This is a genomic window from Colwellia sp. KS18-150 (genome assembly GCF_057551365.1).
Map to the genome: position 1 here is coordinate 576,715 of NZ_BAAJMC010000001.1, position 57,671 is coordinate 634,385.

Sequence of the window (57,671 nt, forward strand, 5' to 3'; positions counted from 1 at the left end):
TAATAAGGGGGTTATTAATATGCGTAAATTTAGCTCATATCAAATAAGTGCTGAATATTAATGCCGCAACTCATGTTTTAGCTAAATTGTGCTAAATTTATAGTAAGTACTGCTATTTCTATTACTGGATAATAATTTATGAATGCGACTGACTACGCTGAAAAGGCGTGTGAGCTTTTTGTTTTGTCCGACTCTTTTTTACGTATTAAAGAGCTAATCGATGATGAATCATCAACAATAGATGATATTAGTGAAGTGATCCTTATAGATCCTGCTCTTTCTGGGAGTATTTTAAAGCTGGCTAATAGTTCATTTTTTAGTTATCCAGGTAAGATAGATACTATTTCAAAAGCGGTTTTGGTCTTAGGTATTACTGAAGTTTATAACCTCGTTATTGCTTATTTTTCAACTCAAGCATTTCGGAGTGTTACTGCAGATAAAGAATATTTGGAAAATTTTTGGGAAAAAAGTGTTGATAGTGCCCTACTTATTAAATATTTAGGTAGTAGCTTGAAATTGGCCAATGCCGAGCGGTTATTTATTTTAGGTTTATTGCATAATTTAGGTGAGTTAATTGTTCAACAAGTTAGTCCTGAAAGTGTTAGTCAGTGTTTAAGTGATGATGTTGAGTTATGGCAACAACAGCAAAAAGTATTGGGATTTACCTATGCTGAGTGTGGCGCTGAGTTATTAAAATTGTGGCAATTACCTTATAGTTTAGTGGCACCAATACGCAATCAAAATGAAGATGATTTTGAGATAGTTAATACTGAATCACAATTACTTTATTTAGCTAAAAAACTAATGATGAACCAGTATAGCGCTCAAAAAGAAAAATATACTGCCCTTTTTAGTGCACAGCAATTAGCAGGATTGTCTTTAAATGAATCTATTTTGGATTCTGCTGTTGAGTATTGTGATTTAGAGCGCTTAGGTATTTTGTCAATATTAAGCCCAAGCGCAGTCATGATTTATTAGCCATAAAGTTAACTTATCTTAATTCAAGCAAAGCTATGCACTTAAATAAATATGTGATGTGTTACTCGGCATCATTATACTATTGTACTTATCAGTCTGTGCTTGAGTTATATTCTCAGATAAAGGTATAGGCTGAATTACCGGTAGTTGTGTTTCATCATAGGGTAATTGTTGCTCGCCTGTTTTTACTGCTTGATGTAGCTCATATAAAGATGCATAAAGTTCAGTTAATGATCCGGTTACGCTTCTATTATCATTTTTATCACTATTAACAGTATTGTCATTGCTATACATATAAGCTTCAATAACTTTTTGTTGCTGCTCATAATACAGCCGAGTTAAATCCATATCTCTAGCTGTTTGATAGTTAGATTTTATATTCTCGACTTGCTCAACAAGTCTGGCGTTAACATTATCCTGTAAGCTGTTTTTTTGCTCAGGCGAAACTTCAATCGTTGTCGGCAACAAAGGTTGATTATTTTGCTGTTGGTTATCATTGTAACTAGGCTGATATGTCATAGCTGAAGTTAAAGCAACTTGCGGTATTGTCATGATAAATACTCCACATAAATAATTATGGTGATATTTTAATCAAAGCAAATAATGAAGTTGTTTAACTTTGTAACGCCTGAGTTACGAATTGTTGTTAGTGAGTAAGTTACGTTTATAGCTTAATTTATTTGATAGGCTTGTTTTACTTTTTCAATCGCTTCTAAACGAGATTTTGCCACGGCTTCTTTTATCGCAATACCTTTTAATCCTTGTTCAACAAAGGCTTTAGCATTGACTTTATAAGCTGTATTCATGGCATCTTTTAAATATAGCTCTTGTGGATATGGACGCTCTTCAAAACCAAGACGACCTAAAAAATCACTTTTACAAGCGATAATAAAATCGTCGAACTCTTTTGGCTTTCGCCAAACATCAAGTTGATCAAATATACGCAATAGCGTGCTTGATTTTAATTGGAATGCCTTATGGCAATGCAAATGATGTTCACATACTTTTAAGGCTAGTTGCTTATAGTATGTCGGAATTTTAAGTTGTTTAGCTATTTTTTCAACTAAAGGTAAGCCTGCTTTTTCATGACCTCGATGACTTGGCCAATGCTCTTGTGCTGTTAAGCCTTTACCTAAATCATGACATAAGGCCGCGAAACGTATTGCGGTTTTATTTTCATTGATTTTAGTTAGTTTAACAGCTTGTTGTAATACCATCATGGTATGGATGCCACTACAAATTTCAGGATGCCACTGCGCAGGGTTAGGCACATTCCATAATTTATCTAAATCTGGCCATAATACTTTTAAGGCTTGGCATTGTCGTAATACTTTAAAAAATACTTCAGGGTTGGCCTGTTTACTGTCATCAACTGAACTGTTGTCTTCAGCAAGTGTTCTGTGCATTTCTTGCCATATTCGCTCAGCGCTTAGGGATAATAATTCACCGCTTTCACTGATTTGTGTCATTAATTCAAGCGTTTCATCAGCGATAGTAAAGCCATAGCTGTGATATCGAGCCGCAAAACGAGCAACACGTAATACCCTTAAAGGATCTTCAATAAAAGCATCACTGACGTGACGTAATACTCTGTTATTTAAATCTTCTTGGCCGTTATAGGGATCAATAATTATGCCATCGCTATTTAATGCCATAGCATTAACGGTTAAATCACGTCTTAATAAATCTTGCTCTATGGTTACATCGGGCTCAGCATAACAACTAAAGCCGGTATAACCTTGGCCTTGTTTACGCTCTGTTCGGGCAAGAGCATATTCTTGTTTAGTTTCTGGGTGTAAAAATACTGGGAAGTCTTTACCCACTTGAGTAAAGCCCAGAGATAGCATTTGCTCAACGGTGGCTCCAACCACTAAATAATCATGATCTTTTACGGCTCTATTTAATAGTTGATCTCGTACAGCGCCACCGACAAGGTAAGCATCTAATGTTGAGATATTTGGAAAACTGTTATTACTCAAAAATTATAACCAAAATCGACAAGTATTTAGCTAAAGTTTATCATATCTTTTAGCTAAGTATGTGCGTAAATTGTAGACATCCTAGTAACAACAAGGTAATTTCTTCACAGCTTTTTCTTTTATCATGCCGCCTATATGTACACAAATTTCTTTTCTTTAAGTGAATTACCGTTCTCTATCGCTCCTAATCCTAAATACTTATTTATGAGTGATAGACACAGGGAAGCGTTAACGCATTTAAGTTATGGTTTAGGCGGCGTTAATTCAGGAAATTCTCATACTGAAGGTACGGGCGGTTTTGTATTACTTACTGGTGAGGTTGGTACAGGTAAAACAACTGTAAGTCGCTGTTTAATGGCTGATTTGCCTGAGACTACTCAGCTCGCATTTATTTTGAATCCAACCTTATCGAGCCAAGAATTATTAGCGACAATTTGCGACCAATTAAAAATTCGTTATCGAAAAACCGGTGCAACCTTAAAAACCCTAACAGACAAAATCTCAGAAAAGCTCCTTAAAAACCACGCTAATGATATTAATACTTTGTTAATCATAGATGAAGCTCAACATCTTGAAGCACAAGTATTAGAGCAGCTACGGCTATTGACTAACTTAGAAACGAATACCAAAAAGTTATTACAAGTGATATTAATTGGTCAGCCTGAACTGCAACAATTATTAAAGCGGAGAGACCTTCGTCAATTGGCGCAACGTATTACCGCTCGATATCATTTATTACCCTTAAATCAACAGGAATTATCAGCATATATCAAACACCGATTATCAGTGGCTGATTGTCATCGTGCCCTGTTTAATAAAGGTGCGCTATCCGCAATCCATAAGCTATCTCAAGGGGTGCCAAGATTGATTAATCTTATTTGTCATAGTGCTCTGATGGAGGCTTATAATGGCAATAATGCTGTAGTAGATAAAAAAATTGTCTATAAAGCTGCAAGTCATGCCTTAGGTGAAGATTTTGAGCAGCTAGCTTGGTGGCAGACTAAACAGGTTAGGTTGGTTGCGGCAATCAGTATGCTGGTTGTCGTTTTAATCTCGACTTACAGGTTAGGTCAAGATGCAAAAGTGGTAACGGAGAAACCTGTTATGGTAGAGCGCCAAACTTTACCGACGGAAGAAACAACAGTTACAGCGCCGATTTCTGCTCCTGTAGTGGCAGAGCAAAAGGAAGTAACCACAGAACCTGTTACTCGTAAAGCAGTCGAAAAAGTAAGCCCAGAGCCAGTAGAGCAACAAATACTGGTATCGAGTACCGCAAGTGAAAATACACAAGTCACCACCGTAGAGAAAAAAGAGCAAATAAATACTGTAAATGAAAAGGTTGTAGAAAAAGAAGCCCTTATGGCAGAGGGTACTGAATATCAGTTAGAAGCCGTACCAGGGGTTTCTAATGATTTACTCGCTCGTTTTCAAGAAGCAATTGATGACACCGAGAATTCAGCAGATAACTTTCAAGAGCCTGAAGCAATACAGCATGTTGATGTAGCTATAAAGCCATTAACTCAAATGCCTGCTTGGGTACAAAAAGGTATTCCGAGCCTTAAATTCGAACAACATATCTACGCCTCTGATGGTGAAGGCTGGGTGAAAGTAAACGGGCGAGATCGCTATGAAGGGGACACTGTTGCTGATGGTTTGACAGTTGATCAAATTTTACCGCAACAAGTTATTTTAACTTACCGCGGTGAAACTTTTAGCTTACCAGCGTTAACTAACTGGTAAGCCTTTATTTACCTACTTATTGCCAGCTAGGCATTTTCTCTTCAAACGCGACAATTTTATCGAGTTTATTTAGTGTCCAGCCTACGCTATCGACACCATTTTCTAAGCTGTATTGTTGAAACTTACTTAAGCTAAAGCTAAAAGTGACTTTCTCGCCATCAGCCTTGGTAAAATTAACACTGTTATTAGGTAAGTCAATTTCAAGACTAAGCTGCGCATTAGGTGATAGTTGAAATAACTGCTCAACTTCATCTTCCGTTAGCTTAATCGGTAACAAACCGATATTGATACAGTTACCGTAAAAAATATCAGCAAAACTTGGCGCAATAATTACTTTAAAACCATATTCTTCTAAAGCCCAAGGTGCATGCTCACGACTCGAACCACAGCCAAAGTTTTCACGAGACAATAAAATTGTGGCTTTACTGTATTCTGGCTTATTTAAAATAAACTCAGGATTAACAGTAGTGCCTTCATGATCTATGTATCTTCTTTCGTGAAATAAATGTACACCAAAACCAACGCGTTCTGTTTTCTGCAAAAATTGTTTAGGGATGATTTGATCAGTATCGACATTGGCGATATCTAATGGCACAACCAAGCCAGTATGTGTAGTAAATTTTTCCATTATTTGCTCCTATTGGTTATGCGTTTAAATCAACAAAGTGACCGGTAATAGCTGCTGCCGCAGCCATTTCTGGGCTCACTAAGTGAGTACGGCTACCACGGCCTTGACGGCCTTCAAAGTTACGGTTACTAGTAGAAGCACATCGGTCACCCGGACCAAGGACATCATCATTCATACCTAAACACATTGAACAACCCGGTAAACGCCATTCAAAACCGGCTTCACTAAATATTTTATCTAGTCCTTCGCTTTCTGCTTGTGCTTTTACGCGATATGAGCCCGGAACGATAATGGCATCAACCGTGTCTTGTACTTTTTCACCATTAGCCGTTAAGTCTTTAACAACATTAGCGGCGGCACGTAAATCTTCAATACGTGAATTCGTACAAGAGCCAATAAATACTTTATTAACGGTAATATCGGTGATTTTAGTACCCGCTTTTAAGTCCATATACTCAAGCGCTTGCTTGCAAGACTCTTGCTCAACAGGATCGCTAAAGTCGCTTGGAGAAGGCACAGTGCTAGTAATACTAGTTACTTGCCCTGGCGTTGTACCCCAAGTAACTTGTGCTTTAATATCTTTAGCTTCAAGAGTTAGTACACTATCAAATACGGCATTGTCATCTGTTTTTAAGGCTTCCCAGTCAGCAACAGCTTGTTCAAATACTTCACCTTTAGGGGCGTATTCTTTTCCTTCAACATAATCAAAAGTCGTTTGATCTGGTGCAACTAAGCCAGCTTTAGCACCGAATTCAATACTCATGTTACACACAGTCATGCGCTCTTCCATGCTAAGTGCTTCAATCGCTTCGCCGCAATATTCTACGACATAACCGGTTGCACCAGCGCTGCCAGTTTTACCGATAATTGCCAAGATAATATCTTTAGCACTAATACCTTTGCCAACCTGACCTTTCACTTCAATTTTCATGGTTTTGGCTTTGTTTTGACGCAAGGTTTGGGTAGCAAAAACATGCTCCACTTCAGACGTACCTATGCCAAAAGCGAGTGCGCCAAATGCGCCATGTGTTGCGGTATGTGAGTCACCACAAACAATAATGGTACCGGGTAATGTTAAACCAAGCTCAGGGCCCATGACGTGAGCAATACCTTGGTTTTTATGACCCATACCAAATAATTCAATGCCAAAGTCTTTACAGTTTTTCTCTAAAGCACGTAACTGGTTGGCGGCGCCTGTACCCGCGGCATCAATTTTGATAGAGCGAGTAGATATATTATGATCCATAGTGGCAATAGTACGCTCAGGATGGCGAACAGGGCGATTATGGAAACGTAAATTTGCGAAGGCTTGTGGTGACGTGACTTCGTGAATTAGGTGTCTATCGACAAAAAGTAATGGCGTTTCACCAGCGATATCTTCGACTAAGTGATTTTGCCATAATTTTTCATACATGGTTTTCGGGGTATTAGTGGTCATCTTATGCGCTCTCAATTTGCTTACAGATATAATCGCCCACCTCACTGGTGGTTTTTGCATTGCTACGTTCGTTGGCTGGCAATAAATCAGCGGTTAATACGCCATTATCTAATGCTTTACCTACTGCGGTCTCAATGGCTTTTGCGGCACTGTCTTCATTTAGGCTATAACGAAGCATTAATGCGGCAGAAAGAATTTGTGCTATTGGGTTAGCGATGCCTTGACCAGCAATGTCAGGAGCACTGCCGCCAGCGGGTTCATACATGCCAAAACCTTGCTCATTTAAACTGGCAGAAGGTAATAAGCCCATAGAGCCAGTAATCATAGCGCAGATATCAGATAATATATCGCCAAATAAGTTTGGACATAGCATTACATCAAACTGGTTAGGGTCACGTACGAGTTGCATCGCAGCGTTATCAACGTATAAGTGCTCTAACTCAACGTCAGGGTACTCAACAGCTACTTCTTCAACCACTTGACGCCATAATTGACTCGTCGCTAATACATTGGCTTTATCTACAGAAGTTACTTTGTTATTACGCTTTTTGGCTGCTTGGAACGCTAAGTGAGTAATACGCTTTATTTCACGGCGAGAATAGAACATAGAATCAAAACCGGTTTCCTCTTCGCCTTCGCCTTTACGACCTTTTGGCTCACCGAAATAGATATCGCCGGTTAATTCACGAATAACCAATACGTCAAAACCTTGCTCTGAAATATCACTACGTAAAGTTGATAGCGAAGATAAAGCAGGTTGTAATGTGGCTGGACGCATATTACAAAATAAGTCAAAGTGGCCGCGTAAACCTAGTAATGCACAGCGCTCTGGTTGTTCAGTAGGTGGCAAGTTTGCCCACTTTGGTCCACCCACAGAGCCAAATAAAATAGCATCACTGTTTTGGCAACCTTGCATAGTTGAGTCGGGTAGGGCATTACCATGGTTATCAATAGCTGCGCCACCCACATCATAGTCTTTGGTATTAATCTCTATATCAAATTTCGTGGCGATAGTGGTTAATACTTTTTTCGCTTCTACCATGACTTCTGGGCCGATACCGTCACCGGCTAAAATTGCTATATTGGACATTTAGTTAAACCTTATTAAAAATTTATTAGTAGAGTCATTTAGCTCTGTAATTATTTTGCTGCTTTTAGCTCGGCAATGGTCATTGCTCTGTGTATGCTATTTAGTGCATGAATTAATGCTTGCCCTGATGCTTCAATTACATCAGTGGCTAAACCGTAACCGTGAAAACTTCTGCCCTGCCACATAATGACTAAATGCGCTTGGCCTAAGCCATCTTCACCTGAGCCTTTATTTGATATTTTGTAATCCTTTACTTCAAACTCAACGTCAACCGCTTGTTTAATAGCTTGATAAAGGGCATCTACTGGGCCATTACCTGTGGTGGCTTGTATTTTTGCGCTATTTTCACCTGCTAATAGTTTGATACTAGCAGTAGCAAACTCACCGTCACCACATTGCACGTTAATAGTGTCTAAGCGGTAGTGGTCTTGATTATCTTGTTGCTGAATGTTAAACAACATGGCTTCTAAATCATCATCAAAAACCTGACCTTTTTTATCGGCTAAAGCCAAAAAGTCACTGTATAGATCTTCAAGGTTATAGTCAGTCTCTTGATAGCCTAAACTTTCCATTCTATGCTTGATAACATGACGACCACTACGTGAGGTTAAGTTCAGTTTAGTTTTAGCTATGCCGACACTTTCTGGAGTCATGATCTCATAAGTATTACTGGCTTTTAACATACCATCTTGATGAATACCTGATGAATGACTAAAGGCATTGCCACCAACGATGGCTTTATTTAATTGCACTGGCATATTACATAATGAGCTAACTAGTTTTGACGTTCGGGCAATTTCTTGATGGTTAATATTTGTTTTAACACCTAATAACGCTTCACGGGTTTTCATGATCATGGCAACTTCTTCTAATGAGCAGTTACCAGCACGTTCACCGATTCCGTTAATAGTACACTCAATTTGACGAGCACCTGCTTGTACAGCGGCCATAGAGTTAGCAACAGCTAAGCCTAAATCGTTATGACAATGCACTGAGATAATTGCTTTATCAATATTAGGTACACGGTTATATAAGTTAGTGATAATACCTTGGAATTCAAATGGCATGGTATAGCCAACGGTATCAGGAATATTTACCGTTGTAGCACCAGCATCAATGGCGGCTTCAACCATTCGACATAAATTATCGATAGGCGTTCGACCCGCGTCTTCACAAGAAAACTCAACATCATCGGTAAATTTACGCGCATATTTTACAGCATGTACTGCCATAGCTTGCACATCAGAAAACTCTTTACGTAATTTTTGCTGAACGTGGACATCAGAAGTCGAGATGAAGGTATGAATTCTAAATTGGTCGGCAACTTTTAGCGATTGAGCACAGGCATCAATATCACCTTCAACAGCACGGGCCAAACCACAAACACGAGCATTTTTTATCGTACGAGCAATTTGTTGTACCGATTCAAAATCACCCGGAGAAGACACAGGAAAGCCAACTTCCATAATATCTACGCCAAGACGCTCAAGAGATTGAGCTATCTGCAATTTTTCATGTACTGATAAGCTAGCGTTTAATGCTTGTTCGCCATCGCGTAACGTGGTGTCGAAAATAATGACATTGTCATTTGAAGTGCTCATATTGTTATCCTTTTTTATGCCTACTATGTATTTTGGTTCTTTAACTTAAAATGCCAACTAACACATAGACGTAAAAAACCCGCGTTAGTTAGCGCGGGTTTTAATGAATTCTTATTTGTTTAAATTTTTAGATTAATATTTGATTAAGTAATCTGAAAATGGTTTGAATAAGCAATAAAACCTAGCCGCGCACAATGAGTACGAGGAGGAGGTTGAGGAGAAGTTGCTTAATTACTAATGTCATTTTCTTTTATTTACTTGGTCATTTTTACTTATTATGCACTATATCTGCATAACTAGTAAAATCAATTTTATTTATACTACTATTAATAACGCATATACTCTATCTGGTCAAATGAAAAAAATTTAGGGGGTATATACTTTAGTTATATAGATAGCGTAACTTGCTTTAAAGGGTCCAGTAATTTAACTTTTTTCGTTGTTTAAAGTTACGAAAAATATTAAGTGGTTTTTGTTTTCTTGCTTGCTTTCCATTAGCTAAAATTATGTCTGTAGCAGATAAAATACGTTGTGCAGCTTGGCCATCATCATAGGGATGAAGATCATCAGCATAAGCTTTAATAGCTGACTTTAATGTTGAGCTTGGGGTTAGTGCAAGTTCGATTGAAGATTCAAGTTGTTCGGCTTTGTGAATATTAACTAAATAATCGCCGGGTTCTTTGTTGTTTAAGCTAACAGTAGCTTTATTTAATAATGAAAATTCACCAATCACGGAAGAAGTATCAGACACCATGATGTCGGCCGTTTGTAATAACTTATTGATACTAGCGGTTTCAATTATTTGTACATTATCTTTAATTAAACTTCGGTATTTTTCTACCCATTGTGTGGCCATTTTTGGGTGGAATTTAATGAGCCAATGATAATCTTTCTGTTCACTCAAGCGCTTTATTTCATCAAATAAAGCTGGAGCCGATGTTAATGCCGGTGAAAAAGTTGGAGCGAAGAGGATTATTTTTTTTCCTTGCTCATGCAGGCAGTCAACAATTGGCATCGCAGGTGTAGTAAAAAGGTGGTCAAGTTTAGGCCAGCCTGTTTCGACTACATCAAAATAACCATGTTGTTTAGCAAGCTTTTTAAATCGTGTGGTTGTTGCAGGCCCTTGAGTACAATATAGATCGAAGAAATCACGGATAACAAAATGACCTTTTTTCTTCCATTCAAGCCCATGGAAAACTTGAACTTTTATACCTGGAATAAAGTTTGGAATTTCATTACCAGGGGCAAACGTAGCGTTAGGATTGTAAGTTCTAGCATCATCAATTGAATCGAGTACTAACTCATCTTTTGTAAAGTAATCTAGGTTCACTTCTTTACCTACTGCTAGCCATTTTACTTTATGGCCACGAGATAAAATAACATCTTGAAGAGGGCGCAATATTTCAAAAGAATAATTATGAGCAATATAAAATAAATAGCGAGTGGCGGTCATGGTTTGTTCTCTCATTTCCCTTAATAACTTTGGGGTTATCGTCGCTAAAGGCGCTTAGTTTGGACAACTTCAATTATTTCTGTTGTCGAGACTGAAGGCGTTCTTGGTAAATAGACCACTTGGCAGATATCTTTTAAATGATCAAACTTACCCTGCCAGTCATCTCCCATAACCAAGATATCAGCATTATAATACTTAATATAATCTGCTTTTAACTCTAAAGATTCTTCTAAAAATACTTCATCAACACAGCGCATAGAGCGAATGATATGCTGGCGATCTTCCTCGCTATAAACCGGAGGTCGACCTTTTTTAGCAATATTTAATTTGTCAGATGAAACACCAACAATTAGATGTTCTCCATGCAACCTAGCTCTTTCTAGTATATTGACATGCCCAACATGGAAGATGTCGTAGGTACCAAAAGTAATAACTCTCATTTCATCATGCTCCAGCTAATTAAGTCTATAGTTATACTAACTTGTATTAATTCTAATACCCTAGAAATATAAACTAAGATCCTTTATAGGTTGTACTCTACTTGAAAAGACGCATTAAACTCAGTTTCATCGTCAATGTCATTTTCAAAACTTGATTGACTGATATCGCCAGATAAAGTGAATCGCCAGTTTTTATAATCGTGTTGCACACTACTTGAAATCATCCATACTTGTTCGGCAATACTTGTTACTGTATTGCCAATAAGCGGATTATCAGGGGCTTTATCACTGTTATCGTAATTAAGGTCTAAAAAACGTAATTTTGTCGTTAATCTGGTATTGGTATTAAGTTGAGAAATAGCACCTAACACATAAGTTTTAGCATCGTTCTCATATGTACTTCCTACAGTGCGGCCATTATATCGCATACCTGTTGAGTAAGTAGAATGCTCATAATAACAGTCACCAGTGGTGTTATCTGTACCACAAGCGGCGAAGCTATCGGCAAGTTCTATAAAAACGGTACTTGGTTTACCAAAAACATTTAAATGGGCATCAAAGCCAACTTGAGGCTGTGCTTTTGTTAAATATTGAAAGGCACCTTCTTTACCATCTTCAGCAAACTTTTGACCATAAAAGCTCATAGGAACATCGAATAAATTAAAGCTATAACGTAAGTCATAGCCAGCTTGTTGATTGGCAGGATTCGGGTTATTTTCATCACAGACTACATCGTTTACGCCACAGTTGGTGCGACCTATTAAAATATCCCAAAAAGTCGATAGACTTTTTGAGTGTCCTTCACCACCCCATTGTGCTAATCGTGTTATTCCTAACTCTAAGTTTTTAAAAGGTTTAAAGTTAAGTCTAAAACCCCACATGAGGGTATCTTTAATCGTGCGTTCATCATCCATTTGTCCCATAAAAGTAGACACTGTCCACGGAATATCAAATTCTGTGAAGGGAATAATCAACGGCTCTGCAGATTTACGTGATATGCTTAATGCGGTCATTGGCCTAGCATTGTTGGTCAAACTTAAACTAGTATCCCAAGTTGGTCCATACCAACGATTTTGTCTGCCAAAGGACACTACCCAATTACCCATAAAAGCCGCGATGTAGCTTTCATCGAAACGTGTTTCATCACCATCTTGAGGGGCATGGGTGTAGCTTGGCGCAATTTTGGCAGCAAAGTTGCCGTACATAATGCTAGAGTGCACAGCAATACTATTCTTATCACTGACGTTATCGCCAAAAGAAGTAAAGCGTTTATTTTCAATACCTGTTTGTGCTTTTATACGTGTTTGATTTTTTTGAGCCAGTTTAAATTGATGCTTGATGTAAAGGTAAGCATTGGTTTGGTGCTGTGTTAACTGTGATAGATCTATTTTTTTTAGATCGCGATTAATGTCATGCCACATTAAAGGGTAAGTGGTTACGGGGGTAATTATTTTGCCTGTATCAGCTAGCAGTTGAATGTTAGCTTTTAAATAGATATCTGAAGTATCAACCCAAGGCTCTGATGAAGCGGGCAATGTAATGGATAAACTACCAATAAGAAAAACTATTGCTAAAGAATATTTAGAAGAAAGCATTTATACCAAGATCCGTTTACAAGATGAAAGATAGATAAAGAAATCGATTATTTTTAGGAAAAAGATTATACGTGTTTTCATAATGTTTATATAGGTTTAAAATGTAAGCGCACTTAATAAAAGGAAGTCAAAATAACTATGCCAGCGAAACGCTATTTATTATATATTTCTCAAAACTACTCTTTTGCTATTTTAAGGCCTTTGCAAAAGGCCATATTAGCTAGAGGTGATGAGGTGGTATGGTTTTTAGAGGGAAATGAAGTTAATAAGGAATTTTTAGCTTCAGATGAAAGACGATTAACGTCAGTGGATGAAATAAATCAATATAATCCTTTAGCCATTTTCTATCCTGCCAATATTGCACCAACATTTTTACCTGGATTAAATGTTGCTGTTTTTCATGGTTTTGATGCAGGTAAACTTGATAAACGTGGAAATAATGATCATTTTAAAATTCGTAATTGTTTTGATCTTTATTGTACTCAAGGCCCTAGTACCACAGAGCCGTTTTTAAAGTTAGCAGAGAATCATAAGCATTTTAAAGTTGTAGAAACTGGCTGGTGCGCTTTAGATGAACTTTATCATTTAAAGGAAGAAAAACAGTTTACTAAACCTACTGTATTATTATGCTCTACTTTTTCAAAGAAGCTTTCTTGTGCCCCACATCTTTTTGAAATGATTAAAAAGCTTAGTCAATCAGGGAAGTGGCAATGGATAGTTCAATTTCACCCCAAAATGCCAGACAAAGTTGTCAAACAATATAAATCACTACAAGGTGAGCATTTATCTTATATAGAAACTGATGATGTAATCCCATTATTACAACAAGCTGACGTGATGGTTTGTGATACATCTTCTGTTTTAATTATGTTTTTATTACTTGGGAAGCCTGTCGTAACTTACAAAAATATTTCACCAACAGAATATTTATTAGATATCAATAATGTGGATTTACTTGAAAAATCAATCGAAGAAGCATTATCAAAGCCAACTAAATTAATGGAAGAGATTGATACGTTCAATCGTATAACACACCCTAATAGAGACGGAAGAGCATCTGATCGAATATTGGACGCTGTTGATGGAATGTTGGCAGAAAACTCTACTAGAAGTACAAGACCACTAGACTTGCTTCGCCAATTTAAAATGCGGAAGAAATTAAATTATTGGAAGTTTTGGTAAGCAATTTATGAAAAACAAGACATGTTACAACATGCCCTGAAAATAACTTTCCATATCTTTAACTGTCTTATCATGAGATATTTTATCTTTTATTACTTGAGTAGCATTGGCAGAAAATACCGCTAATTGCTCTCTATTTTGATAAAGCTCTCGAATTTTAGTGGCAATTGCAGAAGCATCTCCAATTGGTACTAAGTAGCCATTTTTACCATCTTCGATAATCTCCACAGCACCATCATTAGCGGATGATACAACTGGCGTACCATTAGATAAGGATTCTAATATGGTGCGTGATAATCCTTCTTTACTAAGAGAAGGGAGAATTAATAAATCACATGCTTTGGCAATTGCAGGCACATCATTTCTAAAACCGGGCTGAATAATACGCTCATTCATACCCGAATTTTTAGCTTGCGATATAAAAGGTTCACGTTGAAGGTTGTCACCGACAAGAATAATTCTTAAATCTTCTAAATCAGTTAACTCTTGTGCGGCTTCGAGTAGCACACTTGTACCCTTATGAGGTCTAGGGCTGCCGACACATAAAATATTAAAATATTTATCATCACTTCCAATAGAGGTTAAATCCACTGCAGGCTCTTGATACCAATTAAGATCATGGCCCTTATAAATGGTTTTAATATTCTCTTTAATTGTGCTTCTGACTTTATCCTTAACATTGACAGTACAAGCAGTGGATACACAAATAACCCCATCAATTCTTGGGTGTAGCATACATAAATAGTTACTTAAATCAGTTTTATACATGCCACCAGAGGTACCACGATAAGCGATCATTTTTGCCTTAGTGCCAATACAGGCAAAGGCAGCGTTAGGAATGCCTTTTGATTCAGTCGCGTAAACAATATCAATATTGTGTTGCTTAATATAATGATTAATTTGCTTAATAACAGCCCAGCTATGCTTTTTTAAAGATTTAAGCATAATGAGATTTATATTCGCTTTCTTATACCCTTCAATATAGGCGTTAGTTTCACAGGTAAGTATAGTAATATCGTGACCAGCGTTTGCTAAACCAATATAGCACTCAGCCTCAGGGCGAACGGCATTGTATGATCTGCCACGATTAGGGATAACTAAAATTTTCATAAATACTAATTCACTTAAAAAGTGTTATCCCCAGTTGTCCATTGAGCTTTTACGACGAGCAAAAAACTTAGGTAAAATGAGACCTAAAATTAACCCTATACCTAACACGATAGCACCATTGAAAAACCATTGCTTTTTAATGTTTGTGTCTTGATCTTTTACTTTACTTTGTGTCGCCACGAGTTGTTGCTGTACTGTTTTAAGTTCAGATTGCAACTTTGCTTTATCTTGATTAAGTAGCTCTGTAGTACTTTTTAATTCATTAATTTCACCGTCAAGTTGTGAACGGTAGTCATTTGTACTGGCTAGTTTGCCATTAAGATCAGCGACAACAAAACGTAATCCAGGTTGACGTGTAATATATTTGGTTTCAACCCAAGTAATTCGGCTGTTGTCATCTATTATTTCACTGTATTCGTTTGATGACTTGCCTGTAGTTTGAATTTCAGAACCAGCATTGATAGTGCCTAATATTCGGTAATTTGTGCCGGGACCTGCATGCATGTATATGAATAAATCGTCAGAAATATAACTTTGAGTATTTTCTTGGGCTTGAGTCGAAAAAGCGACGGTGAAAATGATAAAAATACTGATGATATTTTGCTTAGCAAATTGTTTAAAAAGTTGCTTGGAATAAATACTTAGAATATTCATGAAAGAACCACTAGATAAAAGATCATTAAAAACCAAATACTATGTGTTTGCTGCTTTGATAGCAAGCTAAGAATAGTATTCTACTAACCTCTTTGTATATTTACTTTATCTGTTTTATTTTTCAGCCAAACTTATCATTAAAACTATTTATTATTTGGTTGGGAATGTGTTTTTTCTGTGAAATCAATTAGAGAGAGAGCCTTTATCGAACGAAAGTGCTATTATTTGGTAAGAATATGTTTCCATAAAGTTAGTGTCTTGGATAGTTGTGAGCGTATTAAAAAATATATATGTTAAAAATTGCTTTTGGATAAACAGACGGTAAAAAAAATGAGAATTAAAAATAATAAACTTATTGAAAAGCATATAAAAAATATTTATTACATGACTCGTATAGACAAAGCTATACATTATTATCGAAGTAAAAATAGACCAGAAGCTGTTTTTATTTGGATCCCTAAAAATGCAGGTACTAGCCTTTATAGTATGCTGAGAAAATATGGTTGTATAAAAGTTAAAGTTTTAAATCAAGTAAAGCGGCGGTTTTCGCAACGAGGGTTAATAACTTTCGATCATATGGATTATAATCAATTAGTAAATAACAATCATATTTGTCCTAAATATGATGCTCAGTCCTTTAAGTTCTGTTTCAGTCGTAACCCTTATGACAGAGCTGTTTCTCTCTATGTGTATTTAACTAAGAAGATGCCAGATAAACCTTCTTTCCTAAACTTTTGGCAATCTTTAGAGGGAAATATTGAAAATATCGGTATGTATAATTCCAAAGGGATGAGTATGTGTAATCCACAATATCGTTGGATTGAAAATACGGATGTAGACTTTATTGGTCGATATGAAAACTATAGTGAAGATCTTGAAAAACTGATGGCGGAAGTCAATTTGCCGGCCTTAACTATGCAACATGAAAATAAGTCTAAACGGAAAGATTGGAAGAGTTATTATTGTCAACAATCTAAAGTTATTATTGAACGAATTTATGATAAAGATTTTGAATATTTCATGTATGAGAAAGAAAGCTTTTTAGCAGTAAGTAGTTAAAGTAATTATTTTGGTAAAAATTGAATTATATGTCTAGGTTTGCACTACTTATTGGATGTCATGATTTAAATTAACTAGCAATTTAGTGCTAGATTTAGTCAGGTGTATGTTAAAGTTACAAAGGAAATATTAGAAACTTTAACGTAGCGATGACATAGTAATGAGCACAGAAATAGAATTGAAATACTTAATATCAGATGAAAATATCGATAATGAAGATTTTACCAATAAAATTACTAACATGCTGACAACTCAGAAGCTTGATTTTGATTTTAGCGTAAAAGAACTAGCTAATGATTACTTTGACAGTGATGAACTTGACTTAAGGAAAATGGATATAGGCCTTAGGATCAGAAAGCAGCAAGAAAAATATGAGCAAACCATCAAAACGGCAGGTAAGGTTGTTGCAGGCTTGCATCAAAGACCGGAATATAATGTCGACATCGGCAGTAACCATTTAGCACTTTCATTATTTCCCTCACATATTTGGCCTGAGCATATTCAATTAAATGCTTTACAGCAAAAGCTTAAGGTTATTTTTACCACACACTTTACCCGTAAAGCTTGGCTTATCAAATATCAAAACAGTGTTATTGAATTAGCTTTTGATCATGGCAGTATAACTACAGATAATTGCCATACCTCTTTATTAATTAATGAGCTAGAAATTGAGTTAGTAACCGGTGAGCAATCCTCATTGTTTGACCTAGCTGAACTGTTAAAAGGACTTGTGAATATTGAGCCTGGTAACTTCAGTAAAGCAGCTCGTGGTTATACGCTATTTAATAATCAATAATATTGCCTATAACGCTTTTAATGTTTTTAAAAGGGAATAGCTTAGTGAGTTATGTCAAAATATGTTAAATAAATTATTAATTATTAGTTTAATCACAGTAATAACACTCAGTAGTCGAGTATACGCAGCACAATATCAATTACCGCCAGATAACGCTCGCTTAATTGGTGAAGTTCAAATACACAAAGTCACTAAAGGTGATTATTTTCAGAAAATTGCTGAACAATATAATATTGGTTTTTTAGCCTTAATGTCGGCTAATCCTGATGTGGACCCTTTTTTGCCGGAACCGGGAAGTGATATTATCATTCCAAGTGAGATGTTGCTGCCTTATATCAAACGCGAAGGGATAGTCGTTAATTTACCTGAATTGCGCTTGTATTACTTTTTACCAGAAGAAAATAAAGTGCATGTTTTTCCTGTGGGTATTGGTAAAGAAGGGTTGGCAACTCCAAAAGTGACTAGCTATATAAGTAGCAAACGAAAAGACCCCATTTGGCGTCCAACTAAGGCAATGCAAGAACGTTATTTTAAAGAGCATGGTAAAGCAATGGCAACAGAAGTGCCAGCAGGTCCAGATAACCCTTTTGGCAAGTACGCATTGAGGTTAGGGACGAGTGAGTATTTAATTCACGGTACTAACAAACGATTAGGCATTGGTATGAGAGCGAGCTCTGGCTGTGTACGAATGTTTGATGATGATATTAAATGGATGTATGAAAATGTACCTATTAATACTAAAGTAAGGATAATTTCACAGCCAATAAAAATGTCATTTGAAGCAGGTGAAAGGCAGTTAATTGAAGTGCATTCTCCACTTTCTGTTAATGAAAAACCTCAAAAGAATCAAATTACTCAAGCGGTAAAGGGATTTGTAGGAAACAATAAAGCCTTTTGGCAACAGCTACTTCCAGTATTTGAAAAGCCGCACGGTATGGTAGTTGAACTAGGTAAATGATGATTGAAATATTATTTTAGGCAATAAAAAACCAGTAATAACATTACTGGTTTTTTGTTTTAAATAATCTATGTGATTATTTATAGTTGCTAATTAAAGAGCAACGATGTTCTCAGCTTGTGGGCCTTTTTGACCGTCAGTTACTGTGAACTCAACTTTTTGACCTTCAGCTAAAGTTCTGAAACCGTCACCAACGATAGCGTTGAAATGAGCGAAAACGTCAGGGCCATTTTCTTGTTCGATGAAACCGAAGCCTTTTGCTTCGTTAAACCATTTTACTGTACCAGTAGTAGTAGACATATTTATATCCTAAATTTTATGAGTAATGATGCTATTTACATTTTATATTTAATGCAAAAGCGGGTTTGCTAAAAAGTGTTGCTATTACTTATAAAACAGGACGTGTCAGCTTAATGAAAAACTATTAACAGCGTAATGGTGTACAAAAATATAAAAACGAACTTCAAGCGAACCGAATTATAAAGCTGTGGTGGTTGATGTCAAGTATTGGCTCAAAATTCATTTCCTTGACAGCTGTGAAATGGAAATCCGCCATTTTAATTATTGATTTTAACTATAAGTTTTCTTGTTATATTTATTTACAATAATTTTACTGTTTCTTATTACGAATTTTTTCGCACTATTAACCGTTGCTAATCTACTCTATAAGCATTGAGTGTTATGTGTTTAACGCGTATTTCTTAGTTGTTTTTAAATTATCATAATCTAAGTACTATGAATTTATAGCATATTTTTTGCGCAAATATACATTTTATTTGATTTGTAAGCTACTTGTAATATTACAACTTGTGGTCTATAAATATGTCGTAGTCTCTATATTTGTGATATTTGTCACAATATTTCGACCTCGTATTTACTTGCCAATTAGAAGCAAGGAATATAAAAACTATAATAAATTATGACAAGCCAACACTATTTTTTTCAAATAGTTGATTGATTGATAATAATATTTTTTCTAGAAGGAAATAACATGTCTACAAAATTTCGTGCTACAACGTTAGCCCTAGCCGTGGGTGTAGCGTTAGGCGCCGCACCTTCATATGCCGCAGAAGCTGAAGAAGCAGCCAAAGATGAGCAAGTCGAACGTATTGCTGTTGTTGGTACTCGTTCAGCACCACGTTCAGTTGCTGATTCACCAGTGCCAATTGATATTGTTGGTGGTGATGAGTTAGGTAAAAATGCTTCATCTGATATGCTTGATATGCTTCAAGCTGCTGTACCATCTTTCAATGTACGTCAGCAACCAATCTCAGATGCTGCTTCATTTATCCGTCCAGTAAATTTACGTGGTTTATCTTCAGATTCAACGTTAATTCTATTAAACGGTAAACGTCGTCATCGTGCATCAGTTATTGCTTTCCAAGGTGGTGGTGTAAATGATGGTGCTCAAGGTCCAGATATCTCAGTAATCCCTTCAGTTGCTTTAAAGCAAGTTGAAGTATTACGTGATGGTGCAGCTGCACAATATGGCTCTGATGCTATCGCGGGTGTAATGAACTTTGTATTAAAAGATGATGCTGATGGTGGCTCTGTTTCAGTTCGTCACGGTGAGTATTATGAAGGTGATGGTACACAGTTAGTTGTTGACGGTAACGTTGGTTTACCTTTTACTGATGATGGCTTCGCTAACCTTTCATTTCAATATAAAACAGCTGATGCAACTAGCCGTAGTGTTCAGCGCCCAGATGCTGAGGCATTAATTGCCGCTGGCGTGCCTGTAAATGATCCTGCGCAAGTTTGGGGTAATCCTGAAATTGATGATGATTTAACATTATTTGGTAATGTAGGTCTCGATTTAGGTAATGATAAAGAATTTTACATGTTCGGTAACTACTCAGACCGTACAGCAACAGGTGGTTACTACTACCGTAATCCTCAAAACCGTGGTGGTGTATTCACTGACGGTAATGGCGATTTATTAATTGGTTCTATGACTGGTGATGCTGATGCATGTCCTAACATTGCCATTACTGAAGGTGATGTTCGTAATCAAGCTGATTACCAAGCATTAGTTGGTAGCGGTACTTGTTGGGCATTTAATGAATTATTCCCAGGTGGTTACACACCACAATTTACTGGTGAAATTAATGATACTTCATTAACTATGGGTACACGTGGTGATATTAACAGTGGCTTCTTAGAAGGTGCTTATTTTGATATCAGTGGTTCATACGGCCGTAACAAATCAACTTACACTTTAGCAAATACAGTTAACCCATCAATGGGGGCATTGAATGCTGATCAGCCTAATAATTCTTTTGAAGCTGGCTCATATATCCAATTAGAAAAAGCTTTTAATGCTGATTTAACTAAGGGTATTGATATCGGTTTAGATGACGAGATGAACTTCGCTACTGGTATTGAATGGCGTCAAGAAAGCTTTGAAATCATCTCTGGTGAACAAGCTTCATGGCAACAAGGCCCGCTTGCAGACCAAGGTTTCAGTGTAGGCTCTCACGGTTTTGCTGGTTTCTCACCTGAGTCTCAAGGTATTAACAGCCGTCAAAGTTTTGCTGCTTACGTAGATTTAGAAGCATATGTAACTGAAAGCTTCTTATTAGGTGCTGCAGTACGTTATGAAGATTTCTCTTCATTTGGTGACACAGTTAACTATAAGTTAACCGCTCAATATGAACTAACGGATGATTTATCAATTCGTGCTTCACATAGTACCGGTTTTAGAGCACCAACAGTTGGTCAAGCAAATGTTGTAAATACACAAACTTCACTTGTTAATGGCGAATTAATTCAGTCTGCTACTTATCCGCCAACACATCCAGTATCAGCTGAGCTAGGTGGTGTTGAACTTGACCCAGAAGAGTCAACCAGTTATGCCATTGGTATGGTATATCAAACGGGTGATTTCTTCATGACGATTGATGCTTATAACATTGAAGTAACAGATCGTGTTGCTCAAACGGATAAGATTTTTATCACTCAAGAGAATGTTGATAACCTTCAAGGTTTATACCCAAGCCCTGAGTTGTTATTAGGTGGTTCTGTTACTTTCTTTGCTAATGATTTTGATACAACGACACAAGGTGTTGATGTAGTAATGAATTACGGTATGGATTTAATGGGTGGTGATTCTAAGTTAAGTCTTGCTTATAACTACAACACGACAGAAGTTGATGACCCAGGTTCATTTACCTCTGATTTCAAAGTTCGTCGTTTAGAAGAAGGTATTCCAGAGCACAGAGGAACACTTACCTTTGCTCAAAACTGGGATACTGTGAGCATGTTTGTTCGTGGTAACTACTTTGGCGAATGGTTTGCAACACATGCTGATGAGCCAGATGTAGATAGCTCATACGGTTGGTCTGAAACTGTTGGTTCATCGTTTACATTAGATGCTGAAGTTAGTTATTTTGTTAATGATAACTGGACATTGTCTTTAGGTGCTAACAACATTCTTGATACTGAAGCTCAAGAGCTTCAAAAGGATGGCGGTGCTTATGGCGTTGTTGGTGCTAAATACTATGAAAGTGGTCCATTTGATTACAATGGTGGATTCTACTACGTGAAAGCACAATATAACTTTTAATTAAAAGTTAATATTTAAAAAACCAGTAACTATGTTGCTGGTTTTTTTTGCTTAAAATATCACCCGCGACTTAACTAAATTGAGCTCAGATTAATACATGCTCCACTAAGGATCTTTTTGCCTACAACAGTGATAGATTTATTTGCAGTAAACAAGCTGTCGATACATGGATTTACTGTGTTTTTTTTAAATCATAAAACTAGAGAGCGATTTAGATTTGACCACTATATTTCATGTAATCAAATCATGTCTTAAACCGAGTACAGATTCACTCTCAAATTCTTATTTAATGATTACTAGTAAGAAATATGCCCGGTAAAGTTTTAATCTATTGGCTCTAACGCTCATTAAGTGATAAAGCTAATATCGACTAATAAGTGCTGTAGGACATCTTACGGTGCGAGTTTTTGAATATTGATAATAGAGTAAAAGGTTGAAGATAATGGCTAAAATTAAGTTATAGAGCACTATATAGACTACAAATGTATTTAATAAGTATTATCTTATGAACTAAATAAAAAAGCCCTGTTAGTTATTAAAACTAACAGGGCTTTTAATCAGGTATGAATTATCGAAAGGTTCGTTAAATCATAATAGGGTAACTAATTAAAGTTTAAATTCCTGTACTGATTGTTGTAGCTCTTCAGAGAGCTTAGCTACTTCACTACTTGAGGCTGCAGTTTGTTGTGAGCCGGCAGTGGTTTGCTCAGCTATGGCAACGATAGACTCTAAATTTTCGCTAATTTCATGGGCAACAACACTTTGCTCTTCAGCGGCGGTTGCGATTTGTGAACTACGGTCAAACGCCTCATGTACAGCATGGGTAATTGTTTCTAATGCTTTGTCTGCTTCTTCTGATTGACTCACACAATCATCAGCTTTAGATTGACCAGCATCCATTACGGTTACCGCTTTACCTGCACCTAACTGTAAGGCTTCAATCATAGTTTGAATTTCAGAAGTTGATTCTTGTGTTCTACTGGCAAGGGTTCTAACTTCATCTGCTACTACAGCAAAGCCACGACCTTGTTCACCAGCACGTGCAGCTTCAATAGCCGCATTTAATGCTAGGAGGTTAGTTTGCTCAGCGATACCACGAATAACATCTAAGATACCGCCGATAGAAGCGCTGTCTTGTTGTAACTGGTTAATAACTTGTGCTGCTGATTGCACTTCACCAGCGAGCTGTTCGATGGTTTTTCTATTGCGACCTGAAATAGTTTTAACGCGCTCAGCTTCATCATCAGCATGCTTGATCTCACCTAATGCATCATTAGCACTAGATAGTACGCTTTGAGCAGTACTGCTCATTTCTGTTGTTGCAGAAGCTGCTTGTTCAACTTGGTTGCGTTGTTCTTCAATTGCCGTTGTACTTTCTGCTGTTACAGCTGAGGTTTGCTCTGCGGCGGCGGCAAGTTGAGAAGAGCGATTTACAATGCCCTCAATTAAGTTTCTTAAGCTATCAATTAACAAATTACAGTTTTTAGCTAGTTGTGCAAACTCATCTTGACCACTTTCATCTAGCTTGCGGGAAAGATCACCAGAAGCAACAATGTTAAGCATGTCATTTACACGTGCTAACGGGCGAGTAATACTAATTAAAGTAAATCGAGCGATTACGATAGCGATAATGATAGAAACGGCCATGATAATCGCTGTTTGCGTATTACCACTTGAAACTGAACCTTTTACTCGTTCACTTGCTTCCATGGTCGTTTGATTAGCTAATTCAACCTGCTTATCTAATATTTTATTAACTTGCTTAGTATTATCTTCAACTGCTTTAAGCATATTTTTAGCTTGCTGGTTTGCAGATAATTGCGAGCGTTTATGAGAGATTATACCAGTACTTTCAGAAAGCAAATCTTCAAGGTCAGTAAACGAAGCTGCTAAGTCTTCTGCAACATCATCAATGTTATTCATTTGAAGTTCAGTGATAATATCTTTTACAGAGCCTTGAGCTCCTTCCAAGCTAAATGATATTTCACTTTCTATTAACTCTGCTGTGGTATCAGCTAACGTATCACGGTACTCAAAAGATGATGACACAATACTGTTAAATTGATTTTCTAGCTGCTCACTTAAGCTAATTGCACGTTGTAATTTACTATCAGCCAGATCATGATCAGCTAAATCGAGTAGAAGAGTTACCGCATCATCTGCTTTTTCTTCTAAATCACTTACTTTTTCAGTTAATGCATTTTTTTGTTCGATAGACGTTTTTCTATTTTCAAATACTGATAACGCACCTTGTTCAAAACTAGTATAAATACTGGTTACTTTATTTAAGTTAGTGATCAGGTTGCTTTCATTTTGCACTAAGGTTTTTAATTGCTTAAAGGCTGGTGAAAATTGCGTATTAACAACATTAAACGCTTGTAAATTTTCATCAAGCGTATCCAACTGAGCTTCGTAAAAGCCCTTTAGCGTAAGATTGGCCATCTTATTTAATTCAAGGGTTAATTGATTACTGCCCTTTAATGTAGGGATCGCTAATTGGTTTTGTTGTTCTGTTGAGTCACTAATGGTATTTAGGTTAACCCAAGAAATAACACTAGTTAAAACAAGTAGTATCAAGATAATGGTAAAGCCACCAATAATTCTCATTGCTACAGTTAAATTCATAAATACCACCAGTTAGTTAAAAAGCAAATGCATTGATTATTAGAATAACGTCTAGTTAAAAGAAGGGATTATTCTATTATGTTAGTTTATATTTTTTCTTTTGCGTAAGCTTTTTGTCCATTTAAAGCTATTAAAGTCGCCTATTACTTATCGGCCGAACACTGAATATGTTTAATAATGTTTCAGAGTTATGAGGAGTATATCAAGCTGAATAAGTTTTTCACCCTTAAATCGCTACATAGGTGCAATTTTATGTGCAGGCTCAATAAATATTTTCTTGTCATGCCAACGTAATAATGTGAGATGATTACCCCATACACAGCCAGTATCAAGAGCGTAAATGTTGTTATGTGAACACTTACCCATCAGAGCGGCCCAGTGACCAAATACCCAAGTTGTGGTGTTAATCTCACTTGATAACTCGTACCAAGGGAGTAACTTGTTTTTATTCTGGGGAATCGACAAACAAGTTGGCGATGATTTTTGTTCAAATTCTAGATGTTTTTTTTCATCACAATAGCGCATGCGAGTAAAAGCATTAATGGTATAGCGAAACCTTTCTTCTTCGGTTTTTGCTTGTTGCCAGTCATTCGGTCGCTCTCCATACATTTGCTTGAGCCAATATTCTTGTTTGTTGGAGCAAAGTTTTTTGTGGGCAGAGTTAGCCTGTGTAATCGCTTCATTTAACTGCCATTGTGGTGATATGCCGGCATGGCTCATATAAGCATTTTCACCATTTATCTGTTGTAATAAAGGCTGCTGGGCTAACCATTGCATTAACTCTGCTACATCACTTGATTCAAGAAGCTTTGCAAGCTTATCTTGTTTTTTTACTTTTTTTATACCGGCATAAACAGCAAGTAAATGAAGATCGTGATTACCTAATACCACATTGGCAGATTGATTAAGTGATTTGATAAATCGTAATGTTGCTAAAGAATCAGGCCCTCGTGCTACCAAATCACCCGCGACATAGAGTTGATCTACTTTTTTGTCAAAGTTAACTTGGCTAAGTAATGCTTTTAGCTCTTGATAACAGCCTTGAATATCACCTACTAAATAGATAGCCATGACAATTAGCCTTTAGCTTTAGCCTTTTGCTGTGCGGCTTTTAGTGCTTTTCTGGATAACTGACTTTTGTCATCATCTTTAATTTCTAGTGGATTATCAGTGACAAAATTTGCCAGTTTAATGTAATCATCTAATGACAGATTTTCAGGACGTAAATTGGCATCAATATTAAGTGATTCAAGTTGCTCGACATTAATCAGCTTCTTAAAACTGTTGCGGATAGTCTTTCTGCGCTGGTTAAAAGCGGTTAAGCAAACAGTATTCAGAGCATTAATATCTTTTACTGGGTTAGCAATCTCTTTATGAGGTACTAAGCGAACAATCGCAGAGTCTACTTTGGGAGCAGGTTTGAATGCTTCTGGACCAATCTCCATCACAGGTAATACTTGGCACTGATATTGTGTCATGATAGATAACCGACCGTAAGTTTTACTATCGGGACCTGCTGCCATACGCTCAACCACTTCTTTTTGCAGCATAAAATGCATATCTTTTACTTTATCTTTAAAAGTTAACAAGTGAAAGATTAAAGGCGTAGATATATTATAAGGCAGGTTACCAAATATACGCAGAGGCTTATCTTCTGCAAGCTGAGCAAAATCAAAATTTAAAGCGTCTATTTCATAAATCGTTAAATGAGGAGCTAAGAATGGGTGATGACGTAGGCGATGCGCTAAGTCTCTATCTAGTTCAACTACCGAAAGCTTTTCAGCGCGCTCCACTACTGGCTCCGTTAGTGCGCCTAGTCCAGGCCCAATTTCGACTAAGTTTTCACCTGGCTCCGGATTGATGGCATCAACAATGTCACTGATTACAGAGTCGTTGTGTAGAAAATTTTGACCAAAGCGCTTTTTAGCCTGATGACCTAAGTGGGTTTTGCTATTCATAGTATCTCTTTTACAATTCGTTTTCGTAATGTGCTTATTAATAGCTTTACGTTAGGCTGATATTTTATTTACTGCTATTGGCTAAATTGATAGCACTTTTCATGGCTTCCATCATACTGCCAGAGTCTGCTTGGCCTTTTCCTGCTAATTCAAGTGCGGTGCCATGATCAACAGAGGTACGGATAAAAGGTAAACCTAAAGTGATATTTACGGAGGAGCCAAAACCTTTATATTTTAAAACCGGTAAACCTTGATCATGATACATACTTAAAATAGCATCAGCCTCTTTGAGGTATTTTTCTTGGAAAATGGTATCGGCAGGTAGTGGCCCTATGATATCCATACCTTCTGAACGTAATTCTTCGAATGCAGGGATCATGGTATCAATTTCTTCACTGCCTAAATGACCATCTTCACCAGCGTGAGGGTTTATGCCACAAGCATAAATTTTCGGTGCAGCGATACCAAATTTAGTTTTTAAATCTTGGTGCAAAATGCGCGTGACTTTTTGTAATCGTTCATAAGTAATCGCTTTAGATACATACGCGAGTGGGATATGTGTAGTGACTAATGCTACACGTAATCCTTCTGTAGCTAGCATCATCACAACATCAGAACAATTAGCTTGATGGGCAAAATATTCAGTATGACCGCTAAACGGGATACCCGCTTTATTAATTAATCCTTTATGAACAGGCCCGGTAACAATAGCATCAAATTCACCAGACATATTTTTATCACTAGCGACTTTTAGCGTATCAACGACGTAAGCACCGTTATTAGTATCAAGTTCGCCTGCTACACAAGAGGTTGCAAGGGGGATGTCTAATATCGTTAAACTACCTGCTTCCTGTGGCGTAGCTTCGCTTTTAGCGTCATATTCATTTAAAGTGACCGGGATATTAAGCTGTTTTGCTCTTGCTTCAATAAGAGCTTTTGAGGCAACAACGACAATCTGTACAGGCCAACTTTGTTGAGCAATAGCTATGACTAAATCTGGTCCTATGCCGGCTGGCTCACCAGGCGTTATAGCAATACGCTTACTCATTAGTTGTTGTCCTGTTCGAAAATCTCAATATAGGCTTCATCGCGGGTTTCTTTTATCCAGCGAGCACTCTCAACACCAAATTTACGGTTATAGAGAATTTGATGAGCACGATTTTGGTTCATTTGAGAGGTGGCATCCACCATACGTCTGTCGTGAAGTTGTACTATATGCCAACCAAATGATGAACGAAATGGTTTGTGATACTCGCCTTTAGACATTGTGGCAAGTGCCTCTTTAAATGCAGGATCATAACTTGTTGGATCAGCCCAACCTAAATCACCACCACGTACTGATGTAGGGCCTTCAGAAAACTCTTTGGCAAGGTCTTCAAATGTAGCTTCACCGGCATCTATTTGATCTAAGAATCCTTGTAATTGTTCTTCGGCTTTAGCTTCACTTAAAATAATCGATGGTTTGATCAAGATATGGCTAGCATGAACTTCTTCTACCTCGACCACTTGACGGCCACGAATATCAAGTACTTTAACAATACTAAATCCTAAACCTGTACGAATTGGCCCTACGACTGTGTCTTTATCTTTGCCATCAATCAACTCCGAAAATAATGTTGGCATTTCATTAATGTTTTTCCAACCTAAATCACCACCTTCAAGTGCATTGGCACCACCAGAAGATGCTATAGCTATTTTAGTGAAGTCTGAGCCGGTATTAAGTAATTCAATAACTTTATCAGCACGATCTTTTGCTGCGGTCATTTCTTCTTGATTAGCATCGGTAGGAAATTCAATTAAGATGTGCCCAATATGATATTCAACATCATTGTTGGTTTGCTCTTTCATTAAATCGAGTAAGTTTGAAACTTCTTGTGGAGAAACATATATTCGACGTCTTACTGAGTTACGGCTTACTTCACCAGAGATTATTTCAGTACGAATATTCTCACGGTATTTTTCATAATCATTGCCGTCGTTTATGATTGCTTCACGAAATTGTGACAAGGTTAGTTTATTCTCTTGTGCCATATTGCCTATGGTTTGATCTAATTGAGCATCACTTACTTGTACACCCATACGTTCACCAATTTGTAACACAAGGCTGTCATTAATTAATTTATCCATGACTTGCGTGCGTAATGCTTTATCTGAAGGCAGAGATTGCTGGCTTTTTGCAGCTTGCGCTTTAATGTTTTTTAATAAATCTTGAACTTCAGACTCAAGTACCACTGAGCCATTCACTATGGCTGAAACTTTGTCTAATTGTTCTTCTTTCGCTTGCGCGGATATTAATGTACTTACTAGTAATATACTGGCTAAGGTAACTTTATTGACTAATTTTTTCATGAAATACTTATCTTCTAATACTAAAATTATAGGTAAATTGCTCAGCAATTGATGGTGAATATTGCTAATTCTGTAAGTAATAAGGGCGTTTATAGCCGAATATACTTTCGTTAAACATTTCTTGTGTACCAATGGGATCTTGCTTCCCATTGAGTCCTTTGATGATGAACTGTAGCACAAAACCACTGTTAAATTCATCGCGGTTTTCATTGTATATGCCATCATCGCTTAGATTTGAATTGATATGTCTATGATAGGCAACACGTAGTGCCCAACAACAGCTCTCATATTGAAAGCCTGCATAACTTTCTAGACTACGACTATTTTTCAAGTCTTCTGTTAAGCGACCCACAAAAGCCCAATCTTTGTTAATGGCGAAATTCGCAAGTAACGAAGCTTGCTCTAAGCTATTACCTGAGACATTACGAGTGTACCTATGGTTCAATTGAACTGAATTATATTTATCAATTTGGTAATTTAATGCAACTTGACCCTTGTTGGTGTAGTCATCAATAGTATTATATTGAATGTCGGCGCTGATTTGCCATTTATGGTTTAATCGATAAAATAAATCGGCAGCTACTGAAGATTGTTGCCCTTTAGTGGTTTCTGAATCTTGGAAGTTAAAAATTTCATCATAGGTGTTATTGTTTGATAAATATTGAATTCGACCTAAGCTGATACGGAGTATCTCTAGGTTAGATTGGTCAAGAATTCGGCTAGTAATACCCCATGTATACTGGTTTGCACCAGCGATTCTATCTAAACCACTATAATTTCTATCTCGAAATAAACCATTATAGTCATCTTGTAAATTAGTGGTGTCATATAAACCGATATTAGTTTGATCTTTTTCTGGAATATATAAATATTGCAGTTGCGGCTCAAGCGTGTGTCTAAACTGGCTGCCGAACATTGACATATCTCGATCGAAGTTAATTCCACCATGAAAGCGAACTTTTGGCAGCGTACGATTTACTGTTTCACTAAGATCGCTGCCTATTTGAATATTATCTTGTTGATAATAAGTGTGCATTAGCTTGAATTCAGAATTAAAAAACCAAGCGGGTGCAGACATAGGAAAAGAAAGTCCTGCTTCAACATGGTATCGATTAGCATTAACTTGTTCATTTAATTCAGGCTGGAAACTGGTTAATTCAGAATAAAGTTCAAACTGCCCAGGTAAACTTGGATGTACAATTAAATTCAGTGGCTGTTGAGTCGATACTTCCACATGAGGTAGTGTTTTATAGCTTGCTTCATGACTACCTAATACTTCAAAATCTTGCAATTTCATTGTAGTTTGCCAGCGCTCACCAAAATACGCTAATTCAGCAATTTGATATAAGTAAGCATCATTTGAATTATATTGCTTGGAGCCAATATCCACTAAATAGTTGTCATCACTAATAGTCGTATAATCAACATAAGCTCTAAAGTTATCTGAAAAGGTACCTACGTGCTGAAATCTAGCTAGGTATCGAGCGTCGTCATTGGACTTAATAGCTTTATCTTTATGCAAATACTCTAAATTGATATTGCCATTTTGTTCACCCGTGAGGTATCTAAACTCAGTCTTTAATTGAGTGCCACGTTTTGACATGTAATATGGCGTAATGGTTGCGTCCATCTCTGGCGCTATATTCCAATAAAAAGGTGCTTCAATCTCAAGCCCTGAATTACTAGAGCTACCCATTTTAGGATATAGGAAACCAGTTTTTCGCTGCTTTGAGACAGGGAAATTAAAGTAAGGCAAGTATAAAACCGGAACATCAAATAGCCTTATTTGTGCATGATAGGCTTCACCTTCACTACCATCGGCGGAGATCTTTATTTCTGAGGCTTTAATTTGCCAGTCAGGTTTGTCTCCGGGACAAGTGGTAAACGTTGAAGACAGTAAGCTTAACCCTTCGCTTGCACTCAGTTGCAGTTCTTCGGCACTACCATGTCCTGGATTGCCGTAAAGTTGATACGAGGTATTTAACATAGTACTAGATTGATCTTCTTTACTAGCGCTAAGCTCACTTGCATAAATATTTATAGCTTTATTTTGGTAATGAATACTACCATGAGCATTAAATGTCATTAATAGTCGATCAAATGCTAAATTATCAGCAGTAACCGTTTGATTACTATCAATTAAGATTACATCGCCACTAAAATTGGCTATTTGATCTTTTTCTATGCTCGAATATTTAGAGGTAATGCGAATACTATCATCGGTGACTTTTAAACTATCATCAATAATAGGGGTATAAGTTGGCATTGGGCATTGTAACTGAATCGGCTCAGGCAGTTGCTCGGTTGGAGCAGCTAATACAGCACTACAAAATACGCCATTCAAGTATATTAAAACGCTAGTAAAGGAAAAAAATTGTCGGGAAAAAAGCATTAAATTTTAAATGTTATCTTAAATATGCACGTTGAAGCGTATATGATATAGCAAATATGACACACTCGCTATAAATTGTAAGGTAAAATCAAAAGTATGCGCATTTGGGGAAAGGTTTTAGGTTTTTTATTTGGTTTTATGCTGAGTAAAAACTTGTTTGGTGCTTTATTGGGCGTTTGGTTAGGTCACATGTTTGATCGAGGCCGTGGTTTTGATTTTGATGGTTTAACAAGAGGTGAAGAAGACGACGTTTCTCGTCAGGCTGCTTTTTTTTATACCGCCTTCTCAGTTATGGGGCATGTTGCCAAAGCTAAAGGGCAAGTGACTAATCATGAAATTGCATTCGCTAGCGCTTATATGGATAAACTCGGGCTAAATAATGAGCTTCGCCAACAAGCACAAGACGCTTTTCGTGAAGGAAAAATGGCTGGTTTTCCACTTAAAGAGCGGTTACGTAAATTTAAACGTATATGTGGCAACCGTCATGATTTACTTTTAATGTTTTTAGAAATTCAGATTCAAGTTGCTTTTTCTGACGGTGATTTAGATAAGCAAGAGCGAGAAGTATTGCACACTATCGCAAAGTTTCTTAGTTATTCAGCTAGGCAGTTAGATAACCTACTAGAAATGATTATCGCGGGTGCGGCATTTCATCAACAATCTGGGGGAGGTTATCAACAAGGAGGCTCTTCAGTAAATAATGCCAATCAAGTTGAAAATGCTTATAAAGTGTTAGGTGTCACAAAAAACAGTTCGAAAGTCGAAATCAAAAAAGCCTATCGTAAGCTCATGTCGCAACATCATCCGGATAAACTAATCGCTAAAGGCTTGCCACCAGCAATGATGGAAGCGGCAAAAGAGAAAACTCAAGATATTCAAGCGGCGTATGATTTAATCAACAAGCAATAAAGTTATGGAACTTTGATTACCAACCTATTGATTTAAGCCAGCTGTTTATCTGGGTCAGTAAAGCTTGTTCTGGATAAAAACCCATAACGGTATTATTTAATTGTCTTTGACGGTAATAAACCTTCATTTCTTGTTTTGCAATATTAGTTCTTTGCTCTGCTTTAGCTTTAACAATGGCATTATCGTGTTTTAAATATAAGTCTAAAACTGGTGGTTCACTGTTCGCTAGTGCATTGGCGAACTGAGTGTTGCTTTCATCAAGTAGTTTTGAGCCAGTGAAGGCATAGCTACTTAATAAGATAATAGCATTAGGGGCTTGTAAAGACTCTTCAGCATTGATTAGCTCAATTAACATGGCGCCGTGGTTACCTTGAGCTATCATCATTACAATTCCAGGGTACTGTTGGGCTTTGATACTGACCGCATTGAGCATGGCGATAAAGTTGCTTTTGTAGTTAGCTAATATGGCGTTATTTTCTTCCCTTTGAACACTTACTTTCAGTGCTGTAGATGGAAAATTTGTGGGTTTTGCATCAGGTTGAATCGTTATGGTTGTCCAGCCATCCTTTGGCAGCGCTTTTCGAAGAAAGTTAATGGCTTTTGGACTTACTGCTCCTTGATGCCAATCAGGAAGAAGGATCGCAACACCTTTATTGTTTGGGCTAGTATTTTCATGGATAAGGGTAATGTATTCCTGAGTTCCCACAAGTATTGGTTTTACTTTATCAGCAGGTAAGTAATGCTTAATGTCTTCTTGGTGTTGTTTATTTAAAGCAATAGGTAGAGGAGGAACACTTTTACTACTAGCAGTATCCACCGGTTTTTCTTCTTCAGTTACACTTTCTGATTGCTCAGCCATTACGGCCGTATTGGCAGCAAAAAGTATCAAAAAAATAAAGCTGAATTTAAATGAAGCGGTCAAAGTGTTTTGCCTTATTTGAAATGTCCTACAGTAATAGCGTTTATATCGGCCGTAACGTGAATAATATTAATCAAAGGGGCTTGGCGATACAAAGTTGAGTAACTCACCTGTTGCAGGGTGCGCCAGACTTAAGTTTCTAGCATGAAGTTGCAATCTTGAACTTACTGCTAAAGCTTGCTCGTGAGCGTATAGCCTATCTCCTAAAATAGGATGTCCTAGTGCTAGCATATGCACTCTTAATTGGTGAGAGCGTCCGGTGACAGGTCGTAATTCAACTAAAGTACTTTCATTACCACAAGGTAATTGTGAGTAGTTTAAAACACTATAATTGGTTAAGGCCTTTTTCCCATTTTCATGATCTACTTTTTGTTTTGGGCGGTTTGGCCAATCACAAATTAATGGTAATTCAACACTACCTTCTATTGTTTCAATTTTTCCAAAAACTCTGGCAATGTAACTTTTATTGGTTTTTCGTTGTTCAAACTGGCGACTAATCGCGACATGTGCTGACTTGTTAAGTGCCATAATCATAATGCCTGAAGTTGCCATATCTAAGCGATGAACAACGGTAGCGCTAGGTAAAATTCGCTGAACCCTTCGCTCTAAACAATCTTGATGCTCAGGCAATCTACCTGGTACGCTAAGTATACCGCTGGCTTTGTTGAGCACAACTATGTCTTCATCTTGATAAATAATATCTAAGTATGGAGTCATAGGTGGTTGGTAAATAAAATCAGGATTTGCAGTCATATTTGTCTCATAAGTCACAATGCGCGATTATTTTAGTTGCAAATAATCGCGACATATATGAGTGAAATAAAGTTTTTTTAATGTGTTACTACTATCATGCGAATAGCTTCAAACGTAAGCTGTGCTTTATCAATGTAATGACTTAATTCTGCTTGTTGGTGGCTAATAAAGTCAATTTCAGCTTGACGAACACTCGGGTTAATCGCTTTTAATGCCGTTAACCTTTGTTGTTCTTGCTCAAGCTTAGTTTTCATATTACTTAACGCTTTAGCTTGAATGGCCGATATTTCTTGTTCTCCGTGATGTTCAGCCTTAGTAACTAGTGGTCCTATTTGGCTTTTCAACGCTTTAGTTAGCTGTAAAGCCATTTGCTTTTTCACTGGCTTAAGTTGTTTATCAAGTACTTTTTCACTCACTTTATCAGCAAGGTTACTGCCATTCTTATCGACTAAAATACGAATTGGCGTAGTAGGTAAGTATCTACCCAATTGCAAGTTCGCGGGTGCAGTTGCTTCCACGGTAAATAAACATTCTAAGAAAAAAGTACCAACAGGGAGTGCTTCATTCTTTAGTAAGCCCATACTAGCGTTACCAATTTCATCACTAAGCACTAAATCCATGACACCGCGCACCATTGGGTGATCCCAAGTTAACAATTGATAATTTTCATTGGTTAACGCGGTATCACGATCAAACGTTATGGTGGTGCCATCTTCGGGTAAACAAGGGAAATTGCTATTGAGCATATGTTCACTTTGATTAAGGGCAATGGCATTATCAGCCTTGTCATCTTGTTGCACACCAAAAACATCTAATGCTTGAAACATAAATTGAGGAAGGTCAATTTTTTGGTCATTCGCTGAGATTTTCTCTACTAATTCATGAGCTCTTCCTTGTCCAGAAGAATTCAATTCAAGTAATTTATCGCGGCCACTTTCTAACTCTGCTTTAATCGTTAAATGTTTTTGCCAACTATCAGAAATCAACTGTTCGGCTTCATTAGATTGTTGCTGGCTGCCTAAAGCAAGTGCCAATAACTGCTCTCCAAATGCTTCATAAACTACTCGACCAGTGATACAGGTATGCTCAAATGCTTGCATGCCTTGTTGATACCAATCAAAGAGTAAGTGCTGTGCAGAGTCTTGGAAATAAGGAACATGTAAACGGATAACTTGTGTTTGTCCAATTCTATCCAGTCGACCAATACGCTGTTCTAACAAGTCAGGGTTTTGTGGTAAATCAAATAGCACTAAATGGTGAGAAAATTGAAAGTTTCGTCCTTCACTACCTATTTCTGAACATAATAATAACTGAGCACTGTCTTCATCTTGAGCAAAATATGCTGCAGCTCTGTCACGTTCAAAAATAGATAAACCTTCGTGGAAAACAGCCGAACGTATACCTTCTTTGATGCGAAGAGCAGCCTCTAAATCTATAGCTGTTTGGGCATTGGCACAAATTAGGAGTACTTTTTCTTTTTTCAAACTGGCAAGTAAATTAATTAAATACTCAACGCGTGGGTCAAAGTCTGTCCAAGATTGTGATTGAATATCAAATGAATAGAGAATTTCAGGGGTGAAAATAGTTTTAGCTTGTTTTGATTTAAGCAAGGTCTCTGGGCAACCACTTAACATAAATTCATTTAAAGACTCTTGGTATTGCTCTGGCATTTCCAGAGGCGCGGGATGAATTTCTCGTGCTGGAAAACCTTTAATGGTATTACGTGAGTTTCTAAAAAGAATACGACCAGTGCCATGTCTATCAAGTAATTGTGTTAATAATTGCTGGCGAACAGTTGATTTGACTTCATCGTCGCTACTATTTAATTCTTTAAGTTGGCTACTAATGTCTGTTTCTTTTAACAATGCACTTAAGGTAGTTTCTTGCCCTTTATTGAGTTTCTCATCTTCAACTAAAGCATTTGCAGCGTCTGCGACTTCACTATAATGTGTTTCTTCTTCAGTAAACTTTTCATAATCAAAGAATCTATCAGGATCAAGTAATCGTAATCGCGCAAAATGACTTTCATGGCCTAATTGATCTGGCGTTGCTGTGAGTAATAATACGCCTGGAATTACTTGTGCTAGCTGCTCAATACATTGGTATTCTAGGCTAGGTTTATCTTGTTGCCAATCTAAATGGTGGGCTTCATCGACCACCATTAAATCCCAATCTTCGCTGATTAATTCGTCATACCATTTAGGGTTTTTAGTAATAAAGCCTAAATTAACCAAGACTAATTGTTCACTGCTAAAAGGATTACTATCTTCTTCAGTAGAGCTTTCAACACATCTGTCTTCATCAAATATACTGAATTTAAGGTTAAATCGACGTAGCATTTCCACTAGCCACTGATGCATCAATGATTCAGGTACTATAATCAAAATACGTTTTGCGCGGCCACTTACTAATTGTTGGTGAATGATCAAACCCGCTTCAATGGTTTTACCCAAACCAACTTCATCGGCAAGTAATACTCGCGGTGCAAAACGATTTCCCACTTCATCAGCAATGTAGAGCTGATGTGGAATAAGACTAACGCGTCCACCGGTTAATCCCATTAATTCAGATTGTTGCTGTTGATACTGGTGTTGTAAACAGTCTTTACGTAAACGAAACCAATCTAATCTATCTACTTGGCTGTTAAGTAGACGATCATGAGGTTTATTGAATTTGATAAAGTGATCTATCATCACTTCTTTTAATGAAGTTTCTTCTTGGGTATCTTGTCTAATACCGTGGTAAGTCAATATTCCGTGAGCTTCAGTGCTTGATGTTACCTTTAACAACCAACCTTCATGGCTGGGAATATTATCGCCGGTATTAAAAACAACACGTGTCAAAGGTGCGTTGGCTTTAGCGTATTGACGGGATTCACCAGTAGCGGTGAAAACTATATTTACAAATCGGTGCTCAATCCCTGTAACCGTTCCTAATCCTTGATCTGATTCACTATCACTGATCCAACGTTGACCTACCTGAAATGGCATAAACTAAACTCTCCGAGAACTAATCATTATGGTATTCCTCAATTGCTGTATTTGACCGAGGAAAAATCGGCGCTATGTTACTCTTTATCATAGTTAGGATCATTAATTAATTCAGTAAATCGGTTAAGAATTTCACCTTAGTGTTGATATTTTCGTACTACCTTTTCGATTTCTCCTTTTCTTTCGAGTGCAGAGATAGCCTTTTTAAAAGTTTTTTCAACACAAACGGAGGTATCACGATGAAATATGAAGGCGGTTTTGAACTCATCATTGAGGGTATAAATAGAGGTGATTTCCTTGTTTTCGTAGCCCAGTTTATTTAACTGAAAACTGGCTACTAAATCTGAGTAGGCGATAGCTTCTACTCGACGATACACTAGCATGTTTAACATATTATTAGCCGATGATGTTGCTAACTTGTTTGTTACATCAAATTGTTCGTCAAGCAAGTGTTCCCCTATATCTTCTCTTACGACAGAAAAACTCATATTTTCAATGTGCTTTCTGGTTAAAATATCTTGATTTTCTTTTAGCACCAAAACCGAAATCCTGGTCAAGATAGGTAAACTTATAAGCTTGAACTTTTTATCACGTTCAGGTGTTTTTAGCATATTAAAAGCAGCATGAGAGGTCGAATTCTGTAAAGTGTCAAAAAGTCTTGCCCAAGGAACGAGTTCAATGTTTTCTAGCTTAAGTTGAATATTTAATTCTTGGTAAATAAGCGCCAGTATTTCTGGATAAATACCGATGAGCTTTTTCTGGTCATTATGATAGTTATACGAGGGGTAGTCTTCTGTGTACCATTGATAATTTATCAAGGTTTTTTGCACCTGACTTTGATCGCACTCACTAGAGTGAGCAAACATGGTAACGATAAAGCATAGTACTGAAATAATTTTCCAGCGCATAAGATGACACCTTATACCAATCCGTATAAAACTCGCCTTTTGGGAGCGTATGGGCACCATGATAACTACACAAAATATGCTTGATGTAGAATAATTATATCTACACACATTTTGTTTGTCCTAATGACGCCGATGTCGCTCTAAGTGGTCACTTCTTTATGCGGAGTAGTATTGGCCCACTATCATTTAAGTATAGTCAATATAATTAACATCAGTTAATGGGAAATCAGGCAAGTGTTATGGTCATCATAACTCTTACAATCATACGTAAACTTCATTGTGTTAATGAAGTTTACAATTTCACTCAAAAAGCTACTTGCCTAATAAGAAATAAACTGTCAATGTGAGTAGGCTATAATTAAATTGATTTGGATAAATTAGTTAGTTATGAATGCGGTTTATTCAAGTTGTTATCGTGGTATTTTGCTTTATCAGTAACCGACGGAGTGTGCTGTATGATCAAAGAAAAAACGAACGCTGAAAATCTCTCACAAGAAACCTTAACTTCTCAACAAACTATCTACATTTTAGATACCAATATTTTATTACACGAACCTTTCGCCTTTCTCTCTTTTCAAGAGCATGACGTTGTTGTGCCTATGACAGTGCTTGAAGAATTAGACTCCATTAAAGATAGACGTAAAGATGTCAGTCGTGATGCTAGAGTAGCAATACGAGCATTAGAAGATACGTTAACAGATGCTACACCTGAAGAAGTACTAGCGGGAGTTAAATTACCTGAAAATGATGAGCAACACCCTAGCGGTTGTTTATCCATTATTAATGATTATGCATTAGAGCAAACCGCTAGAACATTATCATTTAATGAAAATGATAATCGTATTATCAATGCCGCTTTATATATTCAAGCGCAAAAGCCTAGCTACAAAGTTGTACTCGTTACTAAAGATATCAATATGCGTCTGAAAGCCAAAGGAGCAGGGCTGGCACATGTAGAAGATTATAGAACGGATCAGCTTATTGATGATATTCAATTTCTCACTAAGGGCTATCATCAGTTTGAGGGGGACTTTTGGCAAGAAATTAAAGCATGCGATAGTGAATCAGACGGCAGATATACCACACATTTTATCGATAAAAATTTAGTGCCATTAAGTTATATGAATGAGTACCTTATCGATGAAAATGAAACGTTCGCCGGAAAAGTGACCGGTTGGAATGACGAGCAAATCTCTATTTTAGATTTAGGTCGTGAACGTTTATTGGGTAAAAATGCTTGGGGAATTCATCCAAAAAATATTTATCAAGGCATGGCGATGGATGCCTTACTCGACCCGAATATTGATCTTGTTATTTTAACTGGGCCAGCAGGTTGTGGTAAAACGCTACTTGCTTTGGCAACAGCATTAGAACAAGTTATTGAGCGAGGTTTGTATGACAAAATTATTGTCACACGCTCGACCCCCGAAATTGCTGAATCTATCGGTTTTTTACCCGGCACAGAAGAAGAAAAAATGGCCCCTTGGTTAGCCGCTATCACGGACTCATTAGAAGTATTACATCAACAAGACGAAAGTATGTCTGGTAGCCTTGATTACATTATGGATAAGGCAAACATCCAATTTAAATCGGTTAACTTTATGCGTGGACGTAGTATACAAAACTCGTTAGTACTACTAGATGAATGTCAAAATTTAACCGCGGCACAACTGAAAACCATTATAACTCGTTGCGGCGAAGGTACTAAACTTGTGTGTAGTGGTAATTTGGCACAAATAGATAGTAATTATTTAACGGCTGTTACATCCGGTTTAACTTATATTGTTGAGCGTTTTAAGGACTTCCCCGGCTCAGCCACCATAAATCTTAATGGGGTTGTACGTAGTCGTTTAGCTTCTTTTGCCGAGGAAAACTTGTAATTTAAGCTAAAGCTCGTTTTATCGATTTGTCTTAGCTATGATAGCGTTATTAAAACATTCAGTTAAGGCAAAGCATTGCTAGATAAACAAGCAGAAAACACTGTATTTAGGCGCTACAATACCGCGGTTGTAGTTGCCTTTATTGTCATTGTATTTATCGCTTTATCAGCCGCTACATGGCGTTATTATACTGAATTAAATCTGCATAAACAGCGTGGCTTAAGTCAGTTAACAGCTCAGGCCCAGCAACTTAATGCTATGTTATTAGAAAGTGAACAATCCATCTCGGGTATTCAAGAGTTCGCTCAATATGTTTTAAAGCACCCTCAAGAGTTAAACACTAATCTCGTTCCACTTAAGCAAGAGGGCAAAGGATATTATTTAGATAAAACCTCTGTTGGTGATTTTGAGCAGGAAAAAATACTGAGTGGCAACATCACAGGAATAGGTGATATTAGCCAATTCTCTGCAGTGAAGTCTCAAGAAATTGCTATGGCTAATGCGCTAACGCCAGCTTTTGTAACCGCTCAAAAGGTTCTTGAAGAAGCAACATGGTTTTATTACGTGTCATTAGATAAATTTGTCAATATTTTCCCTTGGATTGAAAGAGATAGTTGGCAATACAGTGATCGTATGTTGATTAATCCTTTTTCTGAAAAAATACAGCAAATGGAATATAGCGAGAATAAGGTATTGTGGTCATCGCCATATATTGATTCTGCTGGTAAAGGCATGAATGTCTCATTAGGCATGGGTGTATATCGTACAATGGAATTAATAGGCGCTGTGATGATAGATATCAATCTGGCAAAAATGCAGCAAAGCTTGCCTGAACTTGATTCTAACATGCAAGGCTTAGTGTTATTTAATCAGAGCAATGAAATACTATTTTTCAAACAAAAAGACAAAGAGCCTTTAAGCTATCGAGGGAAATGGGAAACGTTATTACCAAAAGGCTTAGATAAGCTAACGAGTCAAACACTATCGAATTTAGAAGACTCCATACAAATTGGTGACTGGTTAGTTGAAAAACAAATCTTAAGTGTGAATGGCTGGACCTTACTAACTTACCAGCCCTATGGTAATTTCATTCTTCCGCTTCGTAATCATTTTATTTTTATGTTCTCTATATTTTTTCTGGGCTTACTTGCCTTTTTAATGTTAGTGAATGCAATGACGAGACGTAGCTTTATTAAACCAACACATAATTTTATTCGACATATTGAGTATTGTGCTCAAGGAGATCCGGGTAAAATTAAAGCCAATGCAGATTGGCTACATTGGTTTGTACTCGTAGAAGATATTTTTACTCAAAACCGCAGTTTGTTATTACAACTTAAAGAGCAAAATGAAATCCTTGATAGCCGTGTACTTGAAAAGACTCAAGCGCTACAGGAGACAAGTGCTAAACACCAACGTGATTATGTATTACTGCGCTCTGTGATGAATGCAATCCCCGAATTGATCATTTTTAATGATCCAAATGGAAACTTAATGGGATGTAATCAAGCTTTTGAGCAACTTTGTCAACAGTCAGAAGCGGATATGCTAGGTCATCGTGCAAGTCACTTTATGCCTAGGGCTTTGCAAAAAGAAATCAATGATCTAAATGAGCAATTGGGGGAGAAATATCCTCAGCAAGCCTTGATGGAGGCCGGTGAAAATAGTTATCAGGGATTTTGTAATCAGTTTACTAACGATGAAGGGAAAATCATCGGCACCATAACTATTTTGCAAGATGTTACCGAGCAGCAAGCCACTCAAAGCGCCTTAGAAAGCGCTAAAAATCAAGCGGAATATGCTAACCAAGTTAAAATTCAATTTCTAGCTAATATGAGCCATGAGATTAGAACCCCGATAAATGCCATGCAAGGCATGATGGATTTACTTAATCGAACAGTATTAAATTCACGCCAAGAGCATTATTTAGCTAACGCCCAAACCGCGGCTTTTTCGTTATTACATCTTATTGATGAACTGCTGGATTTATCTAAAATTGAAGCTGGAAAAATGCTAATCATTAAAGAGGAGGTCAATCTTCCCGCTATTTTAGATAAAGCTTTTAAACTCAATGTTACCAGCATTCATGATAAGAACTTGACAGTTAGAATCGATCTCGCTGCCAATGTGCCCGAGGTAATCAAAACCGATGAAATGCGTTTAATACAAGTTTTGTCTAATTTGTTAAACAACGCTATTAAATTTACTGAGCAAGGAGAAGTCTCATTACTAATAGATACAATCGGGCTGAGTGATACTAATGCGCTGGTGCGTTTTAAAGTTAAAGATACCGGCATTGGTATAGCCAAAGATAAGCAAGGTCATTTATTTGAAGCTTTTTCTCAAGCAGATATTTCTATGACCAGAAAATATGGCGGCTCTGGTTTGGGGTTATCCATTTGTCAACAAATTGTTAAATTATTAGGTGGGGAAATAAGCCTGAATAGTCAATTAGGGCAAGGGTGTGAATTTAGCTTTATCTTACCTTTTTCAATTCCTGTAATAACAGATAGTCCACAAAACAGTGCGAAACCATCGTTAATTATATGCTCTCTTGGACAAGAGTTATCGGCAACATGTTTAGATACAGTAAAACTATTTGGTTGGGATTTTCATCAACTGGCTCACGTAGAAGATGTGCTCGCAATCAGTGCTTTAAAAGCGGATAAAAAATTAGTGCTATTGACTAATGAGTTAGCATTAAATGCGAATATGCTTACAGAAGGAGAAGAGGTACTTCAATGGCATGAGTGCATTGATCTTATCGGTTTATGTCAGCCGACAATGGTCGAGTTAACCACTGATATTTGTCAAAAAATTGATCGAATATCAGTGCCTTATACTTTGCTTGATACGCCACTGTTTAGATTTTCATTATCACAAATTGAACAGGCCTTAAGTGATGGGAGTTCTTCTGGAAGTCCTAACACTCATCAGCAAAAATTAGATGAAAATTCGATAATTAAGCCATTAGCTAAAAGAAATGATGCTCTGCAAGCACTACCTGATCAAAATACAGCAACTAATGATTTAGCTAATATTCATGTATTGCTTGTTGAAGATAATTTAGTTAACCAATTAGTCGCGAAAGAGCTTTTGTTAAGTATGCAAGCAAAAGTAACTATCGCTGATAATGGTCAGCGTGCATTAGATTTACTTGATGATAATAATTTTGATGTTGTGTTAATGGATATTCAAATGCCAGTAATGGATGGATTAACAGCGGCAAAGGCAATTCGACAGCAAGAGCAAGATGAATCGTCGACAAATATTTTACCTATTATTGCTATGACGGCACATGCTCGGGCGGAAGATAAGCAACGAAGTTTGGCAGCAGGTATGAATTTACATATTGCAAAACCTGTAACCGGCGCAGTGTTGCGTGAGAGTATTATACAAAGTTTAGCTCAATAGAGTAGTGCTGTATTAGCAAGCGCTACTCATTTTGTTTGTTATTACGCTTGGCTTTTTATTGTTTTTCTATTGAAAATAAACGCTCTAGTTTTTTGATGGTTTCTTGGATATTACTAACATCAGTGGGGGCGATAAAAATCGTATCATCACCTGCAATGGTGCCAAGTACGCCATCACTCTTACTTAAGCTATCTAATAATCTAGCGATAAGCTGAGCAGCACCGGGAGAGGTTTGAATGATGATCATCACTTCATTATGTTCAATGTCTAACACTAATTGTTTTAAAGGGCTTTGCGCTGTTGGAACACCAAGCTCAGCGGGTAAACAGTAAACCATTTCTTGGCGAGCATTACGGGTTCTTACCGCACCATACTTACTAAGCATACGTGAAATCTTAGATTGACTAATATTATCAAAACCTTGTGACTTTAATGCTTCAACTATTTCACCTTGTGAGCCAAACTGTTCTTGCTTTAATAAGTCTTTAAATGCCTGTATGAGAACTTCTTGTTTTTGTTGACCATTCATTATTTGATATCAAAACCTTTTTTAAAGAAAGCAATATTGTTGTAATACTAAAGTTGAGTATTTTACTTTGGCTATTATAAGCTATCATAAATACAAATATACGTTATAAGTTAATATTAATTGTTTTTTTGTTGCCTTTGCTATATCTTTTGCGCAGCAAATATTTACGTAATTACTCAAATTTATTCGATTGAATAATATTAACGTATTTTAACCCCCTAATAAAATCTCGGAGAGATCACATGAAAGTAGCAGTTTTAGGCGCCGCAGGCGGAATTGGTCAAGCATTATCTTTACTATTAAAAACTCAATTGCCAGCTGGCTCTGAATTATCACTTTATGATGTTGCCCCTGTTGTTCCAGGTGTTGCAGTAGACCTATCTCACATCCCTACCGATGTAAAAGTTGCTGGTTTTGGCCGTGATGATTTAAATGGCGCATTAACGGGTGCTGATATTGTGTTAATTCCAGCGGGTATGCCACGTAAGCCAGGTATGGACCGTGCAGATTTATTCAATGTAAACGCTGGTATTATTAAAGTGTTAGCTGAAGGCATTGTTGAAGCCTGTCCAAAAGCGTTAGTAGGTGTTATTACTAACCCAGTAAATGGCACGGTTCCAATTGTTGCTGAAGTTTTCAAAAAAGCAGGTACTTATGATGCAAGCCGTGTATTTGGTGTTACTACATTAGATGTTATCCGTAGTGAAGCATTTGTTGCTGAATTAAAAGGCTTAAACGTAGCTGAAACTAAAGTGCCGGTAATTGGCGGTCACTCAGGTACCACTATTTTACCTCTACTTTCACAAGTAGAAGGTGTTACTTTTTCTGATGAAGAAGTTGCTGCATTAACTCCACGTATTCAAAATGCTGGTACTGAAGTTGTTGAAGCTAAAGCAGGTGGCGGCTCAGCTACTTTATCTATGGGCGCTGCAGCAGCACGTTTTTGTTTATCTTTAGTGAAAGGTTTACAAGGTGAAGAAGTTGTAGATTATGCTTATGTAGCTATTGAAGATGGTGATGCACCTTATTTTGCTCACCCTGTTCGTTTAGGTAAAAACGGTGTAGAAGAAATACTGAGTTACGGTGAGCTAAGTGCTTTTGAACAAAAAGCAAAAGATGACATGTTAGCTACATTGAACAAAGACATCCAAGAAGGTGTTGATTTCATGGCATAAGACTACAAGCCAGCGAGTGTTCTCGCTTAGTTTGTAGACTTATCTGAATAAAGCGCGATTTAAGTGTCAGCTATTATTAGCTGATATTTACATCGCGTTTTTTATTGCCGGTAATATTTCAATGAGTAAAGTTATTTATTGAAGCACACCATTTAGAAAGGATTATCTTCCCCAAGGATTTCCGGGAGTAGAAGAGCGTTCACGAGTTTTCTTTGCTCTTTTTTGCCTTAGGTTTTCAGCATCTTCAAAACTTAGTTCAGCAGGCTCGCCAGGTTTTTGATGAGCTGGAACGATACGATCACGTGGCGGAAGCTGGAATTGGCTATCATCAGCGCGAGGTAAGCTTTTGTATTGATATAGATAGAACCCTTCAACTTTATCTTTAGCCCAGTCAGTTTTCTTTAAAAACTTTATGCTGGATTTAATACTTGGATTAGTTTTAAAACAATTTAAGCTTAAATAAGCAAAAAGAATTTCAAACCCGTAATGGTCAACTAATTCGGTGAGTACTTGTTCTAAACCAACACCATGAAGAGGGTTGTTTTCGTAAATGTTTTTTTCGCTCATGTATTTCTCTATGTAGCTATGGTCATTAAGTAAAGGTTACATTGAGCGGTTAGCAGCAATGTGCGCTAAAGAAACTAATGCTTTTTTATATTCAGAATCAGGTAATACAGATAAGGCATTGATGGCTTTATCGGCTTCAATTTCTGCCTTTTTCTGAGTATAGACTAAAGCACCTGTTTGTCTCATCGCTTCAAGAATCTCATCAAGATGAGCCATGCCATTGCCATGTTCTATCGCATCTCTAACAAGTTGTTTTTGCGCTTGGGTGCCATGTTCAATAGTGTAAAGTAATGGCAGGGTAGGTTTACCTTCTGCTAAATCATCACCAACATTTTTGCCCATTTCTTTGGCGTCAGCAGTGTAGTCCATAATATCGTCAACTAACTGAAAAGCAGTGCCCAGATATTTTCCATAATCTGCCATGGCTGTTTCTATTGCATTATCTTGCTTAGTGATAACGGCAGCAAGACGAGTAGCCGCTTCAAAAAGTTTAGCTGTTTTGCAGTAAATTACTTGCATATAGCTTTCTTCAGTGGTGTCTGGATCATTACAATTCATTAATTGCAATACTTCACCTTCAGCGACTATATTGGTGGCATCAGACAATATATCCATAATGCGCATATTGCCAAGCTTAGTCATCATTTGAAATGAACGGGTATAAAGAAAATCACCTACAAGTACACTCGCACTGTTACCAAATAAAGCATTAGCTGTTTCTCGGCCTCGGCGCATATTAGATTCATCAACAACATCATCATGTAACAGCGTAGCAGTATGAATAAACTCAATAATGGCCGCGATAGTACAATGTTCATCGTTTAATGTTGCTGTATTTTTATAATTCAATGCTTGAGCCGTTAACACTGTCAGCATAGGTCGCATTCGCTTGCCACCGGCGTTAACAATATAGACACCTAATTGATTAATTAATGCGACGTCAGAGTGTAATTGACCATATATAAGATCATTCACTTTGGTCATATCATCTTGAGAGAGAGCTTGAATTGCTTTTATATCCACTTACTTTATATCCATTTGCGCTAGGTGGTTTATAGTTAACCACTATTTAGATGGGGTTTTTATAAATTAAATTCTACACTAAAATAGCTGACAATAAAGCGACAAAGCTTGTTTCTAGTGACTTTGTTTTTAATTTATTTCATTAAAATGACAAATGAGCGAAAAACTTTATAAATGATCACTTTTATACTTGCTCTACTGTGTTTCTTCGCGTAGAATTCGCGCCCTATATTTTTAAATCTTAAGCGTCATATAACCTTTTAAAACTTTAACTAAGTAATGGTAAGTGACGCAGTACGGAGTAGCTATGTACGCGGTATTCCAAAGCGGTGGTAAACAGCATCGTGTAACCGAAGGACAAACAGTTCGCCTTGAAAAGCTTGAGCTTGAAGTAGGCGCAGCAGTAGAATTTGATAACGTTTTAATGATCGCCGATGGCGAGAACATCAATGTAGGCGCGCCTTACGTTGCTGGTGGTAAAGTAGTGGCTGAGGTTGTAAACCAAGGTCGTGCTGATAAAATTACTATTGTAAAATTCAAACGTCGTAAGCATTCACGCAAACAAGCGGGCCATCGTCAATGGTTCACTGAAGTGAAAATTACTGGTATTAACGGCTAATTAGGAGCATTTTGACATGGCACATAAGAAAGCTGCAGGTAGTACACGAAATGGTCGCGATTCAGAAGCAAAACGCCTAGGTGTTAAGCGCTTCGGTGGCGAATCTGTTTTAGCTGGTAACATTATTGTTCGTCAACGTGGTACTCGTTTCCACGCTGGTAGCAACATGGGTATCGGTAAAGACCACACGTTATTCGCATTAGCTGACGGTAAAGTTCAGTTTGATGTTAAAGGTCCAAAAAATCGTAAGTTTGTTAGCATCATCGCTGACTAATCTTAGATTCGATTTTCTAAAAACCTCGCATCATGCGAGGTTTTTTTTTGGCTAATTTGTATTAATTTTGTATTAATGATGTTGTTCTTGATACGGCGATTTTTTATCCAGATAAAATCGTTTATACTAGCAATATGTAAAACACAATACGTTAGGGTTGTTTAAAGCACCATGAAATTTGTTGATGAAGTTGAGATCAGAGTTGAAGCTGGAGACGGCGGCAATGGCTGTGTCAGTTTTCGTAAAGAGAAATATATTGAGTATGGCGGCCCTAATGGTGGCGATGGCGGTGATGGTGGCGATGTTTACCTTATTGCTGATGAAAGCTTAAATACCTTAATAGATTATCGATTTGAGCGTTTTCACCGTGCTAAGCGTGGGCAAAACGGTCAAAGTCGAGACTGTACTGGTAAAAGTAGTGATGAATTAGTGTTAAAAGTACCGGTAGGTACTCGTGTGGTTGATGTCGACACTGGCGAATTGTTAGGTGATTTAACCCACAAAGGCCAAAGACTGCTTGTGGCTAAAGGCGGTTGGCATGGTTTAGGTAATACACGCTTTAAAAGTAGTACTAACCGCGCACCTCGTCAGAAAACTGATGGCACACCGGGTGAAATACGTAACCTTAAATTAGAGCTATTGTTACTTGCCGATGTTGGTTTACTTGGATTACCGAATGCTGGTAAGTCGACGTTAATTCGCAGTGTTTCTGCTGCTAAGCCAAAAGTAGCTGATTATCCTTTTACTACTCTAGTACCAAACCTAGGTGTGGTACGTTTAGATACACAGCGTAGTTTTGTTATTGCTGATATTCCAGGGATCATCGAAGGTGCAGCTGACGGCGCGGGCTTAGGCACTCAATTTTTAAAACATCTTGAACGTTGTCGTATTTTATTGCACGTAATTGACATTATGCCGGCCGACGGCTCTGATCCTCTTGAAAATGCGAAAACCATTATCAGTGAGTTAGAACAGCATAACGAAAAACTAGCCGGTAAACCTCGTTGGATTATCTTCAACAAACTTGATTTATTGCTTGAAGAAGAAGCGAAAGAACTTACTGATGCCATTTTAGCGGGTCTTGATTGGCAAGGTGACGTTCATAGTATCTCAGCGTTTAATAAAATGGGTACTGAAGAGTTATCGCAACGTGTTATGACATTCATTGAAGAATTACCACCGGAAGAAGAAGAAACGCTCACCGACGGTAAAGATGTTGAGTTTAAGTGGGATACATACCATGAAGACGCAATAGCAGATGTAGAAGATGATCTCGATGACGAAGATTGGGATGAAGATGATTATGATGTGGAAGTTGAATATCGTCCTTAAAGTATAAATCCAGTATGTTTGAAAAAACCAATATCAAAAATGTTGATATTGGTTTTTTTTTGACTGAAATTTGCTCTAAAGCAGGGAAACTATCTACAGGTGATATATGCTTCTAAAGAAACTAAAGTAAGGAAGATAATATGAGTGAGATAACTGTCAAACGAATTGGAATTCTGACCAGTGGTGGTGATGCACCAGGGATGAATGCCGCAATACGCTCGATAATATTAGCAGCACATCATTATCATATGGAAATAATCGGCTTTTATTATGGCTTCAATGGTTTAATTCTTGAAGAAAATATTCAGCAAGCAAGAACTCTCACTGTTAATGATGTTGATGGAATAATTCAACGTGGTGGCACTATTTTAAAAAGTGCTCGCTGCCATCAAATGCATGAACAAACAGGCATTGATAAAGCGGTTAATACGCTTGAAGTGAACGAAATAGACGCCTTAATAGTTATTGGTGGTGATGGCTCATTCAATGGTTTACTGAAGTTGGGGCAATATTGGAAAGGTCAGCTCATCGGTATTCCGGGCACTATAGATAATGACCTTGACGGTACAGATTTCACCATAGGCTTTGCTACAGCAGTAAATACTGGCATTGAAGCAATAGATAAGATTAGAGATACAGCTGATTCATTTGAACGAATATTTATTGTTGAATTAATGGGGCGGCACAGTGGGCATATTACCTTTAATGTTGGTATCGCCTGTGCGGCTGAAAAAGTCTTGTCTTTTGAGAACTTCTGTATTGAGAATCAAGAATCAAGAATAGCTGAATTAGCAGCAGAAATTAAATTATCAAAAGCCAATCGACACGCCAGTTATATAATCGTAATTGCTGAAAATTTGTGGCCAGAAGGTACTGGTGACCTGGCAAAAAGATTAAAAAAAGCGGCAAACATTGATTGCACTGTTTGTATTCTCGGACATATTCAACGAGGGGGGTCACCTGTCCCTAAAGATAGACTGCTAGCCACTAAAATGGGGGTTGCTGCCTTACAATCAATTATAAAAGGAGAAAATCTTATTATGATTGCTGAGCAGCATAGTGCCATTTGTTATATTCCTTTAAATATCGCCGTTAAACATAATAAAAAAGTTAATAAACAACTCGTAGATGCCCAAGAAAATATATTAGCTGTGACAGCACAAAATCAATATTAGTAAATTAAGAATAAAGCACGCCATTGTACAGAGAATTAAGTAGCTAGGGCCTTACATGCTGCAAAGATAAAGAAAAATTGCTGCCATGGCCTAGCTGACTTTCAACCAAAATTTCTGAATTTAAGATGCGGCTAAGCTTTTGACTTATTGCTAAGCCTAACCCAGCATGAGGCGTACTGTCTTCACTGGCGTTACTGGCACGATATCTCGCATCAAAAATATATGCGATGTCTTCATTACTGATGCCGGTTCCATTATCACTTACAGATATTTTAACTTTGTTTGCTATTTGCGATACAAGAACGACAATCTCACCCTTCTCTAAAGTGTGTCTCAGCGCATTTTCTAACAAGTTGGTAATAATACGCTCTAATTTAGCAATATCAGAATAAACAATAAATTGGCATCGTTCGGGGGCTAATTTTAAATCAATGTTTTTATCTTGAGCCTTGAGGGCGAATTTAGCAATAATATCATGTAACAGTTCACCGACAGCAAAGGTCTCTAAATTCACCGTCACTTGACCGTCTTCTAAATGTGCTAATTCGAATATTTGATCGATTAAACGTTTTAATTGCATCGCGTTTCTACTTGCTGTTGCTAAGTAATTGCTGCGCTCTTGCTCGCTCAATTGCGTATTTTTAAGAGATAAGGTCTCAATATAGCCTTGCATTGTCGCTAACGGTGTTCGTAAGTCATGAGACAGATGAGCCAGTAATTCACGTCTAACACGATCATTTTCCGTTAACTGCTCAAATTGCTGGTTAATCTGCATTGCCATATCATTAAATGTTTGCCCTAAAAAGTGTACTTCATTTGATTTAGCATTTTGCCATTGACTTAAGTTAATTTTGCTTTGCTCAAAGTGACCAGATTTTACGGCTTGCATCTCTTGACTTAACTTTCTAATCGGTGCGGTAAAATACCTAAACACAACCAAAAGCAACAGTAATAATAAAATCAGCGCACCAATAAATAAACTGCCGTATTGCTGCAAATATTTGTCATTATTTACTTGGCTAAAAATGGAATCATAAATTTCACCGCCAATAATCACATATAAATAACCTTGTAGATTATCACCACGATAAATTGGTGCCGCTGAGAATATTTTTTTGTTATCAAGACTACGAGGATCGTCAGCAAAAATGGGGACAGCACTAGGGGTAGCAATTAAGGCGACAATAGGGCTTAAATCTATTGATTTGCGTTTTATTTTATCTGATTCAGCGGAGTAAGTGATGATATTACCGGCAGGATCTAAAAAATAGAATTCAAAAGCTGGTCCTAATAGCATCAAGGTATGAAAGAGGTTTTCAAGCGCTGGCTTGTCATAAACGCCGTGTTGCAATAACGGGTTGTCGTGGGCTAGGTGTTCAGCAAGTTGGATATGAAGTTTTTGTTCAGCTTGAAATTTAGATTGTTCAGCAAGAGAATTACTCCAGTAAAAGAGTAATGAAGCGAGTACCAAAAAAGCAAAACACACCGATAAAGCTAGGCGTTGATAAAGAGAGAGAGTCATTAATGGACACCTGCTGAGTTAAGTTTATAGCCAACACCCCAAACGGTTTGAATAATTTTTGGGTCGCTGCAATTTGGCTCTAATTTATTACGTAAACGATTAATGTGGGAATTTACCGTATGCTCATAACCGCTGTGGTTATAACCCCAGACGTTATCGAGTAACTGTGCTCTTGAGAATACTTGATTTGGGTGTTTACAAAAAAAATCAATTAATTCAAATTCTGTTGAGGTTAAATTAATGGCTTGATCTTTATAGGTCACCTGATGGTATCTATGATCAACCAATAACTCCCCAATACAGGTAGTTATTTCTTCATTATTAGCAGTATCAACTTTAGCGTTGATACTATTTACCTGACCATTAAATGCTTGTACGCGTCTTAGTTGAGTGCGAACTCTTGCTTGTAGCTCTCTAACACTAAATGGTTTGGTCATATAGTCATCGGCACCTAGCTCAAGCCCTAACACTCTGTCAGTTTCTGATGTTTTTGAGGTCAGCATTAAAATAGCCTGTAATGGTTTCTCTTGACGAAGTTGTCGACAAATATCTAAACCACTGATATTAGGTAACATGACATCAAGTAATACTAATTGATAATGTTGGGATAAAGCCTGCTTTAGTGCTATTTCCCCATTAGCACAAATATCACAATCGAGATCTAATTCTGTTAAATGTACTTGAATTAAGTGAGCAATATCAGCATCGTCTTCAACAATTAAAACTTTATTTTTCATTATATTGGCCATTGGGTGAACTGGCACCCAATGGCCAAATTCACGCTACTGTGTTCGTGTTATTGTTAATTTTATTGCTGGGTTATCAAATCGATGTGCTTGAGTAAGCACAGAATCTGTTAATCCATCATCTTGGCTGACAACACCAGAATGATAACCAACAAAGTTGACATCATCTCGAGCTGCATCAAAACCAGTACCACCATCAATAGGACCAGGCATAGTTCCCATCGCTTCAGTATTCGCCTCTGTGCCTGAATCATAAACATTCAAGTTCCATGACATTGATTCATCAATTGCCATATTCGAAATGTCTATTCCAGTTAGACCGGAGAAAGCATCATTTGTATTCACTAACATGGTTGCGCTAGTAAAATGAGTGGCTGAACGATCGTTGGTGGTGATGGTAATAGTACTCGCAGCGCCCGGTGGTATTGGACCTTCATCAGTTGCTGAGGCTAGAACTGTTTCAGCAGAAATAAAATCAGCAGTATCACCACCTTCGGCTAGTTTTTCTAATGCTTCTGATGCGGCACTACCAACTACCCACATTTGGCTGTCGCCATGAAGAATAGCTGCAAGAGGAGATAAAGGTTGTGCATAAGTAAGGTTAGTTACTGTAACACTATAGCTATAATCGACTGGTACTGGCGCCGGAGCTGGCTCAGGTTCAATTACCATAGTGTCATCATCATTGTCGCTACAGGCTGTGATAGTGAACGCCAAAACACCCGTTAATAATATTTTATTTAAAGACATTGATTGGTTTTTATTGCTTAAAAAGGTAAACATGATGCCTCCTTATTCAATCACGATAGTTAGTTTTGCTACTGGGTTTAACCAACGATGAACGGTGCTGTTCGCATCACTGGTACCCGCATCATTATCATTATCACCTAAGTTACCACGGTGAATATGAATCATAGTATTGCTTTCAGTGTCAGTGACACCTGTACCATTCATGCCAATCAAATCTTCTAATGGCGGCGGTACTGGCATACCAGCCATACCTGGAGCGCCACTACCACGAATTTCATCATTTGCTTCAGTACCTGCATCATAAGCATTTAAAAAGACAGTATAGGTGCCAGCTTCAGTAGGGATTTCCCAGCTATCTAAACCAACAAAGCCATCATTACTTGGCAAAATCATGGTAGTAAGGGATAAATGAGTATTTGCTTCATCATTGCTAAGCATATAGCTAGTTGACATACCTGGAGTGAGTAAGCCACCAGCAGGATTTTCACTGATATTAGCATCGGCGTTAGTTAACATTGAAGAAAGACCGGAAATGTCTCCGCCTTCCGCCATCATTTGTAACTCATCACTCGACATTTCTCCAACCATAAACATACGGTTGTCCATGCTATGGGCAGCAGTGATCACAGGGGTAAAATGCAACCCTTGTGTTAAGTTGGTAAACGTAATTGATATATCTTGCGCTTGTGTTGCAGCGCTAACAAGTATAAAACTAGTAGCACTTACCATAGTGGTGAATTTGTTCATCGCTGTTTTCATGTTCCTTTCCTTCCTTTATCTTTAGTGTTATGAAATGACTAAAGCAAGTATGTCGTCAAGTTATTGCAACGAAGTCACATAGTTATCACGATTTTATTTTTTAATTATCACAGAACTATCACAGCAGTATTTGCTACTATATTTCCATTGCTAAGATCTTCTTAGTTAAAATAGTGTTTACATAATGAGCGAAAGGGAACGAATGATGAACAGCAATAACAAGTATTCAATTCAAAAGTGGCAGTTATCGACAAGGCTAGTTGTTTTAATGTTATTTACAGCTTTGTTTAGCATAAATGGAGTACAAGCAAAGCATGATGATGATACTAAGTTTGATTATCAAGATATATTCGAGCTTGAATATGCTGCTAACCCTAGAGTAAGTCCAAATGGTGAAGTGGTTGTTTATGAACGCCGTGCATTCGATATCATGGCGGATAATACTCGCACTAATATATGGCAAGTTAACATCGATGGTAGCAACCATAGAGCATTATTATCAGGTGATGCGAGTTATAGAATGCCGCGCTACTCACCAGACGGTAAACAACTTGCTTATATATCGTCGCTTGAAGGGAAAAGTCAGCTGTATGTACGCTGGCTTGATAGTGGACAAACCGCTCGATTAACTAACCTACAAGAGTCTCCTAGTAATATTGCTTGGTCACCGAATGGAAAATGGTTAGCTTTTTCTATGTTCAAACCTATGAGTGAGAATAATCTTTTCACCGATATGCCGGCGAAGCCAGAAGGTGCTAAATGGGCAGGACGTGCTAAGTATATTGATAAAACAAATTATCGAACGAATGGCGGCGGGTTTGTTGAATCAGGATTTCAACATATTTATGTTGTTCCTGGTATTGGAGGTACTCCAAGACAAGTAACTCAAGGTGATTTTCATCACTCTGGCAGCATAAATTGGTCATCAGATAGCCAACATATAATCACTTCAGCAGATCGCCATGAAGACTGGGAGTATCGTCCTCTTGAGTCCAACATTTACCAAGTCAATATTATTGACGGAAGTGTCATTTCATTAACTGATCGTTCAGGGCCAGATTTTGATCCTACAGTTAGCCCTGATGGTAAGAAGATTGCTTATTTTAGTGTTGAAGATAGAAAACTATCTAGCCAAAACCCCAATATTTTTGTTATGAATAGCAAAGGCGAGAAAGCCAAGAATTTAACCCATGGTTTTGATAGACCTTTAGCTAATTTGCAATGGTCGGTTGATGGTAAAGGTGTATATTTTTCTTACGACGACCATGGGCAAAAACGTGTGGCGTATGTTGACTTAAAAGGCAAAATCAAAAAAATTAAAGTCAAATTAGGGGGGCAATCTTTAGGTCGACCTTATACCTCTGGAGATTATCGCGTAGCTGGGAAAAACCAACTGGTTTACACCATGGCTGATACTCAACTCCCCGCAGATTTAGCCAGTATAAAGCTTAAACGAAACAAAAGTTCAAGCGTGAAAATTACACACTTAAATGACGATTTATTTGCCAAGAAGCCTCTAGCGTCAGTTGAACTATTAACCGTAAAATCTAGCGTTGATGAACGTATGATAGAAGCTTGGGTCGCTTTACCTGCTGACTTTGATAAAAGTAAAAAGTACCCTCTGATTTTAGAAATTCATGGCGGCCCCCATGCGGCGTACGGGCCTAACTTTTCCAGTGAAGTGCAGTTAATGGCGGCTAAAGGTTATGTCGTGGTGTGGGCAAATCCAAGAGGAAGTACTTCATATGGTGAAGAGTTTGCTAACTTGATTCATCATGATTACCCTTCATCAGATTATGATGACTTGATGACAGTTGTCGATGGCGTGATAGCTCAAGGCTATATCGATGAAGAACAGCTGTTTGTTACTGGCGGCTCAGGTGGTGGTGTACTTACCGCTTGGATTGTAGGTAAAACCGATCGTTTTCGAGCAGCCGTTGTTGCAAAGCCCGTTATCAATTGGCTTAGTTTTGCGTTAACAGCAGATGGTTATACCTATTATACTAAATATTGGATGCCTGGTTTACCATGGGAGCATGTTGAGCATTTATGGAATCATTCACCATTATCACTGGTTGGTAATGTTAAGACACCTACCATGCTGATTACTGGTGAAGTCGATTATCGTACGCCAATGAGTGAAACTGAGCAATATTATCAAGCATTGAAATTACGTAAAGTTGATACCGCTATGGTGCGTATACCAAAAGCACATCACGGAATTGCAGCAAGACCTAGTAATTTAGTCCAAAAAGTTGGCAATATTATCGCTTGGTTTGATAAATATCGTTTAGCGCAAACAAAAGGCCTTTAATGCTTGTATCACTTGGCTGTTTAATTAGAATCAAAGCTTATCTATAACCTGTTAAGGATTGCTCATGTCATTATCTGCTGAAAAGTTGAATCGCCCTCATTTTAATTGGCAAGATCCATTGCTAATAGAGTCATTACTTTCTGAAGAAGAGCGTATGGTGCGAGATGCTGCGCATCAATATTGTCAAGAAAGGTTGATGCCAAGAGTGCTTATGGCTAACCGAAATGAAACGTTTGACGTTGATATAATGACTGAACTAGGTGAGTTAGGCCTACTCGGCGCAACCATAGAAGAGAAGTATGGTTGCGCAGGTGTGAATTATGTTACTTATGGCTTAGTTGCACGAGAAGTTGAGCGGGTAGATAGCGGTTACCGCAGTGCTATGAGTGTTCAATCATCTTTGGTAATGCATCCAATACATGCTTATGGCAATGAAGCACAAAAAATGAAATATCTACCTAAGTTAGCAACAGGTGAATTCATTGGGTGTTTTGGTTTAACTGAGCCAAATTCCGGCTCAGATCCTGCGAGTATGCTAACCAAGGCCACAGCCGTTGAGGGCGGGTATTCAATCACAGGCTCAAAAATGTGGATCACCAATTCACCTATTGCTGACATATTTATCGTTTGGGCAAAACTTGATGGCATTATTCGAGGCTTTATTTTAGAAAAAGGTATGCAAGGTTTGTCGGCGCCAAAAATTGAAGGGAAATTTTCACTGCGCGCATCCATTACCGGCGAGATAGTTATGGATAACGTTTTTGTACCTGCTGAAAATATGCTGCCAAACGCAAAGGGATTATCAGGTCCTTTTGGCTGTTTAAATAAAGCGCGTTATGGTATTGCCTGGGGAGCATTAGGTGCAGCAGAGTTTTGCTGGCACAGCGCAAGGCAATATACACTTGATAGAGAGCAATTTGGTAAGCCACTTGCCGCAACGCAATTGATCCAAAAGAAGTTAGCGGATATGCAAACGGAGATCAGTACGGGTTTAATGGCTTGTTTGCAGGTAGGTCGACTAATGGATACCGATCAATTAGCACCAGAAGCCATATCATTAATAAAGCGCAATTCATGCGGTAAAGCGTTAGATATAGCCCGCACAGCACGAGATATGCATGGTGGAAATGGTATTAGTGACGAATTTCACATCATACGGCATGTAATGAATCTAGAGGCTGTGAATACTTATGAAGGCACGCATGATGTGCATGCTTTAATATTAGGTAGAGCGCAAACAGGAATACAAGCGTTTTTTTAAAGGAATAAGAGTTAAGGAAATATTCCTTAACTCTACTTTTTGATTAGCTACGTGCAGTTACTTCAAGTAAATGGTAACCAAATTGTGTTTTAACTGGACCTTGAACTTCATTTAATGGCGCAGAAAATACTACTTTATCAAACTCTGGTACCATTTGACCCGGTCCAAAAGTACCTAAATCACCACCTTGGGCTTTTGATGGACAATTAGAGTGTTCTTTTGCAACTTCTGTAAAATCTTTACCCGCTTCAATTTCGGCTTT

General features: G+C 37.5%; 48 protein-coding genes (2 of these 48 only partly in view). 18 read left to right on the forward strand and 30 right to left on the reverse strand.

Annotation, left to right across the window (positions count from 1 at the left end; all coding sequences use genetic code 11):
• Together AC27IF_RS02710 and AC27IF_RS02715 are read left to right on the forward strand one after the other, a co-directional pair.
• A protein-coding gene (locus tag AC27IF_RS02710) for a DUF2797 domain-containing protein (RefSeq protein WP_487051934.1) crosses the window boundary here: on the forward strand, positions 1-61 show its final stretch. Its footprint begins 791 nt before the window's first position; only the last 61 of its 852 coding nucleotides appear in the window; its start codon lies beyond the left edge, outside the window; it ends in the stop codon at positions 59-61.
• Positions 62-138: 77 nt separating this feature from the next.
• The gene (locus AC27IF_RS02715; protein ID WP_487051936.1) at positions 139-978 is read left to right on the forward strand and encodes an HDOD domain-containing protein; all 840 of its coding nucleotides are present in this window, start codon (positions 139-141) and stop codon (positions 976-978) included.
• Positions 979-1,011: 33 nt separating this feature from the next.
• On the opposite strand, the gene AC27IF_RS02720 is transcribed toward AC27IF_RS02715, so the two are convergent.
• Together AC27IF_RS02720 and AC27IF_RS02725 are read right to left on the reverse strand one after the other, a co-directional pair.
• Complete coding sequence (locus tag AC27IF_RS02720) at positions 1,012-1,530, reverse strand: hypothetical protein (RefSeq protein WP_487051938.1); 519 nt, start codon at positions 1,528-1,530, stop codon at positions 1,012-1,014.
• 119 nt (positions 1,531-1,649) lie between these two features.
• Positions 1,650-2,957, reverse strand: a complete 1,308-nt coding sequence (locus AC27IF_RS02725) for a multifunctional CCA addition/repair protein (protein ID WP_487051940.1) — start codon at positions 2,955-2,957, stop codon at positions 1,650-1,652.
• Positions 2,958-3,092: 135 nt separating this feature from the next.
• Here AC27IF_RS02725 and AC27IF_RS02730 point away from each other — a divergent pair, with 135 nt between their 5' ends.
• A complete protein-coding gene (locus AC27IF_RS02730; protein ID WP_487051942.1) occupies positions 3,093-4,697 on the forward strand; it encodes an AAA family ATPase in 1,605 nt (534 codons plus the stop codon).
• Positions 4,698-4,713: 16 nt separating this feature from the next.
• Here AC27IF_RS02730 and leuD read toward each other — a convergent pair whose 3' ends face one another.
• The 7 genes from leuD to AC27IF_RS02765 all read right to left on the reverse strand — a co-directional run bounded on the left by leuD (position 4,714) and on the right by AC27IF_RS02765 (position 12,942).
• The gene (leuD, locus tag AC27IF_RS02735; protein ID WP_487051944.1) at positions 4,714-5,325 is read right to left on the reverse strand and encodes a 3-isopropylmalate dehydratase small subunit; all 612 of its coding nucleotides are present in this window, start codon (positions 5,323-5,325) and stop codon (positions 4,714-4,716) included.
• Positions 5,326-5,341: 16 nt separating this feature from the next.
• Entirely contained in the window at positions 5,342-6,763 is a 1,422-nt protein-coding gene (leuC, locus tag AC27IF_RS02740; RefSeq protein ID WP_487051946.1) for a 3-isopropylmalate dehydratase large subunit, read from the reverse strand.
• Between the two features lies 1 nt (position 6,764).
• Positions 6,765-7,853, reverse strand: a complete 1,089-nt coding sequence (gene leuB, locus AC27IF_RS02745) for a 3-isopropylmalate dehydrogenase (protein ID WP_487051948.1) — start codon at positions 7,851-7,853, stop codon at positions 6,765-6,767.
• 50 nt (positions 7,854-7,903) lie between these two features.
• On the reverse strand, positions 7,904-9,454 hold the full coding sequence (leuA, locus tag AC27IF_RS02750) for a 2-isopropylmalate synthase (RefSeq protein WP_487051949.1): 1,551 nt from the start codon (positions 9,452-9,454) through the stop codon (positions 7,904-7,906).
• Between the two features lie 409 nt (positions 9,455-9,863).
• Entirely contained in the window at positions 9,864-10,922 is a 1,059-nt protein-coding gene (locus AC27IF_RS02755) for a CDP-glycerol glycerophosphotransferase family protein (RefSeq protein ID WP_487051950.1), read from the reverse strand.
• A gap of 29 nt (positions 10,923-10,951) precedes the next feature.
• A complete protein-coding gene (locus AC27IF_RS02760) occupies positions 10,952-11,347 on the reverse strand; it encodes an FAD synthase family protein (RefSeq protein WP_487051952.1) in 396 nt (131 codons plus the stop codon).
• Between the two features lie 83 nt (positions 11,348-11,430).
• Positions 11,431-12,942 (reverse strand): capsule assembly Wzi family protein, encoded by a 1,512-nt coding sequence (locus tag AC27IF_RS02765; RefSeq protein WP_487051954.1) that lies wholly within the window; start codon positions 12,940-12,942, stop codon positions 11,431-11,433.
• Positions 12,943-13,080: 138 nt separating this feature from the next.
• Between AC27IF_RS02765 and AC27IF_RS02770 the strand changes: the two genes are divergently transcribed.
• The gene (locus AC27IF_RS02770; protein WP_487051956.1) at positions 13,081-14,124 is read left to right on the forward strand and encodes a CDP-glycerol glycerophosphotransferase family protein; all 1,044 of its coding nucleotides are present in this window, start codon (positions 13,081-13,083) and stop codon (positions 14,122-14,124) included.
• 24 nt (positions 14,125-14,148) lie between these two features.
• On the opposite strand, the gene AC27IF_RS02775 is transcribed toward AC27IF_RS02770, so the two are convergent.
• Together AC27IF_RS02775 and AC27IF_RS02780 are read right to left on the reverse strand one after the other, a co-directional pair.
• A complete protein-coding gene (locus AC27IF_RS02775) occupies positions 14,149-15,234 on the reverse strand; it encodes a glycosyltransferase family 4 protein (protein ID WP_487051958.1) in 1,086 nt (361 codons plus the stop codon).
• A 24-nt stretch (positions 15,235-15,258) separates the two neighbouring features.
• Entirely contained in the window at positions 15,259-15,888 is a 630-nt protein-coding gene (locus AC27IF_RS02780; RefSeq protein WP_487051960.1) for a TIGR04211 family SH3 domain-containing protein, read from the reverse strand.
• 384 nt (positions 15,889-16,272) lie between these two features.
• Here AC27IF_RS02780 and AC27IF_RS02785 point away from each other — a divergent pair, with 384 nt between their 5' ends.
• The 3 genes from AC27IF_RS02785 (at position 16,273) to AC27IF_RS02795 (ending at position 18,701) form a co-directional block, all read left to right on the forward strand.
• Complete coding sequence (locus tag AC27IF_RS02785; protein WP_487051962.1) at positions 16,273-16,947, forward strand: sulfotransferase family 2 domain-containing protein; 675 nt, start codon at positions 16,273-16,275, stop codon at positions 16,945-16,947.
• Positions 16,948-17,107: 160 nt separating this feature from the next.
• The gene (locus AC27IF_RS02790; protein ID WP_487051964.1) at positions 17,108-17,743 is read left to right on the forward strand and encodes a CYTH domain-containing protein; all 636 of its coding nucleotides are present in this window, start codon (positions 17,108-17,110) and stop codon (positions 17,741-17,743) included.
• A gap of 61 nt (positions 17,744-17,804) precedes the next feature.
• Positions 17,805-18,701 carry a L,D-transpeptidase family protein gene (locus AC27IF_RS02795; RefSeq protein WP_487051966.1) on the forward strand — a complete coding sequence of 299 codons (897 nt, stop codon included), beginning with the start codon at positions 17,805-17,807 and terminating at the stop codon, positions 18,699-18,701.
• A gap of 93 nt (positions 18,702-18,794) precedes the next feature.
• Here AC27IF_RS02795 and AC27IF_RS02800 read toward each other — a convergent pair whose 3' ends face one another.
• Positions 18,795-19,001, reverse strand: coding sequence for a cold-shock protein (locus AC27IF_RS02800; RefSeq protein WP_487051968.1), 207 nt, complete (start codon positions 18,999-19,001; stop codon positions 18,795-18,797).
• Positions 19,002-19,692: 691 nt separating this feature from the next.
• Between AC27IF_RS02800 and AC27IF_RS02805 the strand changes: the two genes are divergently transcribed.
• Positions 19,693-22,266 (forward strand): TonB-dependent receptor plug domain-containing protein, encoded by a 2,574-nt coding sequence (locus tag AC27IF_RS02805; protein ID WP_487051970.1) that lies wholly within the window; start codon positions 19,693-19,695, stop codon positions 22,264-22,266.
• A gap of 606 nt (positions 22,267-22,872) precedes the next feature.
• Here AC27IF_RS02805 and AC27IF_RS02810 read toward each other — a convergent pair.
• The 6 genes from AC27IF_RS02810 to AC27IF_RS02835 all read right to left on the reverse strand — a co-directional run bounded on the left by AC27IF_RS02810 (position 22,873) and on the right by AC27IF_RS02835 (position 31,542).
• Positions 22,873-24,891 (reverse strand): HAMP domain-containing methyl-accepting chemotaxis protein, encoded by a 2,019-nt coding sequence (locus AC27IF_RS02810; RefSeq protein ID WP_487051972.1) that lies wholly within the window; start codon positions 24,889-24,891, stop codon positions 22,873-22,875.
• 234 nt (positions 24,892-25,125) lie between these two features.
• The gene (locus tag AC27IF_RS02815) at positions 25,126-25,962 is read right to left on the reverse strand and encodes a symmetrical bis(5'-nucleosyl)-tetraphosphatase (protein ID WP_487051974.1); all 837 of its coding nucleotides are present in this window, start codon (positions 25,960-25,962) and stop codon (positions 25,126-25,128) included.
• Between the two features lie 5 nt (positions 25,963-25,967).
• Positions 25,968-26,849, reverse strand: a complete 882-nt coding sequence (gene rsmA / locus AC27IF_RS02820) for a 16S rRNA (adenine(1518)-N(6)/adenine(1519)-N(6))-dimethyltransferase RsmA (protein ID WP_487051976.1) — start codon at positions 26,847-26,849, stop codon at positions 25,968-25,970.
• A 64-nt stretch (positions 26,850-26,913) separates the two neighbouring features.
• Positions 26,914-27,897: a 4-hydroxythreonine-4-phosphate dehydrogenase PdxA gene (gene pdxA, locus AC27IF_RS02825; RefSeq protein WP_487051978.1), complete on the reverse strand. Its 984-nt coding sequence runs from the start codon at positions 27,895-27,897 to the stop codon at positions 26,914-26,916.
• Entirely contained in the window at positions 27,897-29,198 is a 1,302-nt protein-coding gene (gene surA, locus AC27IF_RS02830) for a peptidylprolyl isomerase SurA (protein ID WP_487051980.1), read from the reverse strand. Before surA ends, pdxA begins: the two co-directional genes overlap by 1 nt.
• 64 nt (positions 29,199-29,262) lie before the next feature.
• Positions 29,263-31,542 carry an LPS-assembly protein LptD gene (locus AC27IF_RS02835; protein WP_487051982.1) on the reverse strand — a complete coding sequence of 760 codons (2,280 nt, stop codon included), beginning with the start codon at positions 31,540-31,542 and terminating at the stop codon, positions 29,263-29,265.
• Between the two features lie 144 nt (positions 31,543-31,686).
• Here AC27IF_RS02835 and djlA point away from each other — a divergent pair, with 144 nt between their 5' ends.
• A complete protein-coding gene (djlA, locus tag AC27IF_RS02840; protein WP_487051984.1) occupies positions 31,687-32,499 on the forward strand; it encodes a co-chaperone DjlA in 813 nt (270 codons plus the stop codon).
• 16 nt (positions 32,500-32,515) lie between these two features.
• Here djlA and AC27IF_RS02845 read toward each other — a convergent pair whose 3' ends face one another.
• The 4 genes from AC27IF_RS02845 to AC27IF_RS02860 all read right to left on the reverse strand — a co-directional run bounded on the left by AC27IF_RS02845 (position 32,516) and on the right by AC27IF_RS02860 (position 38,069).
• Entirely contained in the window at positions 32,516-33,421 is a 906-nt protein-coding gene (locus tag AC27IF_RS02845; protein WP_487051986.1) for a DUF3530 family protein, read from the reverse strand.
• Positions 33,422-33,487: 66 nt separating this feature from the next.
• Positions 33,488-34,171 (reverse strand): bifunctional tRNA pseudouridine(32) synthase/23S rRNA pseudouridine(746) synthase RluA, encoded by a 684-nt coding sequence (gene rluA / locus AC27IF_RS02850; RefSeq protein WP_487051988.1) that lies wholly within the window; start codon positions 34,169-34,171, stop codon positions 33,488-33,490.
• Between the two features lie 77 nt (positions 34,172-34,248).
• On the reverse strand, positions 34,249-37,161 hold the full coding sequence (gene rapA, locus AC27IF_RS02855) for an RNA polymerase-associated protein RapA (protein ID WP_487051990.1): 2,913 nt from the start codon (positions 37,159-37,161) through the stop codon (positions 34,249-34,251).
• Positions 37,162-37,298: 137 nt separating this feature from the next.
• Positions 37,299-38,069 carry a substrate-binding periplasmic protein gene (locus AC27IF_RS02860; protein WP_487051992.1) on the reverse strand — a complete coding sequence of 257 codons (771 nt, stop codon included), beginning with the start codon at positions 38,067-38,069 and terminating at the stop codon, positions 37,299-37,301.
• A gap of 455 nt (positions 38,070-38,524) precedes the next feature.
• Here AC27IF_RS02860 and AC27IF_RS02865 point away from each other — a divergent pair, with 455 nt between their 5' ends.
• Both AC27IF_RS02865 and AC27IF_RS02870 read left to right on the forward strand, forming a co-directional pair.
• Positions 38,525-39,949: a PhoH family protein gene (locus tag AC27IF_RS02865; RefSeq protein WP_487051994.1), complete on the forward strand. Its 1,425-nt coding sequence runs from the start codon at positions 38,525-38,527 to the stop codon at positions 39,947-39,949.
• Between the two features lie 75 nt (positions 39,950-40,024).
• Entirely contained in the window at positions 40,025-43,363 is a 3,339-nt protein-coding gene (locus AC27IF_RS02870) for a hybrid sensor histidine kinase/response regulator (RefSeq protein WP_487051996.1), read from the forward strand.
• Between the two features lie 55 nt (positions 43,364-43,418).
• Here AC27IF_RS02870 and argR read toward each other — a convergent pair whose 3' ends face one another.
• On the reverse strand, positions 43,419-43,892 hold the full coding sequence (gene argR / locus AC27IF_RS02875) for a transcriptional regulator ArgR (RefSeq protein ID WP_487051998.1): 474 nt from the start codon (positions 43,890-43,892) through the stop codon (positions 43,419-43,421).
• A 242-nt stretch (positions 43,893-44,134) separates the two neighbouring features.
• On the opposite strand from argR, the gene mdh reads away from it, so the two are divergent.
• The gene (gene mdh / locus AC27IF_RS02880; protein ID WP_487052000.1) at positions 44,135-45,067 is read left to right on the forward strand and encodes a malate dehydrogenase; all 933 of its coding nucleotides are present in this window, start codon (positions 44,135-44,137) and stop codon (positions 45,065-45,067) included.
• Positions 45,068-45,229: 162 nt separating this feature from the next.
• Here the strand turns inward: mdh and AC27IF_RS02885 are convergent, their stop codons facing one another.
• On the reverse strand, positions 45,230-45,634 hold the full coding sequence (locus tag AC27IF_RS02885) for a VF530 family protein (RefSeq protein ID WP_487052002.1): 405 nt from the start codon (positions 45,632-45,634) through the stop codon (positions 45,230-45,232).
• A gap of 36 nt (positions 45,635-45,670) precedes the next feature.
• A complete protein-coding gene (ispB, locus tag AC27IF_RS02890) occupies positions 45,671-46,657 on the reverse strand; it encodes an octaprenyl diphosphate synthase (RefSeq protein ID WP_487052004.1) in 987 nt (328 codons plus the stop codon).
• Between the two features lie 307 nt (positions 46,658-46,964).
• Here ispB and rplU point away from each other — a divergent pair, with 307 nt between their 5' ends.
• The 4 genes from rplU to AC27IF_RS02910 all read left to right on the forward strand — a co-directional run bounded on the left by rplU (position 46,965) and on the right by AC27IF_RS02910 (position 50,057).
• A complete protein-coding gene (gene rplU, locus AC27IF_RS02895) occupies positions 46,965-47,276 on the forward strand; it encodes a 50S ribosomal protein L21 (RefSeq protein ID WP_114326731.1) in 312 nt (103 codons plus the stop codon).
• A 16-nt stretch (positions 47,277-47,292) separates the two neighbouring features.
• A complete protein-coding gene (rpmA, locus tag AC27IF_RS02900; RefSeq protein WP_353536819.1) occupies positions 47,293-47,550 on the forward strand; it encodes a 50S ribosomal protein L27 in 258 nt (85 codons plus the stop codon).
• A gap of 171 nt (positions 47,551-47,721) precedes the next feature.
• Positions 47,722-48,882: an Obg family GTPase CgtA gene (gene cgtA / locus AC27IF_RS02905; RefSeq protein ID WP_487052006.1), complete on the forward strand. Its 1,161-nt coding sequence runs from the start codon at positions 47,722-47,724 to the stop codon at positions 48,880-48,882.
• A 140-nt stretch (positions 48,883-49,022) separates the two neighbouring features.
• Positions 49,023-50,057, forward strand: a complete 1,035-nt coding sequence (locus tag AC27IF_RS02910) for a 6-phosphofructokinase (RefSeq protein WP_487052008.1) — start codon at positions 49,023-49,025, stop codon at positions 50,055-50,057.
• Between the two features lie 43 nt (positions 50,058-50,100).
• Here AC27IF_RS02910 and AC27IF_RS02915 read toward each other — a convergent pair whose 3' ends face one another.
• The 4 genes from AC27IF_RS02915 to AC27IF_RS02930 are packed head-to-tail and all read right to left on the reverse strand — an operon-like array spanning position 50,101 to position 53,822.
• Positions 50,101-51,579, reverse strand: coding sequence for a sensor histidine kinase (locus tag AC27IF_RS02915; RefSeq protein WP_487052011.1), 1,479 nt, complete (start codon positions 51,577-51,579; stop codon positions 50,101-50,103).
• A complete protein-coding gene (locus tag AC27IF_RS02920; protein WP_487052013.1) occupies positions 51,579-52,316 on the reverse strand; it encodes a winged helix-turn-helix domain-containing protein in 738 nt (245 codons plus the stop codon). The genes AC27IF_RS02915 and AC27IF_RS02920 overlap by 1 nt, the downstream gene beginning before the upstream one ends.
• 45 nt (positions 52,317-52,361) lie before the next feature.
• On the reverse strand, positions 52,362-53,108 hold the full coding sequence (locus AC27IF_RS02925; protein ID WP_487052015.1) for a spondin domain-containing protein: 747 nt from the start codon (positions 53,106-53,108) through the stop codon (positions 52,362-52,364).
• A 9-nt stretch (positions 53,109-53,117) separates the two neighbouring features.
• Positions 53,118-53,822, reverse strand: a complete 705-nt coding sequence (locus AC27IF_RS02930; protein WP_487052219.1) for a spondin domain-containing protein — start codon at positions 53,820-53,822, stop codon at positions 53,118-53,120.
• 214 nt (positions 53,823-54,036) lie between these two features.
• Between AC27IF_RS02930 and AC27IF_RS02935 the strand changes: the two genes are divergently transcribed.
• Positions 54,037-56,148 carry a S9 family peptidase gene (locus tag AC27IF_RS02935; protein WP_487052017.1) on the forward strand — a complete coding sequence of 704 codons (2,112 nt, stop codon included), beginning with the start codon at positions 54,037-54,039 and terminating at the stop codon, positions 56,146-56,148.
• A 64-nt stretch (positions 56,149-56,212) separates the two neighbouring features.
• The gene (locus AC27IF_RS02940; protein WP_487052019.1) at positions 56,213-57,409 is read left to right on the forward strand and encodes an acyl-CoA dehydrogenase; all 1,197 of its coding nucleotides are present in this window, start codon (positions 56,213-56,215) and stop codon (positions 57,407-57,409) included.
• Between the two features lie 43 nt (positions 57,410-57,452).
• Here AC27IF_RS02940 and AC27IF_RS02945 read toward each other — a convergent pair whose 3' ends face one another.
• A protein-coding gene (locus AC27IF_RS02945) for a peptidylprolyl isomerase (protein WP_487052021.1) crosses the window boundary here: on the reverse strand, positions 57,453-57,671 show its 3' portion. The gene runs 60 nt beyond the window's last position; the window shows 219 of its 279 coding nt (coding positions 61-279); its start codon lies off the right edge, out of view; the stop codon is at positions 57,453-57,455.

Bases quoted from the DNA above. Each gene is read 5' to 3' on its own strand.
- AC27IF_RS02715 (WP_487051936.1), top strand. From the start codon at position 139: ATGAATGCGACTGACTACGCTGAAAAGGCGTGTGAGCTTTTTGTTTTG.
- AC27IF_RS02720 (WP_487051938.1), bottom strand. From the start codon at position 1,530: ATGACAATACCGCAAGTTGCTTTAACTTCAGCTATGACATATCAGCCT.
- AC27IF_RS02730 (WP_487051942.1), top strand. From the start codon at position 3,093: ATGTACACAAATTTCTTTTCTTTAAGTGAATTACCGTTCTCTATCGCT.
- leuD (WP_487051944.1), bottom strand. From the start codon at position 5,325: ATGGAAAAATTTACTACACATACTGGCTTGGTTGTGCCATTAGATATC.
- leuC (WP_487051946.1), bottom strand. From the start codon at position 6,763: ATGACCACTAATACCCCGAAAACCATGTATGAAAAATTATGGCAAAAT.
- leuB (WP_487051948.1), bottom strand. From the start codon at position 7,853: ATGTCCAATATAGCAATTTTAGCCGGTGACGGTATCGGCCCAGAAGTC.
- leuA (WP_487051949.1), bottom strand. From the start codon at position 9,454: ATGAGCACTTCAAATGACAATGTCATTATTTTCGACACCACGTTACGC.
- AC27IF_RS02755 (WP_487051950.1), bottom strand. From the start codon at position 10,922: ATGAGAGAACAAACCATGACCGCCACTCGCTATTTATTTTATATTGCT.
- AC27IF_RS02760 (WP_487051952.1), bottom strand. From the start codon at position 11,347: ATGAGAGTTATTACTTTTGGTACCTACGACATCTTCCATGTTGGGCAT.
- AC27IF_RS02765 (WP_487051954.1), bottom strand. From the start codon at position 12,942: ATGCTTTCTTCTAAATATTCTTTAGCAATAGTTTTTCTTATTGGTAGT.
- AC27IF_RS02770 (WP_487051956.1), top strand. From the start codon at position 13,081: ATGCCAGCGAAACGCTATTTATTATATATTTCTCAAAACTACTCTTTT.
- AC27IF_RS02775 (WP_487051958.1), bottom strand. From the start codon at position 15,234: ATGAAAATTTTAGTTATCCCTAATCGTGGCAGATCATACAATGCCGTT.
- AC27IF_RS02780 (WP_487051960.1), bottom strand. From the start codon at position 15,888: ATGAATATTCTAAGTATTTATTCCAAGCAACTTTTTAAACAATTTGCT.
- AC27IF_RS02785 (WP_487051962.1), top strand. From the start codon at position 16,273: ATGACTCGTATAGACAAAGCTATACATTATTATCGAAGTAAAAATAGA.
- AC27IF_RS02790 (WP_487051964.1), top strand. From the start codon at position 17,108: ATGAGCACAGAAATAGAATTGAAATACTTAATATCAGATGAAAATATC.
- AC27IF_RS02795 (WP_487051966.1), top strand. From the start codon at position 17,805: ATGTTAAATAAATTATTAATTATTAGTTTAATCACAGTAATAACACTC.
- AC27IF_RS02800 (WP_487051968.1), bottom strand. From the start codon at position 19,001: ATGTCTACTACTACTGGTACAGTAAAATGGTTTAACGAAGCAAAAGGC.
- AC27IF_RS02805 (WP_487051970.1), top strand. From the start codon at position 19,693: ATGTCTACAAAATTTCGTGCTACAACGTTAGCCCTAGCCGTGGGTGTA.
- AC27IF_RS02810 (WP_487051972.1), bottom strand. From the start codon at position 24,891: ATGAATTTAACTGTAGCAATGAGAATTATTGGTGGCTTTACCATTATC.
- AC27IF_RS02815 (WP_487051974.1), bottom strand. From the start codon at position 25,962: ATGGCTATCTATTTAGTAGGTGATATTCAAGGCTGTTATCAAGAGCTA.
- rsmA (WP_487051976.1), bottom strand. From the start codon at position 26,849: ATGAATAGCAAAACCCACTTAGGTCATCAGGCTAAAAAGCGCTTTGGT.
- pdxA (WP_487051978.1), bottom strand. From the start codon at position 27,897: ATGAGTAAGCGTATTGCTATAACGCCTGGTGAGCCAGCCGGCATAGGA.
- surA (WP_487051980.1), bottom strand. From the start codon at position 29,198: ATGAAAAAATTAGTCAATAAAGTTACCTTAGCCAGTATATTACTAGTA.
- djlA (WP_487051984.1), top strand. From the start codon at position 31,687: ATGCGCATTTGGGGAAAGGTTTTAGGTTTTTTATTTGGTTTTATGCTG.
- rluA (WP_487051988.1), bottom strand. From the start codon at position 34,171: ATGACTGCAAATCCTGATTTTATTTACCAACCACCTATGACTCCATAC.
- rapA (WP_487051990.1), bottom strand. From the start codon at position 37,161: ATGCCATTTCAGGTAGGTCAACGTTGGATCAGTGATAGTGAATCAGAT.
- AC27IF_RS02860 (WP_487051992.1), bottom strand. From the start codon at position 38,069: ATGCGCTGGAAAATTATTTCAGTACTATGCTTTATCGTTACCATGTTT.
- AC27IF_RS02865 (WP_487051994.1), top strand. From the start codon at position 38,525: ATGATCAAAGAAAAAACGAACGCTGAAAATCTCTCACAAGAAACCTTA.
- argR (WP_487051998.1), bottom strand. From the start codon at position 43,892: ATGAATGGTCAACAAAAACAAGAAGTTCTCATACAGGCATTTAAAGAC.
- mdh (WP_487052000.1), top strand. From the start codon at position 44,135: ATGAAAGTAGCAGTTTTAGGCGCCGCAGGCGGAATTGGTCAAGCATTA.
- AC27IF_RS02885 (WP_487052002.1), bottom strand. From the start codon at position 45,634: ATGAGCGAAAAAAACATTTACGAAAACAACCCTCTTCATGGTGTTGGT.
- rplU (WP_114326731.1), top strand. From the start codon at position 46,965: ATGTACGCGGTATTCCAAAGCGGTGGTAAACAGCATCGTGTAACCGAA.
- rpmA (WP_353536819.1), top strand. From the start codon at position 47,293: ATGGCACATAAGAAAGCTGCAGGTAGTACACGAAATGGTCGCGATTCA.
- cgtA (WP_487052006.1), top strand. From the start codon at position 47,722: ATGAAATTTGTTGATGAAGTTGAGATCAGAGTTGAAGCTGGAGACGGC.
- AC27IF_RS02910 (WP_487052008.1), top strand. From the start codon at position 49,023: ATGAGTGAGATAACTGTCAAACGAATTGGAATTCTGACCAGTGGTGGT.
- AC27IF_RS02915 (WP_487052011.1), bottom strand. From the start codon at position 51,579: ATGACTCTCTCTCTTTATCAACGCCTAGCTTTATCGGTGTGTTTTGCT.
- AC27IF_RS02920 (WP_487052013.1), bottom strand. From the start codon at position 52,316: ATGAAAAATAAAGTTTTAATTGTTGAAGACGATGCTGATATTGCTCAC.
- AC27IF_RS02925 (WP_487052015.1), bottom strand. From the start codon at position 53,108: ATGTTTACCTTTTTAAGCAATAAAAACCAATCAATGTCTTTAAATAAA.
- AC27IF_RS02930 (WP_487052219.1), bottom strand. From the start codon at position 53,822: ATGAACAAATTCACCACTATGGTAAGTGCTACTAGTTTTATACTTGTT.
- AC27IF_RS02935 (WP_487052017.1), top strand. From the start codon at position 54,037: ATGATGAACAGCAATAACAAGTATTCAATTCAAAAGTGGCAGTTATCG.
- AC27IF_RS02940 (WP_487052019.1), top strand. From the start codon at position 56,213: ATGTCATTATCTGCTGAAAAGTTGAATCGCCCTCATTTTAATTGGCAA.